This window comes from Pseudomonas sp. OV226, assembly GCF_003148705.1.
GTDB lineage: Bacteria > Pseudomonadota > Gammaproteobacteria > Pseudomonadales > Pseudomonadaceae > Aquipseudomonas.
Genome location: NZ_QGGS01000005.1, coordinates 108496 through 166166, shown reverse-complemented (window position 1 = coordinate 166166; position 57671 = coordinate 108496). Strand labels below are relative to the sequence as shown.

49 protein-coding genes and 5 tRNA genes (2 of these 54 only partly in view) are annotated in these 57671 nt (G+C 58.9%); 37 read left to right on the top strand and 17 right to left on the bottom strand.

Annotation, left to right across the window (positions count from 1 at the left end; all coding sequences use genetic code 11):
• The 4 genes from C7534_RS12040 to C7534_RS12025 form a co-directional block, all read right to left on the bottom strand.
• On the bottom strand, positions 1-1468 hold the 5' portion of the coding sequence (locus C7534_RS12040) for a copper resistance system multicopper oxidase (protein ID WP_109785900.1). It extends 239 nt beyond the left edge of the window; 1468 of the gene's 1707 nt are visible here — the first part of the coding sequence; it begins with the start codon at positions 1466-1468; its stop codon lies beyond the left edge, outside the window.
• A 308-nt stretch (positions 1469-1776) separates the two neighbouring features.
• Positions 1777-2184: a hypothetical protein gene (locus C7534_RS12035; RefSeq protein WP_109785899.1), complete on the bottom strand. Its 408-nt coding sequence runs from the start codon at positions 2182-2184 to the stop codon at positions 1777-1779.
• Between the two features lie 11 nt (positions 2185-2195).
• Positions 2196-3023 carry a hypothetical protein gene (locus tag C7534_RS12030; RefSeq protein ID WP_109785898.1) on the bottom strand — a complete coding sequence of 276 codons (828 nt, stop codon included), beginning with the start codon at positions 3021-3023 and terminating at the stop codon, positions 2196-2198.
• Between the two features lie 294 nt (positions 3024-3317).
• Complete coding sequence (locus C7534_RS12025) at positions 3318-4019, bottom strand: murein L,D-transpeptidase catalytic domain family protein (RefSeq protein ID WP_109785897.1); 702 nt, start codon at positions 4017-4019, stop codon at positions 3318-3320.
• Positions 4020-4100: 81 nt separating this feature from the next.
• Between C7534_RS12025 and C7534_RS12020 the strand changes: the two genes are divergently transcribed.
• Complete coding sequence (locus C7534_RS12020; RefSeq protein ID WP_109785896.1) at positions 4101-5849, top strand: L,D-transpeptidase family protein; 1749 nt, start codon at positions 4101-4103, stop codon at positions 5847-5849.
• A gap of 53 nt (positions 5850-5902) precedes the next feature.
• On the opposite strand, the gene C7534_RS12015 is transcribed toward C7534_RS12020, so the two are convergent.
• Positions 5903-6370 (bottom strand): hypothetical protein, encoded by a 468-nt coding sequence (locus tag C7534_RS12015; RefSeq protein WP_109785895.1) that lies wholly within the window; start codon positions 6368-6370, stop codon positions 5903-5905.
• 234 nt (positions 6371-6604) lie between these two features.
• Here C7534_RS12015 and C7534_RS12010 point away from each other — a divergent pair, with 234 nt between their 5' ends.
• Positions 6605-8176: a sensor domain-containing diguanylate cyclase gene (locus C7534_RS12010; RefSeq protein ID WP_046026931.1), complete on the top strand. Its 1572-nt coding sequence runs from the start codon at positions 6605-6607 to the stop codon at positions 8174-8176.
• Positions 8177-8317: 141 nt separating this feature from the next.
• The gene (locus tag C7534_RS12005; RefSeq protein WP_109785894.1) at positions 8318-9724 is read left to right on the top strand and encodes a DUF1254 domain-containing protein; all 1407 of its coding nucleotides are present in this window, start codon (positions 8318-8320) and stop codon (positions 9722-9724) included.
• 33 nt (positions 9725-9757) lie between these two features.
• On the opposite strand, the gene C7534_RS12000 is transcribed toward C7534_RS12005, so the two are convergent.
• Together C7534_RS12000 and C7534_RS11995 are read right to left on the bottom strand one after the other, a co-directional pair.
• Positions 9758-10078: a hypothetical protein gene (locus C7534_RS12000; RefSeq protein ID WP_109785893.1), complete on the bottom strand. Its 321-nt coding sequence runs from the start codon at positions 10076-10078 to the stop codon at positions 9758-9760.
• A 107-nt stretch (positions 10079-10185) separates the two neighbouring features.
• Positions 10186-10770: a GNAT family N-acetyltransferase gene (locus C7534_RS11995; protein ID WP_109785892.1), complete on the bottom strand. Its 585-nt coding sequence runs from the start codon at positions 10768-10770 to the stop codon at positions 10186-10188.
• A gap of 169 nt (positions 10771-10939) precedes the next feature.
• Between C7534_RS11995 and xth the strand changes: the two genes are divergently transcribed.
• Both xth and C7534_RS11985 read left to right on the top strand, forming a co-directional pair.
• Positions 10940-11728: an exodeoxyribonuclease III gene (gene xth, locus C7534_RS11990; RefSeq protein ID WP_109785891.1), complete on the top strand. Its 789-nt coding sequence runs from the start codon at positions 10940-10942 to the stop codon at positions 11726-11728.
• 118 nt (positions 11729-11846) lie between these two features.
• The gene (locus tag C7534_RS11985) at positions 11847-12683 is read left to right on the top strand and encodes an arylamine N-acetyltransferase family protein (RefSeq protein WP_109785890.1); all 837 of its coding nucleotides are present in this window, start codon (positions 11847-11849) and stop codon (positions 12681-12683) included.
• Positions 12684-12762: 79 nt separating this feature from the next.
• On the opposite strand, the gene C7534_RS11980 is transcribed toward C7534_RS11985, so the two are convergent.
• Together C7534_RS11980 and C7534_RS11975 are read right to left on the bottom strand one after the other, a co-directional pair.
• Positions 12763-13104 (bottom strand): BrnA antitoxin family protein, encoded by a 342-nt coding sequence (locus C7534_RS11980; RefSeq protein WP_109785889.1) that lies wholly within the window; start codon positions 13102-13104, stop codon positions 12763-12765.
• A gap of 2 nt (positions 13105-13106) precedes the next feature.
• Positions 13107-13388: a BrnT family toxin gene (locus C7534_RS11975; protein WP_046026925.1), complete on the bottom strand. Its 282-nt coding sequence runs from the start codon at positions 13386-13388 to the stop codon at positions 13107-13109.
• Between the two features lie 256 nt (positions 13389-13644).
• Here C7534_RS11975 and C7534_RS11970 point away from each other — a divergent pair, with 256 nt between their 5' ends.
• The 3 genes from C7534_RS11970 to sorB all read left to right on the top strand — a co-directional run bounded on the left by C7534_RS11970 (position 13645) and on the right by sorB (position 17383).
• Complete coding sequence (locus tag C7534_RS11970; protein WP_077430551.1) at positions 13645-15162, top strand: nucleobase:cation symporter-2 family protein; 1518 nt, start codon at positions 13645-13647, stop codon at positions 15160-15162.
• Between the two features lie 307 nt (positions 15163-15469).
• Positions 15470-16726 carry a SorA family sulfite dehydrogenase catalytic subunit gene (gene sorA, locus C7534_RS11965; protein WP_077430550.1) on the top strand — a complete coding sequence of 419 codons (1257 nt, stop codon included), beginning with the start codon at positions 15470-15472 and terminating at the stop codon, positions 16724-16726.
• A gap of 9 nt (positions 16727-16735) precedes the next feature.
• Positions 16736-17383, top strand: coding sequence for a SorB family sulfite dehydrogenase c-type cytochrome subunit (gene sorB / locus C7534_RS11960; protein ID WP_109785888.1), 648 nt, complete (start codon positions 16736-16738; stop codon positions 17381-17383).
• 197 nt (positions 17384-17580) lie between these two features.
• Here sorB and C7534_RS11955 read toward each other — a convergent pair whose 3' ends face one another.
• The gene (locus tag C7534_RS11955; RefSeq protein WP_109785887.1) at positions 17581-19098 is read right to left on the bottom strand and encodes an efflux transporter outer membrane subunit; all 1518 of its coding nucleotides are present in this window, start codon (positions 19096-19098) and stop codon (positions 17581-17583) included.
• An 87-nt stretch (positions 19099-19185) separates the two neighbouring features.
• Here C7534_RS11955 and C7534_RS11950 point away from each other — a divergent pair, with 87 nt between their 5' ends.
• The 3 genes from C7534_RS11950 to C7534_RS11940 all read left to right on the top strand — a co-directional run bounded on the left by C7534_RS11950 (position 19186) and on the right by C7534_RS11940 (position 24188).
• Complete coding sequence (locus C7534_RS11950) at positions 19186-19806, top strand: TetR/AcrR family transcriptional regulator (protein ID WP_077430547.1); 621 nt, start codon at positions 19186-19188, stop codon at positions 19804-19806.
• 177 nt (positions 19807-19983) lie between these two features.
• Entirely contained in the window at positions 19984-21105 is a 1122-nt protein-coding gene (locus C7534_RS11945; protein WP_109785886.1) for an efflux RND transporter periplasmic adaptor subunit, read from the top strand.
• The gene (locus tag C7534_RS11940; protein ID WP_109785885.1) at positions 21102-24188 is read left to right on the top strand and encodes an efflux RND transporter permease subunit; all 3087 of its coding nucleotides are present in this window, start codon (positions 21102-21104) and stop codon (positions 24186-24188) included. Before C7534_RS11945 ends, C7534_RS11940 begins: the two co-directional genes overlap by 4 nt.
• A 241-nt stretch (positions 24189-24429) precedes the next feature.
• Here C7534_RS11940 and C7534_RS11935 read toward each other — a convergent pair.
• Positions 24430-24505: transfer RNA gene (locus C7534_RS11935), tRNA-Asn, on the bottom strand.
• A 227-nt stretch (positions 24506-24732) separates the two neighbouring features.
• Between C7534_RS11935 and C7534_RS11930 the strand changes: the two genes are divergently transcribed.
• Positions 24733-24963 carry a hypothetical protein gene (locus C7534_RS11930; protein ID WP_046027137.1) on the top strand — a complete coding sequence of 77 codons (231 nt, stop codon included), beginning with the start codon at positions 24733-24735 and terminating at the stop codon, positions 24961-24963.
• On the opposite strand, the gene C7534_RS11925 is transcribed toward C7534_RS11930, so the two are convergent.
• Both C7534_RS11925 and C7534_RS11915 read right to left on the bottom strand, forming a co-directional pair.
• Positions 24960-25160 (bottom strand): hypothetical protein, encoded by a 201-nt coding sequence (locus tag C7534_RS11925; protein ID WP_077430544.1) that lies wholly within the window; start codon positions 25158-25160, stop codon positions 24960-24962. The genes C7534_RS11930 and C7534_RS11925 overlap by 4 nt on opposite strands.
• A 251-nt stretch (positions 25161-25411) precedes the next feature.
• Positions 25412-26608 (bottom strand): amino acid aminotransferase, encoded by a 1197-nt coding sequence (locus C7534_RS11915; protein ID WP_109785884.1) that lies wholly within the window; start codon positions 26606-26608, stop codon positions 25412-25414.
• A 338-nt stretch (positions 26609-26946) separates the two neighbouring features.
• On the opposite strand from C7534_RS11915, the gene uvrB reads away from it, so the two are divergent.
• Positions 26947-28962, top strand: coding sequence for an excinuclease ABC subunit UvrB (uvrB, locus tag C7534_RS11910; RefSeq protein ID WP_109785883.1), 2016 nt, complete (start codon positions 26947-26949; stop codon positions 28960-28962).
• Positions 28963-29053: 91 nt separating this feature from the next.
• On the opposite strand, the gene C7534_RS11905 is transcribed toward uvrB, so the two are convergent.
• Positions 29054-30544: an MDR family MFS transporter gene (locus C7534_RS11905; protein ID WP_177412239.1), complete on the bottom strand. Its 1491-nt coding sequence runs from the start codon at positions 30542-30544 to the stop codon at positions 29054-29056.
• Between the two features lie 49 nt (positions 30545-30593).
• Complete coding sequence (locus tag C7534_RS11900) at positions 30594-31643, bottom strand: HlyD family secretion protein (protein ID WP_109785881.1); 1050 nt, start codon at positions 31641-31643, stop codon at positions 30594-30596.
• 220 nt (positions 31644-31863) lie between these two features.
• On the opposite strand from C7534_RS11900, the gene gltX reads away from it, so the two are divergent.
• From gltX to C7534_RS11850, 10 genes are all read left to right on the top strand, one after another.
• Positions 31864-33345: a glutamate--tRNA ligase gene (gltX, locus tag C7534_RS11895; RefSeq protein WP_008037650.1), complete on the top strand. Its 1482-nt coding sequence runs from the start codon at positions 31864-31866 to the stop codon at positions 33343-33345.
• A gap of 284 nt (positions 33346-33629) precedes the next feature.
• Positions 33630-33705 (top strand) — tRNA-Ala (locus tag C7534_RS11890).
• A 79-nt stretch (positions 33706-33784) separates the two neighbouring features.
• Positions 33785-33860 (top strand) — tRNA-Glu (locus C7534_RS11885).
• Positions 33861-33912: 52 nt separating this feature from the next.
• Positions 33913-33988, top strand: a tRNA-Ala gene (locus C7534_RS11880).
• Between the two features lie 80 nt (positions 33989-34068).
• Positions 34069-34144 (top strand) — tRNA-Glu (locus C7534_RS11875).
• Between the two features lie 184 nt (positions 34145-34328).
• A complete protein-coding gene (locus tag C7534_RS11870; protein WP_046026906.1) occupies positions 34329-34868 on the top strand; it encodes a TetR/AcrR family transcriptional regulator in 540 nt (179 codons plus the stop codon).
• Positions 34869-34897: 29 nt separating this feature from the next.
• Complete coding sequence (locus C7534_RS11865) at positions 34898-35731, top strand: alpha/beta fold hydrolase (RefSeq protein WP_109785880.1); 834 nt, start codon at positions 34898-34900, stop codon at positions 35729-35731.
• A gap of 48 nt (positions 35732-35779) precedes the next feature.
• Positions 35780-36217, top strand: a complete 438-nt coding sequence (locus tag C7534_RS11860; protein WP_077430540.1) for an acyl-CoA thioesterase — start codon at positions 35780-35782, stop codon at positions 36215-36217.
• Between the two features lie 205 nt (positions 36218-36422).
• Complete coding sequence (locus C7534_RS11855) at positions 36423-37382, top strand: tRNA dihydrouridine synthase (protein ID WP_046026903.1); 960 nt, start codon at positions 36423-36425, stop codon at positions 37380-37382.
• Positions 37383-37502: 120 nt separating this feature from the next.
• Positions 37503-37949 carry an Hsp20 family protein gene (locus C7534_RS11850; protein ID WP_046026902.1) on the top strand — a complete coding sequence of 149 codons (447 nt, stop codon included), beginning with the start codon at positions 37503-37505 and terminating at the stop codon, positions 37947-37949.
• 53 nt (positions 37950-38002) lie between these two features.
• Here the strand turns inward: C7534_RS11850 and C7534_RS11845 are convergent, their stop codons facing one another.
• Complete coding sequence (locus C7534_RS11845) at positions 38003-41281, bottom strand: sensor domain-containing protein (RefSeq protein ID WP_109785879.1); 3279 nt, start codon at positions 41279-41281, stop codon at positions 38003-38005.
• A 69-nt stretch (positions 41282-41350) separates the two neighbouring features.
• Entirely contained in the window at positions 41351-42241 is an 891-nt protein-coding gene (locus C7534_RS11840; protein WP_046026900.1) for a LysR family transcriptional regulator, read from the bottom strand.
• 154 nt (positions 42242-42395) lie between these two features.
• Here C7534_RS11840 and leuC point away from each other — a divergent pair, with 154 nt between their 5' ends.
• The 14 genes from leuC to purF form a co-directional block, all read left to right on the top strand.
• A complete protein-coding gene (gene leuC, locus C7534_RS11835; RefSeq protein WP_046026899.1) occupies positions 42396-43814 on the top strand; it encodes a 3-isopropylmalate dehydratase large subunit in 1419 nt (472 codons plus the stop codon).
• A gap of 10 nt (positions 43815-43824) precedes the next feature.
• Positions 43825-44469, top strand: coding sequence for a 3-isopropylmalate dehydratase small subunit (gene leuD / locus C7534_RS11830; RefSeq protein WP_046026898.1), 645 nt, complete (start codon positions 43825-43827; stop codon positions 44467-44469).
• 155 nt (positions 44470-44624) lie between these two features.
• On the top strand, positions 44625-45392 hold the full coding sequence (locus tag C7534_RS11825) for a class I SAM-dependent methyltransferase (protein WP_046026897.1): 768 nt from the start codon (positions 44625-44627) through the stop codon (positions 45390-45392).
• Between the two features lie 55 nt (positions 45393-45447).
• On the top strand, positions 45448-46530 hold the full coding sequence (gene leuB, locus C7534_RS11820) for a 3-isopropylmalate dehydrogenase (RefSeq protein WP_046026896.1): 1083 nt from the start codon (positions 45448-45450) through the stop codon (positions 46528-46530).
• Between the two features lie 66 nt (positions 46531-46596).
• Entirely contained in the window at positions 46597-47709 is a 1113-nt protein-coding gene (gene asd / locus C7534_RS11815; protein ID WP_046026895.1) for an aspartate-semialdehyde dehydrogenase, read from the top strand.
• Positions 47710-47947: 238 nt separating this feature from the next.
• Positions 47948-48958 (top strand): aspartate-semialdehyde dehydrogenase, encoded by a 1011-nt coding sequence (locus C7534_RS11810; protein ID WP_046026894.1) that lies wholly within the window; start codon positions 47948-47950, stop codon positions 48956-48958.
• A 208-nt stretch (positions 48959-49166) separates the two neighbouring features.
• A complete protein-coding gene (locus tag C7534_RS11805) occupies positions 49167-51806 on the top strand; it encodes a FimV/HubP family polar landmark protein (RefSeq protein WP_109785878.1) in 2640 nt (879 codons plus the stop codon).
• 246 nt (positions 51807-52052) lie between these two features.
• A complete protein-coding gene (truA, locus tag C7534_RS11800; RefSeq protein ID WP_046026892.1) occupies positions 52053-52877 on the top strand; it encodes a tRNA pseudouridine(38-40) synthase TruA in 825 nt (274 codons plus the stop codon).
• 63 nt (positions 52878-52940) lie between these two features.
• On the top strand, positions 52941-53561 hold the full coding sequence (locus C7534_RS11795; protein ID WP_046026891.1) for a phosphoribosylanthranilate isomerase: 621 nt from the start codon (positions 52941-52943) through the stop codon (positions 53559-53561).
• Positions 53562-53768: 207 nt separating this feature from the next.
• On the top strand, positions 53769-54689 hold the full coding sequence (accD, locus tag C7534_RS11790; RefSeq protein ID WP_109785877.1) for an acetyl-CoA carboxylase, carboxyltransferase subunit beta: 921 nt from the start codon (positions 53769-53771) through the stop codon (positions 54687-54689).
• Positions 54686-55993: a bifunctional tetrahydrofolate synthase/dihydrofolate synthase gene (gene folC / locus C7534_RS11785; RefSeq protein ID WP_109785876.1), complete on the top strand. Its 1308-nt coding sequence runs from the start codon at positions 54686-54688 to the stop codon at positions 55991-55993. Before accD ends, folC begins: the two co-directional genes overlap by 4 nt.
• The gene (locus C7534_RS11780; protein WP_046026888.1) at positions 55977-56633 is read left to right on the top strand and encodes an SPOR domain-containing protein; all 657 of its coding nucleotides are present in this window, start codon (positions 55977-55979) and stop codon (positions 56631-56633) included. The genes folC and C7534_RS11780 overlap by 17 nt, the downstream gene beginning before the upstream one ends.
• A 278-nt stretch (positions 56634-56911) precedes the next feature.
• On the top strand, positions 56912-57472 hold the full coding sequence (locus tag C7534_RS11775) for a CvpA family protein (protein ID WP_109785875.1): 561 nt from the start codon (positions 56912-56914) through the stop codon (positions 57470-57472).
• A gap of 41 nt (positions 57473-57513) precedes the next feature.
• Positions 57514-57671, top strand: partial view of an amidophosphoribosyltransferase gene (gene purF, locus C7534_RS11770; RefSeq protein WP_046026886.1) — the 5' end (the start) only. It continues 1348 nt past the right edge of the window; 158 of the gene's 1506 nt are visible here — the first part of the coding sequence; its start codon is at positions 57514-57516; its stop codon lies off the right edge, out of view.

Sequence of the window (57671 nt, the reverse complement as noted above, 5' to 3'; positions counted from 1 at the left end):
GAACCCGCTCGCCGTACTTGAGGCGCAGCGGTTCGGCATCGGAAAATTTCACGCCGTTGAACGACCAGGCGAACTTCTCCATGTGGCCGGTGAGGTGCAGCTCAAGGGTGCGACCGGGCTCGCGGCCGTCCGGGTCTTCGAAAGTGCTGCGCAGGTCGGAATAGGTGAGGACTCGTCGCCCGTTGTTGCGCAGGCCCAATCCCGGGTCGTCGAGTTTTGGCGACGTGGTCATGGCTTGCATGTCCACCAGCGGGTTGTCTTTTTCCGTGTCTGGATGAGATTGCATGCCCGGCATCGCCATGCTGCTGTGATCCATGCCCGCCATATCCCCCATGCTGCCGTGGTCCATCCCGCCCATGCCCATGTCATCCATGGTCACCAGCGGGCGAGGGTCCAGCGCAGGGATTGGCGCGGATAACCCGGCCTTCGCGGTCAGCGTGCCGCGCGCATAACCGGTGCGATCCATTGACTGGGCGAAGAGGGTGTAGGCCTCTTGTGTCGGCTCGATGATCACATCGAACGTCTCCGCCACCGCGATACGAAACTCGTCGACGCTCACCGGTTTGACGTGCAATCCATCCGCTGCCACCACGGTCATTTTCAGGCCGGGAATGCGCACGTCGAAGTAGGTCATGGCGGAACCGTTGATGAAGCGCAGGCGCAGTTTTTCACCAGGCCGGAACACACCGGTCCAGTTCATGTCCGGCGCCTGGCCGTTCATCAAATAGGTATAAGTGGCGCCGCTGACGTCGGCCAGGTCGGTGGGGTTCATCTTCATCTCGGCCCACATCTTTCGATCCGCGACCGTCGCGCCCCAACCTTTCTCGCCGACGTCGTGGATGAAATCCCCCACGGTGGGTTTGTTGTAGTTGTAGTAGTCGGACTGTTTTTTCAGCTTCTTCATCAGACCGGCCGCGTCTTCGTCGGTCCAGTCGGTCAGCATCACCACGTAATCGCGGTCGTACTGGAAGGGTTCCGGCTCTTTGGCGTCGATCACCAACGGGCCGTAGACGCCGGACTGTTCCTGAAGGCCAGAATGGCTGTGGTACCAGTAAGTACCGTTTTGCCGAACTTTGAATTGGTAGACGTACATTCCGCCGGGTTCGATGCCGTGGAAGCTCAACCCCGGCACGCCGTCCATGTTGGCCGGCAGCAAAATGCCGTGCCAGTGAATGGAGGTGTCGTCCTTGAGTGCGTTGCGCACCCGCAAGGTGACGGTGTCGCCTTCACGCCAGCGCAGCAACGGGCCGGGAATGCCGCCGTTGATGGTCATGGCGGTGCGCGGGTTGCCGGTGATGTTGACTGGAGTTTCGCCGATCAACAGGTCGAAATCGGTACCCGCCAGGACCTGAGTTTCGCCGGGGCTGGTGACCGCCCAGACAGGCGTGTGCCATAAACCGAGGCCGCCGAGCAACCCGCCGGCGGCCAGTCCCTTCACGAAGGTGCGTCTTGAAGTAGTGGAATGCATGCCGTTGTTCCCGGTCCGTCAACGTGTAGTTGACGCCGAGACTAACGAGCGCAGCCTTTCAGAAAACTGAGGCGGGGATTACAGATTTGACAGGTTCGCGGGATATTGCTGGCGATGCCTATCGATTATCGAGTGGGGCAATGAGGCGTATGCCCGTGGTTCTGGAGTCAAGTCTCACGACTGCTGAGCGTTTTTGAGATGAACCACGCATCTCCCCCACCGGCTTTAAGTGACACGGAGTAGTTCACGGCGTTCTAGGGCGATACATCATGATGTCAGCTCACTCCGGTCGAGGTGATGCATAGGTGTTAATTCGACATCTGCGCGATCAATTCATTTGCCGCTATCACGGCGACGCTCAACTGGCCTGTAGACATTGCTAGATAAAATGCTCCGCCTAAAGCGATAGCTTTACTCGCGATAGTAATGGCGTCTTTAATGTCTTCTATGGTCTGGGCGGCTTTTTTCATGCCTTTGGTGCATTTTTGTAGAGTTTCTATATCTTCGTGTGTAGCGCTCAACGCTAATAACGCGGATTGGGCGTTCAGGTCGCTGGAGAGGTTAAATAAAGTCCACTGTTTGTCCTCCAGATCTTTACGCTCATCGTCGGACAGAGTCTTCCAGTGGTCAAATCTGTAGTTTCCCAAGCCCGTAGATAAATCATGATATGCCCGGCTCAAAGCGAGAATATTTTCTGAAGATATAGTAATGCTCATTGTGAAGACCTCTATTTTTCAGTATAGGCTGCCTTAACCTGGTTAATGGCTGGTTTGACATCGCTAATAAAGGATCTGACCGATGCATAAACCTCATCGCCGGTAATATGTTCTGCATCTTTTTTTAATTTTGCATGTGTTGAGCCGATTTTTCTGATGCTGTCTGCCAAAGCAGTGGCGGCAGATTGTTTTTTCTCCAGATTCTCTCTCTCCTGCCATTTGCTTGTCGCAAAGGCGTCCCACGCTAAGGGGTGAGCATCACGCTCAACTATTTCTACTTTACGATAGCTGTCACTCCAAGCATCAATTTCTAGAGAAATTGCAAAGGAGTAATTTTGCTCAATGACTGATGCCAATGTGTCGGAAACCGAAACTACTGCATCGTTACTTTCTGATATGTATTTTACAATTTGCTTCTGTCGATAGGCGTTAGTCGTCGCTGATGCAATTTTTGCTGAAAGAGTTTTGATTGCGTCAACTTTTTCCGGAGAGGCGCCCTTGATTTTTTTTAGTTCGGATGCGACTTCGTTAAGATTGTCGTCATAGCTAACGAGCTCGTCAGAGGCAAGAGCGCCGAGCGAGTCGCTATAAGCGGCCAGTACTTCTGCGATCTCGGAAATCGCATTTGAAGTGGCTCTTTCGCTTTGGCAATTGCTGGCATGGCTATAGGGTTTGTAATTGTTGGCCCTCATGCAGGAATCAAAGTAGTCTTGTGCAATTGGCCTGGTGCTTTCTACAGTTAATTTTGAATAGGAGGCGTAGTTTTTGACCGAGTCCAATGATACGCAGCCAGAAGTTAGCGATATGAGGACAGGTAGTATTAACAAGCCTGTTTTCATAAGCGTACCTCCAAGTTGTATGCGCGCATAACAGCCCGTGACTTTAGGTTAAGTAAAGACCGGGTTGTTGACTGTGATCACCTTCTGTGACTTCTGGTTCGTGATGGAAGCGTAGAACAAAAACGGCTTAAATGTGCTATCCGTCCTCATACGCTAGTACCGTTCGGTGTTTTCTTCCACGGAGTAGCCACAAATGTTTGTTTCTGCGTGAAGCACAGAATTAATTCTTGTGGGACCGATATCACTTTGTGTGATATCGGGGGGAGGGCGGTGATGAAAGGCTGCCCTTTGTTGTCAGCCTTTATTTGGCTTGAATGCCGAAGCAACCGTGCCGCTACCGCAATTGATATAAGAAGACGACTTCAACCAGCGCTGATCCGGATAGTAGGAGAACAACAGTTGCCCATCCTTCATCGAATCAATCAGCCGATGCGCAATCGCCGGCCGAACGGCCGGGCAACCGAGGCTTCTGCCAATCCGGCCATTCACACGGGCCAGCATCGGGCTGACATAGGGGGCGCCATGAATCACGATCGCCCGGTCGTACGCGTTGTCGTTGAAACCCGGCTCCAGGCCTTCCATGCGCAGCGAGTAGCCATTTTGGCCGACATAACTTGACTGTGTACGGTACAAGCCGAGACTGGTGGCGAAGCTTTCGTTTTGATTGGAGAAGTTAACGGCCATGTTCTCGCCGCTGTTTCGACCGTGTGCTACCAGTTCATGGAACAGCAGTTTGCGTTTTTTCAGGTCAAAGACCCACAAACGTTGTTCAGTCGAAGGCAAGGAATAGTCGATAATGGCGAGCCTTTGGACGGGGGCTCTGCCTTGCGCGATGCTGCATTTTGAAGCGCGGACGGCCAGGTCAATGACCTTGGCGTCGGCGCTCGGCGCTGCTTTGACGAGGGCGGCGGCAAGCGAATCGGCGTAGGCTGACGGTACGGACATTGCAGTCAGTAACAGGGCCGCGAATGGAAGGCCAAAACGTAGTAGCGCCATATAGATGTCTCATCATGTTAAGTTCGAGTCTAGCAGTGCATGGGAAGCTAGCGATTGAATGCGGGAGATTAAGGATTATCTATGGTGCAATTAACAAGGTTATTCGTCATAAGCCGCATACTTTTTATGGGCTTTCTGATAAGTGGTGCAGCGATTGCTGAAACTTCGCCGATTGAGTCGGCAATTGCGCCGAGCACCGTTATGGACGCCGCAGCGGACGACATCGTCGCTCAAACGATTCAGGCCTCGCTCGCCCCTCTGAAAACCGCCTTCCCGCCCTTGCTCACCTCCAAGCGCCATCGGCGGGTGGATGTCAGTCGTCTGGTGATGGATTTTTACACCCATCGCGCCTATCGCGCGGCGTGGACGAATGACAGCGATGTCGCGCAGTTGATCAAAAGCCTGAACGACACGCAGGCCGACGGCTTGAACCCGGCGGATTTCCATATCGATGAAATTGTCCGTACGCAGCCCTCAGTACAAACCTTGACGGTCACACCTGAGCAGCGGGCAGCGTTTGATATCGCCACCACCCACACCTTTATTGCTGCGCTGCTGCAATTGCGGCGCGGCAAAGTCGATCCGTCGCGGCTCGATAATCACTGGAATTTTGACGGCAATGGCGTCGATCCCCGTGAGGACGTCAATGCCTTCTTCATCGCACTCGACCATCACGACGTGGCGAGCGCTTTTGCCCAGGCGCCACCGCAAGCAGCGGTATACGTTGGTTTGCGCCAGGCGCTTGCGCAATTGCGCGGGATTCGGGACCGGGGCGGCTGGCCGAAAGTAGCTGTAGACCATTCGCTCAAACCCGGCATGGACGAACCTGCTGTCGCCCAACTGCGCGCGAGAATGGTCGCGGCAGGCTTTCTCGATCCGCGATTGATCCGCGGCACGAAGTACGACGGCGCCGTCACCGCAGCGGTGAAGAAGTATCAGACCGAGCAATACCTGGGTGCAGATGGCGTGGCGGGGGCGACGACGCTGGCGGCGCTGAATGTGCCCGTTGATGCGCGCATCGACCAGGTGCGGGTGAACCTGGAACGGGCGCGCTGGCTGCTTTATAAACTTCAGGGCACGTTCGTTATTGTCGATATCGCCGGCTACAAGGTGGCGATGTACCGCGATGGCAAGCCGATCTGGCGTTCCCGGGTACAGGTCGGTAAAGCGGCGCGCAATACACCGATTTTCCAGGCGCAGATCACCTACATCACGTTTAACCCGACCTGGACCGTGCCGCCTACGATCCTCAAGGAAGACGTGCTGCCAAAAATTCAGGCCAATCCCGGTTACCTGGCCGCCAACCGGATGCGAGTACTGGATCGCGAGGGCAATGTGCTCGACCCGTCTTCCGTCGACTGGAGCAACGCACGCGGGCTCACCCTGCGTCAGGACTCCGGGCCCGACAGCTCGTTGGGGCAGGTGGTAATCCGCTTCCCCAACGACTATGCGATTTACCTGCACGACACACCGCATCGCGAACTGTTTGCCAAAACGGTCCGGGCAACCAGTTCGGGCTGCATCCGCGTAGAGAACCCGCTGCAATTGGTGGAGCTGTTGTTCAACGATCCGGTTAAATGGAACAGCGCCGGCATTCAAAAACAATTGGCCAATGGCAAGACCGAGAACATCATGCTTCCTGTGAAAGTGCCGGTGTTGTTGGCGTACTGGACGGTGGATCTGGAGAGTGACGGGCGGGTGGCGTTCAAGCCGGATGTGTATGGCTACGATGCGCCGGTGTTGCAGGCGCTGAACCGGCCTTCGCCAGTACCGGCGCTGGATTTGCGCGCGGCGACGGGGTCTGTGGTGGCGGTGAGGCCGGATTTGTAACCGCAAAGGGCAGGCTCAATGAACCGAGCCTGCCCGCTATAAATCCCTCGGGTTCAGAGCTCCAGCCCTTCCTGCACCACCGAGAGCAAGGTGTGCTCTGTCAGCGCTACCGCATCCTCCTGTTGACCTGATTGCTCAATCGTTTGTAGCCACCAATGCGTCTCGCCGTGCTCATCCACAGTGCGCAATAGTGCGAGCTCCTTGCCTTTGGAATGGATCTCTACCCGACCCGCGCCATCCGCGGTGAATCGTGCGACCGGGTCGAAAGTCAGCGAGTAGCGGTTGCCCTCGATCACCAGTTGGTCGATGGAATAGTCGAACGTTTCCCCAGTCGGATCGCTCTCGAATATGTGAACAGGATTGCGCCGCAAAACCAGGCCAACCTCCGTCAGCGGCAGCAGCCAATGCTCGATCTGGCGATAAAGGTCGTAAACCTGGCCCGGCCAACTATCGATGATCTGATCTGCTTTGGTAGACCCTGTGTGTTTCAACTTCGCGGCGAGTTCGTCTGCCTTGCTCATTTCGATTCCCTGTCGTGATGTAAGGGTAATCGTAGCTCCTGCAACGTCATCCAGGTCTTGCCTTGGGTCATGCCCGCGATTCAAACGTGACAATTCGTTTCCTGGTGAGCGCTCCGGTTTGCGCGACTGCCGACGCTCCACAGGACAATTGTTCCTCACTAAGGCGTAGACTAAGCTCACAAAAAATAAGGGTTTTTGGGTCTTCGCCCGCGCATGCCCTTACAGGACGAGTTTTTGCCTATCCCCATTCACGACCCGCATCACGCCCCCGGTGGCACGTTGAAACGGTTACCGCTGCTTAAAGCCGCGGTGCTGTTTATCGCGGCAGTGTGCCTGTGTCTTTGTGGTTTGCTGTACCTGCAACTACAGCAGTCGCAGCGCCACGACCTGGAAGTGGCGCAAGTGGCGTCGTCGAACCTGACCCGAGCCATGGCGCAGCAAGCTGAAGACACCTTCATGAAGGCCGATCTGGTGCTGACCAGTCTGGTGGACTGGATTCAGGTTGACGGCTATGGCCCTGCGCAACACTCGCGCTTGCAGAAAACCTTTGCCCGCAGGGTGCTGGCGCTGGACCAGTTGCACGGGATTTTCCTGTTCGACAAGCAGGGGCAGTGGGTGGTGACTTCGTTCGAGGACCTGCCTCGGGGCGCTGGAGTGGCCGATCGGGACTACTTCAAGTTTCACCAGCAGAATGTGTCCTCGGTTGCGCACATCGGGCCGGCCATCCGCAGTCGGGAGAATGGCGAGTGGATCCTTCCGGTTTCCAGGCGCATCAATGACAAAAACGGCAACTTCCAAGGGGTATTGCTGGCCGGGATCAAGATGGCGTACTTCGATCAGTTCTTCAAAAGCTTCAGCCTCGATGACCAGGGGTCGATGTTTTTGGCGCTGACCGATGGAACGCTGCTGGCGCGACGGCCATTTGTGGAGTCGCAGATCAATACGTCATTGGCCCAGGGGGACATTTTCCGGAACCTGCTGCCCAACGCGCCCGCCGGCAACGCGATGATCAGTTCGATGGTGGATGGCATCGTTCGATTGCATGGCTATCGTCAGCTGGAGGGTTATCCACTGGTGGTTTCTGCGGCTTCTTCGCGGGACGCGGTTTTGCAGGGCTGGTACGACACGGCGTTTCAATCCAGCGTCATCGTGGCGTTGGTGATCCTTGGGGTGGGGCTGTTCGGCTGGGTGTTCATCCATCAAGTGCGCGATAGCGAGCGGATCGAGGCCGATTTGCGCAAAGCGCAAGAAGCCCTGGAACTGATCGCCACCCATGACAGCCTGACCGGGCTGGCCAATCGTCGATTGTTCGAGCGAGCGCTGGACATCGAGTTCGCGCGCGGTGCCAGGCAGTTGAGTTCATTGAGCCTGGTCATGCTCGACATCGATTTCTTCAAACGTTACAACGACGCTTACGGCCATGTCGCCGGCGATCATTGCCTGGCCGAAGTGGCGCGAGCGCTGAAGAGTTGCTGTCATCGCAAAGCTGATCTGGCGGTGCGCTATGGCGGTGAAGAGTTCGCGGTGTTGTTACCCAATACCGATATCCACGGCGCGCTCGCGATTGCCGAACAAATCCGCCGCAGCGTCATGGACAAAAACATCACTCACAGCGGCTCACCCACCGGCTATGTGACGGTCAGTCTTGGCTGTTACGCGTTCATACCGTCAGGGCGCGACAGCATCGAAGTGTTCATCGAGCGTGCCGATGCAGCGCTGTATCAAGCCAAGCATTCGGGGCGCAATCGTTCTGCGGTGTTGTCCATGGAAGGGGGCGTGGAGGCGCTGATGCGCTCGGATCGTTGAGCCGTTCAGTGCTGTTGTATGAGCCTTGCAACACCCGACAACCGGTCGTCCGCCTGTCAGTTCTTCCTGAATCGATCGTCTAGAGTTCCGTTAGCCCTGCCGAACCCGGCAGCGTTCCCCATAGCACGGACGATCGCCTAAATGTTGATTACTCAAGCATTGACAGCCGTTGCTCTAACCCTTGCGGCCGCCGCCGTTTTTCCACTGGCCAGCCAGGCTCAAACCAAAGTCACCCCTGAAGAAGCACATGCCATCGGCGTTGAGGCCTACCTGTATTTTTATCCGCTATTGACCATGGACATCACCCGCAAGCAGTTCACCAATATCGAACCCGGCAAGGAGTTTGGTAAAGGCCCGATGAACATGTTTGTGAGTGTGCCGCAGTATCCTCCCGCAAGTTTCAAAGGGGTGGTGCGGGCGAACTTCGATACGTTGTATTCCATCGCCTGGCTCGATTTGACCAAGGAGCCGCTGGTGATTTCCGCGCCGGACACCGCGGGGCGTTTTTATCTGTTGCCGATGCTCGACATGTGGAGCGACGTCTTCGCTTCGCCCGGCTGGCGCACTACCGGCACACAGGCCAGTCAGTTTCTGGTGACACCACCGGGCTGGACGGGAACGGTACCTGCCGGATTGAGTCATTTGCCAGCGCCGACGCCTTTCGTCTGGATCATCGGCCGGACCAAGACCGACGGGGAAGCCGACTACGCGGCAGTGCACAGTATTCAGGCGGGCTATACCGTGACGCCGTTGTCGCAGCTGGGTAAAAAAGCTGAACCGGTCACCGTGAAAGTCGACCCGGCGGTGGACATGAAAACGCCGCCGAAGATTCAGGTCGATACGCTGTCGGCGGCAAAATACTTTGCCTACGCCGCCGAATTGCTCAAAGTGCATCCGCCTCACCTCACCGATCAGCCGATCCTGGCGCAGATGCAACGCATCGGTATCGAGGTGGGTAAATCGTTCAACATCGAGACACTGGACCCAGCCGTGAAAGCCGCATTGCAGACCGTGCCTGAAGAAGCGCAAACACTGATGAAGTGGAAGGTTGAAACGCTTGCTCGGGTGGTCAACGGCTGGTCGATGAACACCGACACCATGGGGGTCTACGGCAATTACTACCTTAAACGCGCGATCGTGGCGCAGGTCGGGTTGGGGGCGAACTTGCCCGAGGATGCGATTTATCCGCTGAACATGGGGGACGACAAGGGCAAACCGCTCGATGGGGCCAACAAGTACGTCCTGCATTTTGATAAAGCTGAAGTACCGCCGGTGAACGCTTTCTGGTCGATCACGTTGTACGATCCGGAAGGATTCCAGGTGGGTAATACGCTAAACCGTTTTGCAGTCAGCAGCTGGATGCCGTTCAAGACTAACGCCGATGGTTCCCTGGAGATCTATTTCCAGAACGAAAGCCCCGGCAAAGACCTTGAGGCCAACTGGCTTCCCGCCCCCAAAGGCCCGTTTAACCTGACCATGCGCCTGTACGGCCCAAAACCCGAGGCATTGAACGGCAAATGGAACCCGCCAGCCGTCAAACGACTGTGATGGACTTATAGCGAAAGCAGACCATGAAGTGCTTCATGGCTTGCTTTTATTCGTCCAGCTGCCTGTTCCGCCTCCCGCACCACCGGTTCCGCCGCCAGCCGCCCCGGTGCCGCCGCCTGCGCCAGAGCCCGAGCCGCTGGCCCCGCCATTAGTACCGGTGCCGCTAACCGAGCCTGAGTTGTTGCCGGCCGAAGGCGCGCTGCGGGTGTAGTCGGGGGGCAGGGTTGATCCGCGGGTGGCGCCGGGCCGTGTGTCCGCCGGATGGGGGCTGTCGTAGGGCGCTGCAAACGAGGCCGTCGCTGCGACGCATAACAACCCGGTCAGTAAGAGTGAAGTGAGTTTTGTGGTCATCATGGTCCGTCTCCCCAAGGTGAGTCGTTACCTGATGTTGGTCCGAAGGCGGGTCGATGGGTACCGGTTGGATGACGAGCGGTCGGTGGTCGCTATTCAATGTGGGAGCACTATCGAAGGCTGTATTCGGTCATTTTCTGTTCCAGATTGCTGCGCACCGACGGCCACTCATCATCAATGATGCTGAACCGCACCGAGTTGCGCTTGCGACCGTCCGGCATGATCCGTTCGTGGCGCACGATACCTTCCTGTTGCGCACCCAGCCGCAAAATGGCGTGACGTGATTTCTGGTTGTTTTCGTCGGTGGTGAACTGCACCCGTACACAGTCCAGCCCGTCGAACGCATGGCGCAGCATCAGGTATTTGGCTTCGGTGTTGACGAAGGTTTTCTGCCAGCGGGCGCTGATCCAGCTGCTGCCGATTTCCAGCTTGCGGTTGAGGCGGTCGATTTTCCAGAAGCGCGTTGAGCCGATCACTTCGCCGGTTTCGTTGAGCACGATGACGAAAGGCAGGACGGTGCCGGCATCTCGACCATCGAGCGCCTTTTTCAGGTAGCCATCAATGGTGGTGGGCGAGGGCACGACGGTAACTGTCAGGTTCCATAATTCGCCGTCCTGCGCGGCATTGAGCAGGGCGGTGGCATCACTCAGTTGCAGGGGACGCAGGCTGATTCGGTGACCTTCCAGGGTGTCCATGTTCGAGGCTGTCTCGGAAAAGAATCGCAGAGGGCATTACAAGGGAGCCGCCGTCGATTGGCAAGTCCCGCTGCGACACCTTTAATCGACCGCCGGGTGTGCGAGGGCAACTGTTGCCACGCACTCCGGTCAGAACTGGATACCGCCAATCCGTAGCGAGTGTCCGACCATGAAAAACCTGAAAATCGCCACGTTCAATGTCAACGGCCTGCGCGCACGTCTTCCCAATTTACGGGTATGGCTGGAACGGGAAAAACCGGACATTGCCTGTTTGCAGGAACTGAAATCGGTGGACGCAGCCTTTCCTGCCGCCGAGCTTGAGGCGGCCGGATACGGTGCCATCTGGCAGGGTCAATCTTCATGGAACGGGGTGGCGATTCTGGCGCGAGATGCGCAACCGTTGGAGAGTCGGCGCGGTTTGCCAGGCGATGACACCGATACCCACAGTCGCTATCTGGAAGCGGCGGTGCATGGTGTGCTGGTGGGGTGCCTGTACTTGCCCAACGGCAACCCGCAACCGGGGCCGAAATTCGACTACAAACTGGCGTGGTTTGAGCGGCTGATCGCCTATGCGAAGGAACTGCAAGGCAGTGAACACCCGGTGGTGCTGGCCGGTGACTACAACGTGGTACCCACCGATCTGGACATCTACAACACTCGGTCCTGGCTCAAGGATGCGCTGCTGCAACCGCAAAGCCGCGAGTGTTATCAACGTTTACTGGATCAGGGCTGGACGGATTCCCTGCGACATCTGTATCCGCAGGACCGGCTCTACACCTTCTGGGATTATTTCCGGCAGCACTGGCAGACAAACTCCGGGCTGCGCATCGATCACCTGTTGCTGAACCCGGTGCTGAGTCCTTATTTGCAAGAGGCCGGTGTCGACGCCTGGGTGCGCAACGAGCCGCATGCCAGTGACCATGCGCCGACATGGATTCGTGTGAGTTCGCGCAAGTAACATTGATTTCGGCGGGGATAGTGATTGGCGAAATCAATTGTCAGTCGAAGCGCTTTATCCCTTATACATGGCGGCCATCGGCGGAGCGATCCGCGGCCCCATGCATAAGGACTGAGCAATGAGCGAGCCACGCCTGACCCACCTTGAGTTGTATTTGCAGCGCCTGGGCTTCGATGCGCCCCCGGCACCCACCCTGGAAACCCTGCGCCAGTTGCAGTTGCGCCACACCGGTGCCTTCGCATTTGAAAACCTCACCACATTGTCGGGCGAACCGGTGCGGATAGACCTGCCGTCCATTGAACAGAAAGTCCTGTTCGACGGTCGCGGTGGCTACTGTTATGAGCTCAACCATGTATTCCTGGCTTTGCTTCAGGAGCTGGGCTTCGACGCCCGTGGCATCACCGGACGGGTTGTGATGGGGCAGCCCGAAGGCGCGTGGACCGCTCGCACTCACCGTTTGAGCCTGGTCACTCTGGACGGTGTGCGCTACATCACCGACGTCGGCTTTGGCGGCATGGTCCCCACGGCACCACTGATGCTCGACACCGAAACCGGGCAACCCACCCCTCATGAGCCGTATCGCATTGAACAACATGCGGATGGCTACACCTTGCGCGCCAACGTCGGCGGCGAGTGGCGGGCGATGTACATCTTCGACCTGCAGCGCCAGGAAGACATCGATTACACCCTCGGCAACTGGTACGTCTCGACCCATCCCGAGTCTTCGTTTGCCAAACAACTGATGGTTGCCCGGACCGGGGAGGGCTGGCGCCGTACGCTCAACAACGGCAACTTTGCAATACATCGGATCGGTCACGAGAGTGAGCGGCGCCAAGTGACGGATGTGGATGAGCTGATCGAGCTGCTGGGCAGCGAGTTCGGAATTCTGGTACCTGAGAGCGCCCGGTTGAGGCAGGTGATCGAGCGTTTGATCGCGCCGAAGGAAGAGGTCTGACCGAGCCTGCGCAAGGCAGATCTGCCGATCTGCCTTGCGCACTAATGCTGATCTTGACTTGCCTTCAGGATCCTATCCCCTATGGCCGAATCCCCGGCTCCATCACACGACGGATTTCGTTAAGGGCCTCTGCGAGTTTCTGTTCGAGGCTCTTGAGGTCGGTGGCCGTTACGCCTTTTTTGAGTTGGCCGGCAGTGGCGCCGCTGGGTTGATCGACCTTCGCGCCTTGTCCTTTGTCGCTGAGCAAGCTCTGGCGCAACGTGTTGTTGATGACTGTTTGATAACCAAACCCTTCGTCCTCCGCGAGCGAGCGAGCCGCCTCGATGACGGCATCATCCAGCATGATGGTAATGCGGGTCTTGCCTTTGCTGGAGGCAATGGCCCCGCGCTTGGCGTTACTGAAGTCGTATTCGTCTTTCATGGTCATGCATCCCTGTAGTGGCGACGCTCGTTTTTGGTGGCGACGCGTGCGGAAATAATTCGAACGAAATTCGGTTCGCGCCACGTGTAGGCAACCACCAGTAAACGACCTTTGGCATCCTGCCCCATGATGATCCAGCGCTGTTCGTCGTGATCGTGGTCTTGCAGCGTCAGGGCCCGCTCGTCATCGAACACCGGTTCGGTTTCCGCCAGGCTGATGCCCCTATGCTTGAGTTTGTTGGCCGCGTTCTTTGCCTTGTCATACTGAATGTCGAATGGCTTCATTATGCATACTTTATATGTATAAAAAAGAGGGCATCCGTGCCGGCGGTCGCCATGAACGAAAAAGATTAGCGGCAGAAGGGGCGAGTACCTGGAGGGATGTATTTCAAGGTTTTTTGTGCGATCAGGTTCGTCACTCGACGAGCAAAATGGACACCTGTCCATAATCTGACCGATAAGTTGTATACAACTCTATAGACATTTGTCCTGTGTCTTGAATACAGTGTGCGCACAACAAAAACCAGGGAACCCCCCAACCATGAAAACGCCCCATGTTTCACACCAACGGCCCGAGGATGAAAATCTCGGGATCGGCGCGAATATGGCTTACGGCCTGCAACATGTTCTGACCATGTACGGAGGCATCGTCGCGGTGCCTTTGATCATCGGTCAGGCGGCCGGACTCTCGCCGGCGGACATCGGTTTGTTGATTGCAGCTTCATTGTTTGCGGGGGGCTTGGCGACATTATTGCAAACCCTCGGTTTACCGTTCTTTGGTTGTCAGTTGCCGCTGGTACAGGGCGTGTCGTTCTCGGGTGTCGCGACCATGGTGGCGATAGTCAGCAGTGGCGGGGAGGGCGGATTCCAGTCGATTCTCGGGGCGGTGATTGCCGCGTCGTTGATTGGTTTGCTGATCACACCGGTGTTTTCGCGCATCACCAAGTTCTTCCCGCCGCTGGTCACGGGTATTGTGATCACGACCATCGGCCTGACGTTGATGCCGGTGGCTGCGCGTTGGGCCATGGGCGGCAATAGTCACGCGCCGGACTTCGGTAGCGTGGCGAACATTGGCCTGGCGGCGGTGACGCTGGTGCTGGTGTTACTGCTAAGCAAGATCGGTAGCGCGACCATCTCCCGATTGTCGATTCTGCTGGCGATGGTCATCGGCACGGTCATCGCGGTGTTCCTCGGCATGGCGGACTTTTCGTCCGTCACCCAAGGTCCGATGTTCGGCTTCCCGACGCCGTTTCATTTCGGCATGCCGACCTTCCACTTCGCCGCCATCCTGTCGATGTGCATCGTGGTCATGGTGACCTTGGTGGAAACCTCGGCGGACATCCTCGCCGTCGGTGAAATCATTGGCACCAAAGTCGACTCCAAACGCCTGGGCAACGGTCTGCGCGCCGACATGCTGTCGAGCATGATTGCGCCGATCTTCGGTTCGTTCACCCAAAGTGCCTTCGCCCAGAACGTCGGGCTGGTGGCGGTGACCGGGATCAAGAGCCGCTACGTGGTCGCCACGGGTGGTTTGTTCCTGGTGATTCTCGGCTTGCTGCCGTTCATGGGCCGGGTCATCGCCGCTGTGCCGACGTCTGTTCTGGGCGGTGCCGGTATCGTGCTGTTCGGTACGGTGGCGGCCAGTGGTATCCGGACGCTGTCCAAGGTCGATTACCGCAACAACGTCAACCTGATCATCGTCGCTACCTCTATCGGTTTCGGCATGATCCCCATCGCTGCACCGAACTTCTACGACCATTTCCCTAGCTGGTTCGCGACCATCTTCCACTCGGGCATCAGCTCGTCGGCGATCATGGCCATCGTGTTGAACCTGACATTCAACCACCTCACGGCGGGTAACTCGGATCAGCAGTCGGTGTTCGCGGCCGGTACTGAGCGCGTGTTGCGTTATCAGGACCTGGCGGCGTTGCGCGAAGGGGATTATTTCAGCGAAGGCAAACTGCATGACTGCGACGGAAAAGAAATCCCGGTGGTGGAAACCGACCATGGGCATGGAGAGCCGCGAGCGCTGCATGCGAAAAGCAGTGAGCATGTCTGACAACATTCAAGGCATGGAAATATAAAAAAGGCGTCCTTCGGGACGCCTTTTTTTTTGGCTGAATGTGTGGCTTGGGACAAGTCTGTTGAGATACCACGCTCGACCGCATGCGTCGGCAACGACTGTCGTCAAATGTTAAGCCGCTGACGTCAAATGAAAAGCGGTCGACTTTGGCGTGACGATACTGGTTTCGCACCGAAGTCCAACCGTGAAGCGAAACCCTTTAAAAAAACATCGAGCCCGAGGCCTGCGTGCCTTGGCCGGGCTGACAGTTGCATCTCAGTAAAACAATTATAGAGAGCACCGAATGAAGTTCAGTTTTATAGATAACAGCAAGCCGAGCCGCCGACGCGTTCTGCGCGATGCCTTCACCCTCGCTTTGGCGGCTTCTCCGTTGGCGAGCCTGGCCAGGGCAGCCGACGAAACCAAGGCCGACGAGACCGCCGAAGAAGTGACCTTTGCCGCCGGCCCCCGGCCACTGGTGCAGTATCCGCAAAAACGCCCGTTGACCTTGGTGACCACACGCCCGCCGCACCTTGAAACGCCGTTTCCGGTCTTCAACGAAGGGCCCATCACGCCCAATGACGCGTTTTTCGTGCGTTACCACTTGGCCAATTTCCCTACCAGCATTGATCCAGACAGCTACCGCTTGACGATCAAGGGCTCGGTCAACACGCCGCTGTCACTTTCCCTGGCAGAGCTCAAGGCCCTTGCCGAGCCGGTAGAAGTGGTGGCCGTCAATCAGTGCTCAGGTAACAGCCGCGGCTTCTCGATGCCCCGCGTGTTTGGTGCTCAGTTGGGCAATGGTTCGATGGGGAATGCGCGCTGGGTGGGGGTGCCGCTCAAGGCGGTACTGGAAAAGGCGGGTGTGACAGCCGATGCCAGGCAAGTGACCTTCCGTGGGCTCGATAAGCCCGTGCTGCCAAGTACGCCGGAGTTCATCAAGGCGCTGGACATCAGCCATGCCATGGACGGCGAGCCCATGATTGCCTGGTCGATGAATGGCACCGATCTGCCATTCCTCAACGGTTACCCGATACGTCTGGTCGTACCCGGTTATTTCGGCACCTACTGGGTCAAGCACCTCAGTGAGATTGAAGTCGTCGACCATACCTATGAAGGTTTCTTCATGGCGAAAGGTTACCGCCTGCCGGACAACGATTGCTTCTGCATTGCCCCTGGCACCACAGCGGCAAAAACCCTGCCGATTTCCAAGTTGGCGGTGCGCAGTTTCATCACCAGCGTTAAACATGGTGATGTGTTGCCGCTGAAAAAAAGCGTGGTGCTCAAGGGTATTGCGTTCGACGGCGGTGTTGGCGTCAACAAGGTGGAAATCTCGATCGACGGCGGAAAAGTCTGGCGCGAAGCCGCGCTTGGGCAGGACCTTGGCCGTTTCTCCTTCCGTGAGTGGACGCTGCCGATCACCTTTACCAGCGCGGGTGCCACCCAGTTGATGGTGCGAGCCAGTAACAGTGCGGGCGAAACACAGCCGCTGCAGGCCGACTGGAACCCGGCTGGCTACCGCCGCCACGTCGTAGAAACCAGCCACGTGACTGTCGCCTGAGGGGCTCGCATGAAACGCATGAAATACATGATGACTTTGCTCTGTGCGGCTCAGGTTTGTTTGGCTGGCTGGGCTAACGCAGCGCCACTATCGATCACCTTGCCGCCCGAAACGGCTGTGCTCAAACCCAGTGCGCTGCCTGGCTATCCGTTGGCCCAGCAGAAATGCTCCATCTGCCATTCGGCCGATTACATCAACTTCCAGCCTCCGGGCATGACGCTGGCGCAGTGGACCGCTGAGGCGGGCAAGATGCAGCACGTGTACGGGGCTCCGATCAGCGATCAGGATGTGAGCACTATCGGCGTCTACCTGGCGGTGACCTACGGGAGTGCCCAAACGAGCGATGCCGATGTGCAGGCTGCTTTGAATCCATCCGCGGGGCCGCCCCCGGCGGCGCCAGCAGCAAAAGTCGATGCCATGGCGTTGCTCCAGAGCAACGGTTGCCTGGCTTGCCACTCGATCGATCAAAAAGTCGTAGGGCCGGCCTATCATGCTGTAGCTGCCAAGTACGCCGGTGACCCGCAGGCACTGGTCAAGGTGGCATCCAGCATCCAGCACGGCGGTACCGGCAAATGGGGGAATATCCCGATGCCACCGTTCGCACAGATAAGCCCGGACAATCTGCAAACCCTGGCAACGTTCATACTGCAGCAGTAGGCTCGGTAGCCAGAAACGAAAAAACCCGCCAAATGGCGGGTTTTTTCGGAGCTTCAGAGATTTTGAAAACCTTCCCTGAAACGTTGTCTGGCTTCACGACCTGGACTCGAACAGAAAAATAAGCATTTGTTCTACAATGAAATTATTCTGTTTTTTAGTATATATATCCCTACGATTATCCTAATCCAGCCCGTATTTTATTGGAGTTCTTTCGATATCCCTGGATCAGGAAAAAACATTCGAGTTTCCGCTCTTTTTGAGACAACGCGAGCATCTGAGTCATCTCGCTGCCAACCGCCGCCCAATGCTTTGAACGTGCCCACTGCAGCGCGAGCCGATTCAGTTTGTGCCTGGGCTCTGCCATCAGATGCCGCTAGGAGATGTTCATCGGCATCCAGCACTTCGATCAAGCTGACCACGCCTTTTTCATAGGCGGCAAACGATGTCGCTCTGGCTTTCGCATACGCCGACTCGCCCTGGGCGAGCTGGGTCGATTGTTGCTCGCGGTTGATCCGTGCCGAAACAGCGCTTTCCACATCTTCGCAGGCCCGCAGAACGGACTGGCGGTAAGCGGCCAAGGCTTCGGCTTCCTGGCCCTTTGCCAAATCAATCTGGGCGTTGATGCGGCCAAAATCGAACAGCCGCCAGCGTAATCCCAGTGCCGCCGAAGCCTGACTGGCGCCGTTGCTGAACAGGTTTGCACTGGATACCGATGTAGCACTGCCGAGCAGCGCAGCCACAGACAGTTTGGGGTAGTACTCGGACATGGCTTCGCCGATGCGCGCGCTGGATGCCGCAAGACGGCGCTCCGCGACGATCAAGTCTGGACGCCGACGCAGCAGGTCGGCTGGAGCGCCCATGTCCGAGAGGCCTGGCGCCTCAGGGATGGGCGCCAGCTTAGTCAACTGCGCGCTGTAAGTGCCGGGCGCCTTGCCCAACATGACATCCAGCGCATTCATTGCCGTGTCAATGCCTGCTTGCAGTACCGGCACGGTGGCCTGCGCTTGGTTCAGCGCGCCTTGGGTCTGGTTCAACTGCAGTTCAGCCGCCAGGCCTTTTGCGTAGAGATGTTCGATGGTGGTGAGCAGTTGTTGTCGTGTGTCTACTTGCTGCCGGGCAATTTCCAGGCGTGCTTGAAGGCCGCGGATGCTGATGTAAAGATCGGCTGTCTGCGCGACCACTGCCAGGCGTGTGGCAATCGCTCCGGCTTGCGAGGCCTGATAATCGGCGAAGGCGGCTTCTTTACCTCGGCGCAGCCCGCCAAACACATCCAGCTCCCAGCCGGCATTCAAGTTCGCCTCATAGGCACTGCCGTAGCGATTATAGGAAGGGTCTGAATTCAGCGCTTGGCCCAACGGCGTCTCCAATGACTGACGGGCTCGGGCCGCTTGACCATTGACGGTAGCCGACGGCAGGAGGGCTGCGTTAGCTGCGCCCAAACCGGCGCGAGCCTGCTCGATCCTTGCGTTTGCCTGGGCTAAATCGAGGTTCTGTTCAAGTGCTCGATTTATCAGCTGACTGAGTATTGGGTCATTAAATGCGTTCCACCAAGCGGCGAGATCGTCATTTGCGGCGCCCAGTTGTCGTGCCTTGGACGTTTGCGCGGAGAAATGCTCGGGCAATTCCACACGGGGTTTTGAGTAGTCAGGGCCCACTGCGCAACCTGCAACCATACCCAAACACAGCAAAACGGCGAAACGAGGAGGAGGGTGCATGCGATACCTGCGAAAGGGTCGGTTTGTGACGATATTACAAATTGGTCACAAGTTGTCAACCACCTTTGGGATGAGTAAGCTGCTCGCATGAATCAGCCTTCAGTTTCTTCGCCCAGCGCCCGTGGCCCAGCCGATCACGACATTCGAGACCAGATTGTCGCGGCGGCCAACGAACATTTCAGTCAATACGGTTATGGCAAAACAACGGTTTCTGACCTAGCCAAGGCCATCGGCTTTTCCAAGGCTTACATCTACAAATTCTTTGAATCCAAGCAGGCGATTGGTGAAGCAATCTGTACAAATTGCCTGACTGAAATCGTTGCGGCAGTGGAGCAAGCCATCAATGTAGACGGCATCTCGCCGACTGAACGTTTTCGGCGCCTGGTCAAAACCTTAATCGCTACAGGGGTGAGCCTGTTCTTTAACGACCGTAAACTCTACGACATCGCAGCGTTCGCCGCGTCGGAGCGATGGCCCTGCTCACAAGTCTATGACGCTCAGATCAAGAGCTTCGTGTTGCAAATCGTGCGTGAGGGGCGAGAGCTCGGTGAGTTTGAACGCAAGACTCCGCTGGACGAGACGGTAGAGGCGATTCATCTCGCTCTGCGGCCCTTCATCAATCCTCTGCTATTGCAGTACAACCTCGATTTTGTTGAAGAAGCCCCCTCGCTTATCTCCAATCTTGTTCTGCGCAGCCTGATGCCTTAAACCTCTGCTGACGGATGCGCTGCGCATCCGTATCAGCGTGTGCGCCTGAAAAAACTAGATATCGAGCCTCTTTGCTTTGCTCTGATCAAGTGGGCGATGTTCATTCGTCTCGGTAGTGACTATTGACATAAATGGTCACTTGAATAAGCATGGTGCATCCGCTACCGAGAGATCTTTATGATCCAGCGCCACCGCATGTCAGCCATTTTCATTGTCTTGTTGCCGTTTGCCCTAGCGGCCTGCAACGAGGCCACGCCTGCCGATCCTCGCCTTCAAGTGCCCTTGGTGCGCATCGGCGTGGTTCAACCCTCCGCGCCTGCGGCACGGGTATTCACCGGTATCGTCGCGGCCCGAGTTCAGAGCGATCTCGGTTTTCGGGTCCCTGGGAAGGTCTTGGAGCGTTTGGTGGATGCTGGACAAAGTGTCAAGCGCGGGCAGCCACTTATGCGAATCGATGCCAACGACCTGACGCTGACCACGCGGGCACAGCAGGAAGCGGTACTGGCCGCCATGGCCCGAGCTCGGCAGGCCTCCGATGACGAGCTTCGCTACCGTGATCTGGTGTCCGTCGGAGCGGTATCTGCTTCAGCTTACGCAGGGTTCAAAGCAGCTGCCGACTCGGCGAAAGCCCAACTCAACGCTGCCCAGGCCCAGGCTGATGTGGCGAAAAACGCGACCGGTTATTCGACGTTGCTGGCGGATGCTGACGGGGTGGTAGTGGATACCTTGGCGGAGCCGGGGCAGGTAGTTGGCGCAGGGCAGGTGGTGGTACGCGTTGCCCATTCAGGGCAGCGCGAGGCCGTGATTCAGTTACCCGAGACGCTACGTCCTGCGCTGGGCTCGGCGGCGACGGTTGAGTTATACGGCCAGCACCAGACTGCAGGTAAAGCGCGTTTACGCCAGTTGTCCGACTCTGCCGACCGACAGACCCGAACGTTTGAAGCGCGTTATGTGCTGGAGGGGGCGCTCTCCAACGCCACCCTGGGTTCGACGATCTCAGTGGTTATCGCTGACACGGATGTTGCTGATGCCAAGGAATTACAGGTGCCCATGGGGGCCCTCTACGACGCCGGTAAAGGCCCGGGGGTCTGGGTGGTGGGCGGGGAAGCTGAGCAGGTGGCATGGCGCCCGATCAAGGTTCGCGGCCTGAATAATGAGGCCAGCGTGCGCGTGACGGGGGATCTGCAGGTGGGTGATCGAGTTGTCGCATTGGGTGCTCACTTGCTGAGCGAGGGAGAGAAGGTCAGGACTGAACTCGCCGATGCTCCGCAAAATTCAGTGGTTGAGGTAAGTCGATGAGCGGCTTCAATCTTTCGGCGCTGGCCGTACGCGAGCGCTCAATCACCCTGTTTTTGATCCTGCTGATTTCTGTGGGTGGGTTGTACGCCTTCTTCAAACTGGGGCGTGCGGAAGATCCCGCATTCACCATTAAACAAATGACGGTGGTCACCGCCTGGCCTGGGGCGACGGCCCAGGAGATGCAAGACCAGGTGGTAGAAAAGCTGGAAAAACGCATGCAGGAACTGCGTTGGTACGATCGAACCGAGACCTTTACCCGGCCCGGCTTGGCATTCACTACGGTGTACCTGCTCGACAGCACGCCCCCCTCAGCCGTCCAGGAGGAGTTTTACCAGGCGCGCAAGAAAATCCTGGATGAGCAGAAGGGGTTGCCGTCTGGGGTGATCGGCCCGATGGTCAATGATGAGTATTCCGATGTCACCTTCGCGCTCTATGCGCTCAAGGCCAAGGGCGAGCCCCAACGTCTGTTGGTGCGCGAAGCCGAGAGCTTGCGCCAGCGTCTGCTGCATGTGGCGGGTGTGAAGAAGGTCAACATCATCGGTGAACAGGCCGAGCGCATTTTTGTCGAGCTGTCCTACGAGCGTTTGGCGACACTGGGCATTTCCGCACGAGACATCTTCAGTGCGTTGAACACGCAAAACATGATAACCCCGGCAGGTTCGGTAGAAGCGAAGGGCCCACAGGTTTTCATCCGCCTGGATGGCGCGTTTGATGACCTGCAGAAGATTCGTAATACCCCACTGACGGTGCAAGGCAGAACCCTCAAGTTGTCCGATGTGGCTGAGGTCAAGCGTGGTTATGAGGACCCCGCGACGTTCCTGGTACGCAACAACGGCGAGCCGGCACTGTTGCTCGGCGTGGTCATGCGCGACGGCTGGAACGGCCTGGATTTGGGGAAGTCGCTGGACGCTGAGGCCACAGCGATCAACGAGCAGATGCCTTTGGGCATGAGCCTGACCAAGGTCACGGATCAGGCGGTGAATATTGGCGCCTCCGTCAACGAGTTCATGGTGAAGTTTTTTGCTGCCTTGGGCGTGGTGCTGCTGGTGTGTTTTATCAGCATGGGCTGGCGTGTCGGCGTTGTGGTTGCCGCGGCGGTGCCGCTGACCCTGGCGGCCGTGTTCATTGTCATGGCGGCCACGGGCAAAGACTTTGATCGAATTACCCTGGGCTCGTTGATTCTGGCGCTGGGACTGCTGGTGGACGATGCAATCATTGCCATTGAAATGATGGTGGTGAAGATGGAGGAGGGCTACGACCGAATCAAGGCCTCCGCTTATGCCTGGAGCCACACGGCCGCGCCGATGTTGTCGGGAACGTTGGTGACAGCGATCGGCTTTATGCCCAACGGTTTTGCCAAGTCGACCGCTGGTGAGTACACCGCGAACATGTTCTGGATCGTTGGCATCGCGCTGATCACTTCCTGGGTGGTGGCCGTGGTGTTTACACCTTACCTGGGCGTCAAACTGCTGCCGCAGATCAAGGTGCCTGAAGGCGGGCATACGGCGATTTACGGTACACCGAACTACCAGCGTTTCAGGCGCCTGCTGGGCAGTGTGATCCGCCGCAAAGGCCTGGTGGCGACATCCGTCGTGGGCTTGTTTGTTGTTGCGATTTTGGGCATGGGCGTGGTCAACAAGCAGTTCTTCCCCACGTCCGACCGACCTGAGGTGCTGGTTGAGATGCAGATGCCTTACGGCACCTCTATCGAACAGACTGATGTGGCGGCGGCCAAGGTCGAGGCGTGGTTGGCTCAGCAGCCGGAGGCCAAGATCGTCACTGCTTACATTGGCCAGGGCGCGCCGCGCTTCTACTTGGCGATGGCCCCTGAACTACCCGATCCATCCTTCGCAAAAATCGTCGTCCTGACCGCGAATCAGCAAGAGCGTGAGGCGCTCAAGCTCCGCCTCAGACAAGCGGCGGCCGATGGCTTGGCGCCTGAAGCTCGGGTGCGAGTGACGCAGTTGGTATTTGGTCCTTATTCACCGTATCCGGTGGCCTTTCGGGTGATGGGCGCCGACCCCGCAGTGTTGCGGGATATCGCCGCGCAGGTGCGTGAGATCATGACCGCCAGCCCCATGATGAGGACCGTCAACACCGACTTGGGCGAGCGCGTGCCGGCACTTCATCTCACGCTGGATCAGGATCGCCTGCAAGCATTCGGCTTGACCTCGACCGATGTCGCGCAACAGCTGCAATTTCTGCTCACGGGGGTGCCTGTCACCGAGGTGCGTGAGGACATTCGTTCGGTTCAGGTGGTCGCTCGCTCCGCGGGTGAGACGCGTCTGGATCCATCGAAAATTGCCGCCTTCACGCTGACCGGCGTCCAAGGCCAGCGCGTTTCGCTGTCCCAGGTCGGGGCGGTGGATGTGCGCATGGAAGAGCCCATCCTGCGACGTCGTGATCGTACGCCGACAATAACCGTGCGCGGTGACGTGGCTGAAGGTCTTCAGCCTCCCGATGTCTCCAACGCCTTGATAACGCAGTTGCAGCCCATCACCGAAAAACTGCCGGCGGGCTACCGCATTGAGTTTGCCGGCGCGATCGAGGAGTCGGGTAAAGCAAACAAGGCATTGTTGCCGTTGTTCCCGATCATGATCGCGCTGATGTTGCTGACTATCATCATTCAGGTGCGCTCGATGTCGGCAATGATGATGGTGTTCGCCACCGCGCCTTTGGGCCTGATTGGTGTGGTGCCAATTCTGCTGCTGTTCCAGCAACCGTTCGGGATCAACGCCTTGGTGGGACTGATTGCCTTGTCAGGGATTCTGATGCGCAACACGCTGATCCTCATCGGCCAGATTCACTCAAATGAGCAAGCCGGCCTGTCGCCATACAACGCCGTGGTCGAAGCCACTGTGCAGCGCGCGAGGCCTGTGATTCTCACGGCGTTGGCGGCGATGCTGGCGTTCATTCCTCTGACCCATTCGGTGTTCTGGGGAACGCTGGCCTACACCCTGATTGGCGGTACGTTTGCTGGCACCGTGCTGACCCTGGTGTTCCTGCCAGCGATGTATGCCCTCTGGTTCAAGATCAAGCCTGAGCCCGCGCATGAGTTTGCAGCGAACACTCACGTTGCTTGAGTACCGCTTGCCACCGATCACTGTGCGCTTTGGTCGTGCCGTAATACCAGTCGAGGGCAACGCTTTCCAGGTGGCGGCCGTTGATGGGGCCTCCGTCTTGGCTTGGTTCTTGGCTTCTAGCTTCTATGGGGGGGGCAATGGCATCCGCCAGCATTCGCTTGACCTGCAAACGAAAAAACCCGCCAGAAGGCGGGTTTTTCGGGGGGGCAGAGATTTTGAAAGCCTTCTCTGGAACCTTGTCTGGCTCCACGACCTGGACTCGAACCAGGGACCCAGTGATTAACAGTCACTTGCTCTACCAACTGAGCTATCGCGGAATGGCGCCTATGTTACTGATTCAAAAAGAGAAGTCAAGCGTCTGATAGCAACTTGACCGATTCGTCGGGACAGACGGCGGTTAATCGGTCGTGGGCGGTTACCAGAATCGTTTCAGAGGTCTACCATGGCCGCCCGGAAGTGGTCACACGCGCTGCCGGCCATTCGCCGAAAAGGTACGCGCCATGAACCATTCAATCCTTACACCTCTCAACAACGGGGTGTTCGCATGAGCATCGCTCAGATCAGCTTGCCCAAAGGGGTTGGCCCGCACGCCGAAAAACTGTTCGACGCAATCACTCAGGCCAGCAACGCCGAGGAGTTGAACCGTGCTGGCGGCAAGGCCGAAGGGTTTGTTCTGGGGCTGGAAAGCACCAAGGCCATCAAGAGTCAGGTGGCGGAATCGCTCTACGTCGCCTATGACGACGCCGCCAGTCAGCGTGCCACCGAACTGGCTTAACCGCCGAAGGTAAGGGTGCCGAGCATCAGTTTGGCATAGAGCATCGTGGCGCCCAGTTGCACCAGCCACAAGGCCAGGCCGCCAAGAAATACGCCCGCAGCGACTTGCAGCACCAGGTTGTTGCCGCGTTTGGCTGGGGTGCGAGGCACGAAGTGGTCCAGCTCATCGCGGTCAGCGCGTAGGTCATCGTTTTTCATGGGGGGGGCTCGTAAAATTCCTGGATGTACACAAAACCTGTAGGAGTGACGGTGCGGCGATCCGACCTGCTCGCGATAGGGCCATCACATTCAACATCATTGTCGCCCGACAGTCTGCTATCGCGAGCAGGCTCACTCCTACAGGTTGAATGGGGGGAGTTTAGAGGGCGCAGCCACTGCTTTGAGAATTATCTGCGACAAATAAAAAACGGGAAGCCCATCGGCTTCCCGTTTTCGTACTACCGGGCGACTCAGATCACCTGAACGATGGCGTCCGTTACGGCCTTGATGTTGCTTTGGTTCAACGCAGCCACACAGATGCGGCCGGTGTCCAGGGCGTAGATGCCGAACTCGGTGCGCAGGCGGGTGACTTGCTCAACCGTCAGGCCGGAGTAAGAGAACATGCCACGCTGGCGGCCCACAAAGCTGAAATCGCGCTGAGGCGCGTTTTTTGCCAGGGTGTCGACCATCTGGATGCGCATGCCGCGAATTCGCAGGCGCATTTCAGCCAGTTCTTCTTCCCACTGGGCGCGCAATACCGGGCTGTTCAGCACAGCGGCAACGATGCTTGCACCGTGAGTAGGCGGGTTGGAGTAGTTGGTACGGATGACGCGTTTGACTTGCGACAGTACGCGCGCGCTTTCTTCTTTGGACTCGCTGACGATCGACAGCGCACCAACGCGCTCGCCGTACAGCGAGAACGATTTGGAGAACGAGCTGGATACGAAGAACGTCAGACCCGATTCGGCGAACAGGCGCACAGCGGCGGCGTCTTCGTCGATGCCATCGCCGAAACCTTGATAGGCCATGTCGAGGAACGGTACGTGACCCTTGGCTTTGACGACTTGCAGCACGTTGTTCCAGTCGGCAGGGCTCAGGTCCACGCCGGTCGGGTTGTGGCAGCAGGCGTGCAGCACAACGATCGAGCCGTTTGGCAGGGCGTTCAGGTCTTCCAGCAGGCCGGCACGATTAACGTCGTGGGTCGCGGCGTCGTAGTAGCGGTAGTTCTGTACCGGGAAACCGGCGGTTTCGAACAGTGCGCGGTGGTTTTCCCAGCTTGGGTCGCTGATCGCTACAACGGCGTTCGGCAGCAGTTTCTTGAGGAAGTCGGCACCGATTTTCAGTGCGCCGGTGCCGCCCACCGCTTGGGTGGTGATGACGCGGCCAGCGGCGATCAGTGGCGAGTCGTTGCCGAACAGCAGTTTCTGCACTGCCTGGTCGTAGGCAGCGATGCCGTCGATTGGCAGGTAGCCACGGGAAGCGTGTTGAGCGGCGCGAATTGTCTCGGCTTCGACAACGGCGCGCAGGAGTGGAATTCGCCCCTCCTCGTTGCAGTAAACACCGACCCCCAGGTTGACCTTGTTGGTACGGGTATCGGCGTTGAATGCTTCGTTGAGGCCCAGGATTGGATCGCGTGGTGCCATTTCGACAGCGGAGAACAGGCTCATTTTTGCGGCGGCTCTGAATGGAGAATGGAGGGACGTGTCGCGCTCCAGCCGAATGCACTAGAGCGGTGCACAAACGGGGAGCTAGTATAGAGGCCATCTGCGATCGATGGCGACAGACGATTGGGCTTTTCCGTTAAGTTTTTCCGATTATTTTCCGACCGTTAGTCGAATGCTGACGTCAAACGATTCGCCGGATGTAGGACGTTTGCCTTGAAAGAGCAGGCAATCGACTCCACATTGAGCACAATCCAGTTTTTTCCTCGGGCGGTTTTAGCCGTTTGCGGTCTTTTTCGTTGCTGTCCCATTTGACCGGGCAGGCGCGAATCCAGGGGTATTGAATGTCTGAATTCCAGCTAGTCACCCGCTTCGAGCCCGCCGGCGATCAGCCAGAAGCCATCCGCCTGATGGTCGAGGGCATCGAAGCCGGGCTGGCGCACCAGACGTTGCTCGGTGTGACCGGCTCCGGCAAGACCTTCAGTATCGCCAACGTGATTGCACAAGTGCAGCGTCCGACGCTGGTGCTGGCGCCGAACAAGACCCTGGCCGCGCAGTTGTACGGCGAGTTCAAGGCGTTTTTCCCGAACAACGCGGTGGAGTACTTCGTTTCCTACTACGACTACTACCAGCCCGAAGCCTACGTGCCGTCGTCCGATACCTTCATTGAGAAAGACGCCTCGATCAACGACCACATTGAGCAGATGCGTCTGTCCGCAACCAAGGCGTTGCTGGAGCGCAAAGACGCGATCATCGTCACTACCGTGTCGTGCATCTACGGCCTGGGTAGCCCGGAGACCTATCTGAAGATGGTGTTGCACGTGGATCGCGGCGACAAACTCGATCAGCGTGCGCTGCTGCGTCGCCTGGCGGACCTGCAATACACCCGCAACGACATGGACTTCGCCCGTGCGACTTTTCGGGTGCGTGGCGATGTGATTGATATCCACCCGGCGGAATCCGATTTCGAAGCGATCCGCATCGAACTGTTCGATGACGAGGTCGAGAGCCTGTCGGCGTTCGATCCGCTGACCGGCGAAGTGATCCGCAAGCTGCCGCGCTTCACCTTCTATCCGAAAAGCCACTACGTGACGCCGCGAGAAACCCTGTTGGGCGCCGTCGAAGGGATCAAGGTCGAGTTGCAGGAACGCCTCGATTATCTGCGCACCAACAACAAACTGGTTGAGGCCCAGCGTCTGGAGCAGCGCACCCGCTTCGACCTGGAGATGATCCTCGAACTGGGCTACTGCAACGGGATCGAAAACTACTCGCGCTACCTGTCCGGCCGTGAATCCGGTCAGGCGCCGCCGACGTTATTCGACTATCTGCCGGCTGACGCCTTGTTGGTGATCGACGAATCTCACGTCAGCGTGCCGCAGGTCGGCGCCATGTATAAGGGCGACCGTTCGCGTAAAGAGACGCTGGTGGAATACGGTTTCCGCCTGCCGTCGGCGTTGGATAACCGGCCGATGCGTTTCGACGAGTTCGAAAGCATCAGCCCGCAGACGATTTTTGTCTCGGCGACGCCCGGCAATTACGAGGCAGAACATGCAGGCCGCGTCGTTGAACAGTTGGTGCGTCCGACGGGGCTGGTTGATCCGCAAATCGAAATCCGCCCGGCGCTGACCCAGGTCGACGACCTGCTTTCGGAAATCACCAAGCGCGTTGCGCTCGAAGAGCGGGTTCTGGTCACGACCCTGACCAAACGCATGTCCGAAGACTTGACCGATTACTTGGCCGACCACGGCGTTCGCGTGCGTTATCTGCACTCTGACATCGACACGGTAGAGCGAGTCGAAATTATTCGTGATCTGCGCTTGGGCACCTTTGATGTGCTGGTGGGGATCAACCTGCTGCGTGAAGGCCTGGACATGCCGGAAGTGTCGCTGGTAGCGATTCTCGATGCGGACAAGGAGGGCTTCCTGCGCTCCGAGCGCTCGCTGATCCAGACCATCGGCCGGGCGGCACGTAACCTCAACGGCCGGGCGATTTTGTACGCCGACCGCATCACTGGCTCTATGGAGCGGGCGATTGGCGAAACCGAGCGGCGGCGCGACAAGCAGATCGCCTTCAACCTGGCCAACGGCATCACGCCCAAGGGCGTGTTCAAGGACGTCGCCGATATCATGGAAGGCGCCACCGTGCCGGGTTCGCGCAGCAAGAAGCGCAAGGGCATGGCCAAGGCTGCCGAGGAAAGCGCCAAGTACGAAGCGGAATTGCGCTCGCCGGGCGAGATCGCCAAGCGGATTAAAGCCCTGGAAGAGAAGATGTACGCGTTGGCGCGTGATCTGGAGTTTGAAGCGGCGGCGCAGATGCGTGATGAGATTGGCAAGTTGCGGGAGCGGTTGATTACTGTCTGAGATTTGCGGTGCCTGTCAGGCCGCCATCGCGAGCAAGCTCGGCTCCTACATGTAGGAGCCGAGCTTGCTCGCGATAGGGGCGTACTCGGTCTTAGTGTGCTTCCCCAGCCTTAATCCCCTCTGGCAATTTCTTGGTCAACAAGATCGCCAGCATGCTCACCCCCAGCGCAATCCCGACAAAGTGAAACGCATCGTTGTAGGCCATGATCGACGCCTGTTGGTGCGCAATCTCGCTGATCTTTGCCAGTGCCGCCGTCTCATTGCCTAGCCTGTCCGCCATCGACGACAGCCGCTCGGCCACCTGCGCATTGCTCGGCACAATGGCTTCGCGCAAATAATCAAAGTAGGTCTTGGTTCGCGCATCCAGCAGGGTGGCGAGGAGGGCGATGCCAATCGCGCCGCCGAGGTTGCGCAGGATGTTGAACAGGCTCGACGCCGACCCCGCGTCCTGCGGCAAGATATACGCGGTGGCGATCAGCGAGATGGTGACCATGATCAGCGGCTGGCCCAGCGCGCGGATGATCTGGATCTGATTGAACTGTGGCCCGGCAAAGTCCGGGTTCAGCACTCCCGATGAAAAACTCGCCAGCCCGAACAACCCGAATCCCAGGGTGCACAGCCACTTTGGCGAAATGTACTTCATCAACTTGGGCACTAGCGGAATCAAAAACAGTTGCGGCACGCCCATCCACATGATCACTTCGCCGATCTGCAGGGCGTTGTAGTTCTGGATCTGCGCCAGGTACAGCGGCAACAGATAAATCGAGCCATACAACCCGACCCCCATCCCCAGGCTGGAAATACTCGACAGGCCAAAGTTGCGATTGCGCAGGATGCCGAGGTTGATCAGCGGGTTGGGTTTGGAAAACTGCACGATCACAAAGGTGATCAGGCTGATCAGTGCGATGCTGCCCAGGGTCACGATCAGGTTCGATTCCAGCCAGTCCTTGCGGTGACCTTCCTCCAGAAACACCTGCAAACAACCGAGCCCGACGCCGAGGGTCAGAATGCCCATGTAGTCGGTGCTCTTGAGCAATTCCCAATGCGCTTCTTTCTTCTCCAGGCCATACATCAGGCCGGCGATCATGAGCAGGCCCGGCGGTATGTTGATGTAGAAAATGTATTCCCAGCCCCAGTTTTCGGTCAGCCAACCGCCCAGCGTCGGGCCAATGGAGGGCGCGAAGGTGGCGGTCATGGCGAACATGGCCATGCCTTTGGCGCGGTGGTGTTCCGGGAGTTTGATCAGCGTGAGGGTGAAGGCCAACGGGATCAGCGCGCCCCCGGTGAAGCCCTGCAAGGCGCGGAAGACGATCATGCTTTCCAGGCTCCACGCCATGGAACACAGCAGCGAGGCGACGAGGAATCCCAGTGAAACCCACACCGCCAGCCGTCGTGCGGACAGCAACTGCACCAGCCACGCCGTCAGCGGAATCATGATGATTTCCGCTACCAGGTACGAGGTGGAAATCCACGAGCCTTCTTCCAGGGTGGCCGACAGGGCGCCCTGAATGTCCTTGAGCGAAGAGTTGGTGATCTGGATGTCGAGCACGGCCATGAAGGCGCCGAGCATCACGCTCATCACCGCGATCCAGTCCCGCCGGGTCGGTTCGCCGACCGGGCGGATCAGTTGATCACCGGCCATCGTCAGGGGCGTCTTTGATGTTCACTTTAGCGGTGACAGACATGCCCGGGCGGATCTTGCCTTGCAGCGGATTGTCCGCGGCGAAGGTCAGTTTGACCGGAATCCGTTGGACGACTTTGGTGAAGTTGCCCGTGGCATTGTCCGGCGGCAACAGGCTGAACTGCGCGCCCGAAGCGGCGAACAGGCTGTCGACTCGCGCCTTGATCGGCGTGTCGCTGTAGGCGTCGAAAATCAGTTCGGCGCTCTGGCCAGGCACCATGTGGCCGATCTGGGTTTCCTTGAAGTTGGCTTGAATCCAGATGTCCTGGTCCGGGACGATCGACAGCAAATACGCGCCGGCCTGCACCACCTGGCCTTCGCGGGCGGCGCGCTGGCCGATCAGGCCGCTGATGGGCGCGTGGATTTCGCTGCGGGTCAGGTTCAGTTCGGCTTGCGCCAGGTCGGCCTTGGCGTTGGCGATCTGCGCGTCAAGACGTTTGATCTCAGCGGTCAGGGCGTTGACCTGCTGGCGTTGGCTCTGAGCGTCCGCCTGAGCCTTGACGACCTGCGAGCGCGCGATGTGGTTATCGGCGGACAGGGTGGTCACCCGTTCTTCGGAAATAAAACCGGGTTTGCGCAGGGTTTGGGCGCGAGTCAAATCGATGAGCGACCGGCCGAGGCTCGCCTGGCTGGACGCGACTTGCGCTTCACTGGCCGCGATCAGGCTCGATTGTTGGGTCAGCTTGCTTTGGGCTTGCAGGCGTTCGGCCTCGCGAGTGGCGAGGGCAGCGCTGGCGCGGTCAACGGCGAGGTGGAAGTCGGCGCCTTCAAGCTTGACCAGCAACTGGCCTTTTTCGACATGCTGGTTGTCGTGCACCAAGACTTGGTCGATGCGCGCGCTCAACTGGCTTGAGACGCGGGTAATCTCGCCCTGGACATAGGCGTTATCGGTGCTTTCATAAAATCGCCCCTTGAAGAACCACTGGGCAAAGAAGGCCCCGGCAATCAGCAGGACGAGCAACAAGAAAATAAACAGGCGACGCTTGAGTTGGGCAGGCATGGGGCAGACTGTAGTCGAGAAATTGTAAGGAAAGTTATCAGCAGGTGAATCTGTCATACAGCCGACAAGCGGTAAATGCCATCGGTTGATATTCGGCCATTCACCACGCCATACGCGCTCTGTAGACGCAAACTTGGCTTAAATGCCCTGTTCACTGGAGCGGGGCGGGTATCGCCTGTTACCATTCGCCCTTTGTTTTATCTTCATTTCGAGACTTGCCATGACCACCGTCCGCACGCGCATCGCGCCATCGCCTACCGGGGACCCCCACGTAGGTACCGCTTACATCGCTTTGTTCAACTACTGCTTTGCCAAGCAGCATGGCGGTGAGTTCATCCTGCGGATTGAAGACACCGACCAGTTGCGTTCGACCCGCGAGTCCGAACAGCAGATTTTCGACGCCCTGCGCTGGTTGGGCATCGACTGGAGCGAAGGCCCGGACGTCGGTGGCCCGCACGGTCCCTACCGTCAGAGCGAGCGCGGCGATATCTACCAGAAGTATTGCCAGCAACTGGTTGAAATGGGTCATGCCTTCCCGTGCTTCTGCACCGCCGAAGAGCTGGACCAGATGCGCGCCGAGCAAATGGCACGCGGCGAAACCCCGCGTTACGACGGCCGTGCGCTGTTGCTGTCCAAGGAAGAAGTCGCCCGTCGCCTGGCGGCAGGCGAGCCGCACGTCATCCGCATGAAAGTGCCGAGCGAAGGCGTGTGCGTGGTGCCGGACATGCTGCGTGGCGATGTCGAGATCCCGTGGGATCGCATGGACATGCAAGTGCTGATGAAGACCGACGGCCTGCCGACGTACTTCCTGGCCAACGTGGTCGACGACCACCTGATGGGCATCACCCACGTATTGCGTGGTGAAGAGTGGCTGCCCTCGGCGCCGAAACTGATCCTGCTTTACGAGTACTTCGGCTGGGAACAACCGGAGCTGTGCTACATGCCGCTGTTGCGTAACCCGGACAAGAGCAAGTTGTCCAAGCGCAAAAACCCGACCTCGGTGACGTTCTACGAGCGCATGGGCTTCATGCCGGAAGCGATGCTCAACTATCTGGGCCGCATGGGTTGGTCGATGCCGGACGAGCGCGAGAAGTTCTCGCTGCAGGAAATGGTCGACAACTTCGACTTGAGCCGTGTCTCGCTGGGCGGGCCGATTTTCGACATCGAGAAGCTGTCCTGGCTCAACGGCCAATGGCTGCGTGATCTGCCGGTGGAAGAGTTCGCCTCGCGCCTGCAGACCTGGGCGCTGAACCCGGAATACATGATGAAGATCGCGCCGCACGTTCAGGGCCGCGTTGAAACCTTCAGCCAGGTGGCTCCGCTCGCCGGTTTCTTCTTTGCCGGCGGCGTGAATCCGGATGCCAAATTGTTCGAATCCAAGAAGCTTTCGGGCGATCAGGTTCGTCAGTTGATGCAGTTGATCCTGTGGAAGCTGGAAAGCCTGCGTCAGTGGGAAAAGGACAGCATCACCGCGACGATTCAGGCAGTGGTCGAATCGCTGGAATTGAAGCTGCGTGACGCCATGCCGCTGATGTTTGCCGCGATCACAGGCCAGGCCAGCTCGGTGTCGGTGCTGGATGCGATGGAAATCCTCGGTCCGGACCTGACTCGTTTCCGTCTGCGCCAGGCAATTGACTTGTTGGGCGGCGTGTCGAAGAAGGAAAACAAGGAGTGGGAAAAACTCTTGGGCAACATCGCCTGATCCACTCCGTTCCCGTGTAGCAGCTGCCGAAGGCTGCGTTGGGCTGCGCAGCGGCCCTTTGTGGCCGCTACACATTTTGTCTGAAAGGGCAGGGTGGCCGAATCGCGAGTGCTGCGCACTCGAACGCAGCCTGCGGCAGCTGCTACAGGGACGGATCTGGCCTCGGATTTACGGGGTTCGGCGGTAAGTGATTGTTATGTCGGCAAAAAACTTTGAAATATTTTAAAAATAAGTTTGACAGCTTTTCGATCCGCCATTAAGATTCGCCCCGTCCTCAGCGATGAGGGGCTATAGCTCAGCTGGGAGAGCGCTTGCATGGCATGCAAGAGGTCGACGGTTCGATCCCGTCTAGCTCCACCAATTTACACTTCAAGGTCTGGCCACACCGGCCTTGAAGCGATCAACACTCAGCGTTGATCTGTTGTATAGAAGGGTTTGCGTCCCCTTCGTCTAGTGGCCTAGGACACCGCCCTTTCACGGCGGTAACAGGGGTTCGAGTCCCCTAGGGGACGCCAGTTTTACAGAAGCAGTGTCGCAAGATGCTGCTCCGCCGCCAGGCGATAAATCGGGGCTATAGCTCAGCTGGGAGAGCGCTTGCATGGCATGCAAGAGGTCAACGGTTCGATCCCGTTTAGCTCCACCAATTTTACAGTTCAAGGTCTGGCCACGCAGACTTTGAATCGATCAGCTCTCAGCACTGATCAGTTGTATAGAAGGTTTTGCGTCCCCTTCGTCTAGTGGCCTAGGACACCGCCCTTTCACGGCGGTAACAGGGGTTCGAGTCCCCTAGGGGACGCCACGATTACCCGCTATGCGGGATTTTATAAGGGTCATTCAATTATTGAATGGCCCTTTTGTTTGTCTGGCGTTTGGCCAAATCCCCCTAATTCTTTCAAACTGTTCTTCAGACCAGCGGTCACATCCACGACTTGCGTAAAATTATTATGAGAATAATATTCTAGTCGTAATATTCGGAGGCAACGATGAACGATAAAAAAGCACAAACCCGCGAACGCATCCTCAAGGCTGCCAGTGCAGCGCTGATCCAGCGCGGCCCGGCAGAGCCGAGCGTGGGCGAAGTCATGGGCGCAGCCGGCCTGACCGTCGGCGGCTTCTACGCCCACTTCGAAAGCAAGGACGCCATGATGCTGGAGGCCTTCAAGCAATTGCTGGGTCACCGTCGTGACCTGATTGCTGACATGGACGCCCAGTTGACTGGCGAAGAGCGTCGCGCGTTGGTGGCGGCTTTTTACCTGTCACGCAAACACCGTGATTCCTCCGAGTCGGCGTGCCCGATTCCGGCTTCTGTTGGTGAACTGGGGCGGCTGCCGGACGCGTTTCGTGTCGCACTCAATGAGCATGTGGAAATGATGGTCGCGCAGTTGGCGGCCAGCCCGGAAGACACCGACAAGGCCCTGGCTGACATGGCGTTGATGGTGGGTGGTTTGGCTCTGGCGCGGGCGCTGGGGCCGGGAGAGTTGTCCGATCGATTACTGCGCGCCGCCAAATCTGCGGTGCAGTGACCTGAAGGCTGCGGCCTGGGGAGAATGCGATGAGCACGTTGAAGTGGGTTCGTGGCGTTAATGGCACCTTGGGCTGGTTCGCCCCGAAACTGGTCGCGAGCAAAATGCGACTGGCATTCATGACGCCGCGAGAACTGCCGCCGCGTGATTGGGAGCTGCCGTTGCTGGCGAAGTCCGAACGCATCACGCTGCGTTTCGGCCTTTCGGCGCTGCGCTGGGGGCAAGGCCCTGCGGTGTTGTTGATGCACGGTTGGGAAGGTCGGCCGACTCAGTTCGCCAGCCTCATCGCCGCGCTGGTGGAGGCCGGTTACACCGTGGTCGCCCTCGACGGCCCGGCGCATGGTCGCTCACCCGGTGAAGAAGCCAACGTCGTTCTGTTCGCCCGGGCCATGCTGGAAGCCGCTGCCGAACTGCCCCCGCTGCAAGCGGTCATTGGTCATTCGATGGGGGGCGCCAGTGCCATGCTCGCCGTGCAGTTGGGCCTGCGTACCGAGACCCTGGTGACTATCGCTGCTCCGGCGCGAATTCTCGGGGTGCTGCGCGGTTTCGCCAAGTACGTACGACTGCCCCCCAAAGCCCGCTCGGCATTCATTCGTCAGGTTGAGAAAGACGTGGGCATGCGCGCGGCGGCGCTGGATGTGGCGCACTATCAACTCGACATGCCCGGTCTGATCGTCCATGCCGAGGATGACTGCTACGTTTCGGTCAAGGAATCCCAGCTGATCCACGAAGCCTGGTTCGACAGCCGCTTGTTGCGCCTGCAAGAGGGTGGCCATCAGCGGGTGCTGGCGGATCCTCGGGTCATTGATGGCGTGCTATCACTGTTGGCCGGTCGCAGCCTGCAATCGCGCCAATCGGCGTAGGCATCCGTTACACTGCCCCGGTCGACATTATCTGACCGGGAGTGGGGCATGAGTTGGGATCGGGCAACGCCATTTATCATTGATCTGCAAGTAGGCGCCGAGGACATCGATGGGCTGGGTCACGCCAATAATGCGGTGTACGTGACGTGGCTCGAGCGCTGTGCCTGGCGCCACTCGCAGCGTCTGGGCCTTGATCTGGTCGAGTACCGGCGGCTGGACCGGGCAATGGCGGTCGTGCGGCACGAGATCGATTACCTGGCCGCGGCCTATGAGGATGACGAATTGCAGTTGGCGACCTGGATCGTCGATTGGGATCAGCGCCTTAAAATGACCCGACACTTCCAGTTGAAGCGCCCGAGCGACAACACCACCTTGCTGCGGGCTCAAACCACCTTCGTCTGCATCGAGCTGTCGACCGGCAAGCCCAAGCGCATGCCGGCCGAGTTCATCGAGGGCTACGGCCCGGCGCTGGCAGTCGCGATCTAACCTGTCTTCGCTGGCCTCATCGCGGGCAAGCCCGGCTCCCACAGGGGTCGGTGCTGGGCACAGATTTGTGTACGATGCTAACCCTGTGGGAGCCGGGCTTGCCCGCGATGGCGTCTGCACAATCGTCACCGTCCGGTCTGACGAAATACCTTCTGCGCGCCGAAACCAGTAAACTGCCGCACGTTTTTCGTCGAGTGTGTTTTTCATGCAAATTGCTTTGGCGCCCATGGAGGGGTTGGTCGACAACATCCTGCGGGACGTGCTGACCCGTGTGGGCGGTATTGATTGGTGCGTGACCGAGTTCATCCGGATCAACGATCAACTGCTCACGCCTGCCTACTACCACAAGTTCGGCCCTGAACTGCTGACCGGTGCCCGCACCGCCTCCGGCGTGCCGCTGCGCGTGCAACTGCTGGGTTCCGATCCGGTGTGCCTGGCCGAAAACGCCGCGCTGGCGTGTGAGCTGGGTTCTGAAGTCATCGACCTGAACTTCGGTTGCCCGGCCAAGACCGTCAACAAGTCTCGCGGCGGCGCGGTGCTGCTCAAAGAGCCTGAACTGCTCAACGAAATCGTCGAACACGTGCGTCGTGCGGTGCCTGCGCACATCCCGGTGACCGCCAAGATGCGCCTTGGTTTCGATAGCCCGGACGGCTCGCTGGTGTGTGCCACAGCCCTGGCCGAAGGCGGCGCGGCGCATATCGTGGTGCATGCCAGGACCAAAACCGATGGCTACAAACCACCGGCGCACTGGGAGTGGATCCCGCGAGTGCAAGAGGTGGTCAAGGTGCCGGTGTTTGCCAATGGCGACATCTGGAGTGTCGAAGACTGGCGTCGTTGCCGCGAAATCAGCGGCGTGGAAGACATCATGCTCGGTCGCGGCCTGGTCTCGCGTCCGGACCTGGCCCGGCAAATCGCGGCGGCACGCGCCGGTGAAGCCGTCGTCGAGATGACCTGGGCCGAGCTGTTACCACTGATCCAAGACTTCTGGCTGCAAGCTAAGGCGCAGATGACTCCCCGCCAATCCCCCGGTCGCTTGAAGCAGTGGCTGGCCATGTTGACGCGCAATTATCCGGAAGCCGTCGAGCTGTTTACTGTCCTGCGTCGCGAGACCGAGCTGGATCAGGTCAGTCGTTTGTTGGGCCTGAGACTCCCGGAAGCGGCCTGAAAAAAATCTCGAAATAATCTCTTGAAATGCAATCAGCGGTCCCTATCTAAGGGTTACGCGATGCCGAATTCGGGTCGCGGAGACAAAAAACCTTGCTGATGTTTTCAGGAGATTTGAACCATGACTACTGCATTTTCCCTGGCCCCACTGTTCCGTTCCTCGGTGGGTTTCGACCGTTTCAACGATCTGTTTGAAACCGCCCTGCGTAATGAGCCAGGCAGCACCTACCCACCTTACAACGTGGAAAAACACGGTGATGACCAATACCGCATCGTCGTCGCCGCCGCCGGTTTCCAGGAAGAAGACCTGGACCTGCAAGTCGAGAAAGGTGTGCTGACCATCAGTGGTGGCAAACGTGACGCGAGCGAAGGCGTGACCTTCCTGCACCAAGGCATCGCCCAGCGTGCGTTCAAACTGTCGTTCCGCCTGGCGGATCACATCGAGATCAAAGCCGCTGACCTGCGTAACGGTCTGTTGAGCATCGATCTGTTGCGCATCGTTCCAGAAGAGGCGAAAGCCAAGCGCATCCCGATCAACGGGACGCAAAAACCGGCTCTGCAGCACTAAGGCAGAGTAATGAAAAGGGCGCCATCAGCGCCCTTTTTTGTGTTTGTGTCCCGTCATTTCAGGAGCTTCTGCAACGCCTCTGCCGGCAACGGCCGACTGTGCAAATACCCTTGGTAAAAATGGCAGCCCAGTCCCTGTAAAAACTCCAATTGCTCCGCCGTCTCCACCCCTTCGGCAATCACCTTCAACTCCAGGCTGCGCGCCATGGCGACGATGGCGCGGATGATTTCGGCGTCGTTGGGGTCGGTCGTGGCATCGCGGATGAACGACTGATCGATTTTCAGGGTGTCGACCGGCAAGCGCTTGAGATAGGTCAGTGACGAGTAGCCGGTGCCGAAGTCGTCCATCGCGAAACTCACGCCGAGCTTTTTCAGGCGACGCATTTTACTGATGGTGTCTTCCAGGTTCTGGATGACGATGCCTTCAGTGATTTCCAGTTTCAGCAGCGAGCAGGGCAGGCCGTGGCTGGTAAGGCTGTGTTCGATGCGTTCGACGAAGTCGTTTTGGCGGAATTGTCTTGGGCTGATGTTCACGCACAGGCTGAAGCTGAGCGGGTTGACCAGGCCTTTGTCGACCAGTTTTTTAAAGTCTCTGCACACTTCGTCGACAATCCAGGTGCCGACTTCAAGAATCAGGCCGCTGTCTTCCAGCACCTTGATGAACTCGGCAGGTGCCTGTGCGCCGAGTTCCGGGTGGTCCCAGCGCACCAGTGCTTCGGCGCCGACAATGCGATTGCCCCGGGCGTCGATCTGGGGTTGGTAATGCACATGGAATTCGCCCCGGGAAAGGGCCAGACGCAGGTCGGTTTCCATGCGCAGGCGTTCGCTGGCGGCCTTCTGCATGGTGTTGTGATACATCTGCGTGGTGTTGCGACCCGAATCCTTGGCGCGGTACAGCGCAATGTCGGCGCGTTTAAGCAAATCGGTCGGGGTCGAGCCGTGGTCGGGGATCAGTGCGATGCCGATGCTCGGCGTCACCTGCAGGCGCTGGCCATCAAGGAACATCGGTTCCGACAACAATTCTCGCAAGGTGTCGGCCAATTCCCGTACCTGGGTGCTGACTTCGTTGCGCGAACCTTCCAGGCCGCTGAGCAATACCACGAATTCATCACCGCCGAGCCGCGCCACGGTGTCTTCCATGCGCACGCTGGCTTCGAGTCGCGCGGTGATGATTTTCAGCACCGTATCGCCGACCGGGTGACCGAGAGAGTCGTTGATGTGCTTGAAGTGATCGAGGTCGAGAAACAGCAGCGCACCGCGCAGGTTGTGGCGCTTGAGCAGGGCGATCTGCTGGCTCAGGCGGTCCATCAGCAGGGCGCGGTTGGGCAGGTTGGTCAAGGGGTCGTGGTAGGCCAGGTGACGGATCTGCGCTTCGGCGTTTTTCAGCAGGCTGACGTCGCGGGCGGTCAGCAGCAGGCAGGCGGTTTCGTTGAGGGTGATGGGTTCGACCGAAACTTCGACGGTGAGCAACTCTCCGCGCTTGTTGCGTCCGAGCATTTCCTGGTGATGCACGCGGCCCTTGATCTGTAGCTCGGCGAGCAGCGCCGCACGTTGTTTCTCTTCGGCCCAGATGCCCACCTCATACACCGTACGGCCGATGACCTCTTGCGCGCGATAGCCGGTCAGGCGGCAGAAACCGTCGTTGACCTCCAGGTAGCGCCCGGTGTCGCGTTCGGTAATGGTGATGGCGTCGGGGCTTGAATGAAACGCCTTGGCAAACTTCTCTTCACTGGCCTTCAGCGCCGCTTCAGAGCGTTGTTGCTGGGTGATATCACGCAAGGTAGTGACGATGCAGGGTTCTTCGCCAACGTTGATCTGGCGGCTGGAAATCACGCAGGTCAGGGATTGCCCGTCCTTGTGCTGGGCGACGATGGCGACATTGTTCAGTCCTTGTTCGCGGATGACCTGTTCGATCCGCTGCAGGCTTTTCGCCGAGGCGTCCCACAGGCCAATTTCGTCGGCGCTGCGGCCAATCACTTCGTCGGCACTCCAGCCAAAGGTCTGGGTGAAGCTGGAGTTGATCTCGATGAACTGGCCGGTGTCCTGGCGGGTCACGCAAATCGGATCCGGGCTGACCTGAAACAGCGTGGCGAATTTTTCTTCCGAGGCCACCAACCGCTGTTCGCGCTCCACCTGATCGGTGATGTCCAGCAGGGTGCCGGCCATGCGCAGCGGGACGCCGTTTTCATCGCGGTAGAGGCGGGCGCGGCTTTCCAGGTAGCGCGAACTGCCGTCCGGTAGTTGAACGCGGTAAGTCAGTTGATAATTGCCGGCCGGGCCTTCGCGCAGGCTGCGGTAGGCGTCGCGCATGGTGTCGCGCTCTTCGCCGGGCACACCTTCGAAAAACTCCTCGAACGACTCGTGGAAAGGTTTGGCTTCCAGGCCGTGCAATTGAGCGGCCCGCGCCGAACCGTAGAGCATGCCGCTGGGAATGTGCCAGTCCCAGGTGCCGAGTTGCGCCGAGTCCAGGGCGAGGTCGAGACGCTCCTGGCTGTCCTTGAGGGCTTGTTCGGCAACTCTGCGTTCGGTGGTGTCGAGGAAGGTGCTCAGCAGATAGGGCTGGCCTTCGAGTTCGACATTTTGCGCACTGAGGATGCCGTCGTGGATTTGCCCGTTGCTGGCGCGAAATTGCACCTCCATTCTGACCAGGTCGCCCTTGGCCTTGGTGGCTGCGACCAATTTGGCGCGTTGCTCCGGGTGAACCCAGAGGCCCAGATCCAGCGTGGTACGGCCTATCGCGTTTTGCACCGGCCAGCCGAACAGGCTTTCGAAATGCTGGTTGGCTTCGGTGATCAAGCCGTCTTCCTGGCGGGTCAGCAACACCATGTTCGGGCACAGGTGAAACAGCGTTGCGAAGCGTTTTTCCGAGCTGCTCAGGGCTTGTTCGCGCTGGCGCTGGTGGGTGATTTCGCGGATGACACCAATCATGCGCGGCCGGCCGTTTTTATCCGGCAGCAGGCTGCCGTTGATCTCCAACCAGTGCAGGCTGCCGTCGGGCCAGCGGATGCGGTGATGCATCGCCTGCTCCAGCGGGGCTCCGGCAATCACCGCGTGGAAGGCGCGCACGGTTTTCGCCCGGTCCTCCGGCGGCAGCAAGTCGAGGTATTCCAGATCCTCTGGCAACGGCATGTGCGGGTCGAAGCCAAACAGCGCCTGAGTCCCGCGCGACCAACTGATCTGCCCACGTTCGATGTCCCAATACCAGGCCCCCAGACGCGCACCGTTGAGGGCGGCGAGCAATTGTGGCGCGCTTTCCCAGCTCAACTCGGACCGTTTGGGGTCTAGCGCCTGGATGCGGGGCATCGGCGGAATACGGTCAACAGACTTCGGCATTGGCAGCTGGCCTTGGGCGGAAATGGGCGTTAAGCGCAGGTATTCGTGACTCTACAGGAGTAGCACAGGTTAGCCTTGAGTCCCTGGCAAATCGATTTGTGCGTCCAGCAAAGCCATAAAAGCCCTTGCAGCATTCGATAGAGTCCGTTCAGTGTGCAAGATATAGCCTAGCTGGCGAGTCAGTTGTATGCCCGGTAAAGGTATTCGCGCAACCTGATCGTCCAGCATTGTGCGCGGCAATACGCTCCAGGCCAGGCCGATCGAGACCATCATCTTGATCGTTTCCAGGTAATTGGTGCTCATGGCGATATTCGGTGTCAGGCCTTGCGCCTCGAACAGCCGCTGAACGATGTGATGAGTAAAGGTGTTACCACCGGGGAAGACTGCCGGGTGCAGGGCAATGTCGGCCAGGTTGACCGCGCCGTTGCTGATCAGCGAATGCTCCGGGGCGACCACGAAATCCAGCGGGTCGTCCCACACCGGCGTCGCCTTGACCAGTGTGTGCGGTTCCGGCGCCAGGGTAATGACCGCCAGTTCCGCACGGCCATGGAGAATTTCTTCGTAGGCCACTTCCGAATCGAGGAACTGAATATCCAGCGCGACTTGGGGGTAGCGCCGGGTGAACTCCCTTAATAAGGGCGGCAACCGGTGCAAGCCGATGTGGTGACTGGTGGCCAGGGTCAGGCGGCCGGACACCTCGCCCGTCAGGTTGGTCAGGGCGCGGCGGGTGTCGTCCAGCACATTGAGAATCTGGTAGGCCCGTGGCAGCAGGGCACGGCCGGCCTCGGTCAGGCCGACTTCGCGGCCCAGACGGTCAAACAGGCGCACCTTCAATTGCTGTTCCAGCCCGGCGATGCGTTTGCTGATGGCGGGTTGGGTCAGGTGCAGCCGTTCGCCGGCGCCGGAGAAGCTCCCGGTCTCGGCAATTGCGATAAAAGCATTGAGGTTGGCCAGATCCATCGTCGTATTCCAGTTGGTTATCCAAAGCATAAAAAATATGAATTTGAGTTATTTAATGTAACCCCCTAGGATCGACCTCACAAGCCAAGGGGTTATTGAACCGTGCAAAACCCAAGGCATAGAAAATAGTAAAAAGCTGATGAGGAACCGTCTGATGGCCGGCAAAACGCTTTACGACAAGCTCTGGGATTCCCATGAAGTGAAACGGCGCGACGATGGGTCGTCGCTGATCTACATCGACCGCCACATCATCCATGAAGTGACTTCGCCCCAAGCTTTCGAAGGCCTGCGCCTGGCCGGGCGCAAGCCTTGGCGAGTCGACTCGATCATCGCCACCCCGGACCACAACGTGCCGACTACCCCGGATCGCAAGGGCGGCATCGAAGCGATTACCGATCAGGTCTCGCGTTTGCAGGTTCAGACCCTCGATGACTACTGCGATGAATACGGCATCACCGAATTCAAGATGAATGACGTGCGTCAGGGCATCGTTCATGTGATCGGTCCGGAGCAGGGCGCAACCTTGCCGGGCATGACCGTAGTCTGCGGCGACTCGCACACCTCGACTCACGGTGCGTTTGGCGCTTTGGCGCACGGTATCGGTACTTCCGAGGTTGAACACGTGTTTGCGACGCAGTGCCTGGTCGCCAAGAAAATGAAGAACATGCTGGTCTCGGTCGAGGGCACATTGCCGTTCGGCGTGACCGCCAAGGACATCGTTCTCGCCGTGATCGGCCAGATCGGCACCGCCGGCGGCAACGGCCACGCTATCGAGTTCGCTGGCAGCGCGATTCGCGACCTGTCCGTCGAAGGCCGCATGACCATCTGCAACATGTCCATTGAAGCCGGCGCTCGTGTGGGGCTGGTGGCTGCGGACGAAAAAACCGTGGAATACGTCAAGGGCCGTCCATTCGCCCCGAAAGGCGCGGAATGGGACATGGCCGTCGAAGCCTGGAAAGATTTGGTCTCCGACGCTGACGCCGTATTCGACACCGTGGTCAAGCTCGACGCGACCCAGATCAAGCCACAAGTCAGCTGGGGCACCTCGCCCGAGATGGTCCTGGCGGTTGATCAGAACGTGCCGGACCCAGCGAAGGAAATGGACCTGGTCAAACGCGGTTCCATCGAGCGCGCGTTGAAGTACATGGGGTTGAGCGCCAATCAGGCGATCACCGACATTCAGTTGGATCGCGTATTTATCGGCTCTTGCACCAACTCGCGGATCGAAGACTTGCGTGCTGCTGCGGTGATCGCGAAGGGCCGCAAAGTCGCTTCGACGATCAAGCAGGCCATCGTTGTGCCGGGCTCGGGCCTGGTGAAGGCACAAGCAGAGGCGGAAGGCCTGGACAAGATTTTCCTCGAGGCCGGTTTCGAATGGCGCGAGCCGGGTTGCTCGATGTGCCTGGCGATGAACCCGGACCGTTTGGAGTCCGGCGAGCATTGCGCATCGACTTCCAACCGCAACTTCGAAGGGCGTCAGGGCGCCGGTGGCCGTACGCACCTGGTCAGCCCGGCCATGGCCGCGGCGGCTGCCGTCAACGGTCGTTTCATCGACGTTCGCGAACTGATCTGAGGAACCGCACATGAGAGCTTTTACCCAACACACCGGTTTGGTCGCGCCATTGGATCGAGCGAACGTCGATACCGACCAGATCATTCCGAAGCAGTTTCTGAAGTCGATCAAGCGCACCGGTTTTGGCCCGAACCTTTTTGATGAGTGGCGCTACCTGGACGTGGGGTATGCCTACCAGGACAACTCCAAGCGCCCGTTGAACAAGGATTTCGTGCTCAACGCCGAGCGTTATCAAGGCGCCAGCGTGTTGCTGGCCCGTGAGAACTTCGGTTGCGGCTCCAGCCGTGAACACGCGCCGTGGGCACTGGAAGAGTACGGTTTCCGCAGCATCATCGCGCCGAGCTACGCCGACATTTTCTACAACAACAGCTTCAAGAACGGCTTGCTGCCGATCATCCTGAGCGACGCTGAAGTGGATGAGCTGTTCCAGCAGGTCGAAGCCAATCCTGGCTATCAGTTGACGGTCGATCTGCAAGCCCAGACGGTGACCCGGCCGGACGGCAAGGTCTACAGCTTCGAACTGGACGAGTTTCGCAAGCATTGCCTGGTCAATGGCCTGGATGACATCGGCCTGACCTTGCAAGACCACGAAGCAATTGCGACGTTTGAGGCCAAGCATCGTGCGAGCCAGCCTTGGTTGTTTCGCGACGCGTAAGCAAGATTGGAATTGATGTAGTCAGGGCTGGCCTCATCGCGGGCAAGCCCGGCTCCTACAGGTTATGTGAGCGCCACAATCCCTGTAGGAACCGGGCTTGCTCGCGATGAGGCCCGAATAAACACCCCAAGACTCACCCCAAAAAGGAAGTCCCCATGACCAGCACCGCCCAACACAGTCAGGTTGTACAAAAGCAATTCGGTGAACAGGCTTCGGCCTACCTGAGCAGCGCCGTACACGCTCAAGGCACTGAGTTCGCGTTGCTACAGGCCGAACTGGCAGGGCAGGGCAATGCCCGGGTGCTGGACCTGGGTTGCGGCGCCGGTCATGTGAGTTTTCACGTGGCGTCGCTGGTCAAGGAAGTGGTCGCCTACGACCTGTCGCAGCAGATGCTCGACGTGGTCGCTGCCGCTGCTGTTGATCGCGGCATCAGCAACATTTCCACGGTCAACGGCGCCGCCGAGCGTCTGCCGTTTGCCGATGGCGAGTTCGATTTCGTGTTCAGCCGTTATTCGGCGCACCACTGGAGCGATCTCGGTGTAGCCCTGCGCGAAGTTCGTCGGGTGCTGAAACCGGGTGGCGTGGCGGCGTTCATTGACGTGTTGTCACCGGGTAGCCCGTTGTTCGACACTTACCTGCAGAGCGTCGAAGTGCTGCGTGACACCAGCCATGTGCGCGATTATTCGGCCGGTGAGTGGTTGCGACAGGTCAGCGAGGCGGGGTTGCACACACGCAGCACCACGCGTCAGCGGCTGCGCCTGGAGTACACCTCTTGGGTTGAGCGCATGCGTACACCTGAAGTGATGCGCGCGGCGATCCGCGAATTGCAGCAGTCGATGGGCAACGAAGTACGTGAATACTTTGAGATAGAAGCCGATGGCTCGTTCAGTACCGATGTGTTGGTGCTGTGGGCTGAGCGATAAGCATTTTTCCGGGCGCGCCAGTTGATGGCGCACCGACTGAAGACATGAGGAAAGCATGAGCAAGCAGATTCTGATTCTCCCAGGTGACGGTATTGGCCCGGAAATCATGGCCGAAGCGGTCAAGGTGCTGGAATTGGCCAGTGACAAGTTCGCCTTGGGGTTTGAACTGAGCCACGACGTGATCGGCGGCGCGGCCATCGACAAGCACGGCGTGCCTCTGGCCGACGAAACCCTGGAGCGCGCCCGCGCGGCCGACGCGGTACTGCTGGGCGCCGTGGGCGGCCCGAAATGGGACACCATCGAGCGTGACATCCGCCCTGAGCGCGGCCTGCTGAAAATCCGTGCGCAACTGGGCCTGTTCGGCAACCTGCGTCCGGCGATCCTGTACCCGCAACTTGCCGAAGCTTCGAGCCTGAAGCCGGAAATCGTGGCGGGCCTGGACATCCTGATCGTCCGTGAACTGACCGGCGGTATCTACTTTGGCGCACCACGCGGCACCCGCACCCTGGAAAACGGCGAGCGTCAGTCCTACGACACCCTGCCGTACAGCGAAAGCGAAATCCGCCGTATCGCCCGTGTCGGTTTCGACATGGCCATGGTCCGTGGCAAGAAGCTGTGCTCGGTGGACAAGGCCAACGTGTTGGCGTCCAGCCAGCTGTGGCGTGAAATCGTCGAGGAAGTGGCTAAGGATTACCCGCAAGTCGAGCTGAGCCACATGTACGTCGACAACGCCGCCATGCAACTGGTGCGCGCACCGAAGCAGTTCGACGTGATCGTCACCGACAACATGTTCGGCGACATCCTGTCCGACCAGGCCTCAATGCTCACCGGTTCCATTGGCATGCTGCCGTCGGCGTCCCTGGATACCAACAACAAGGGCATGTACGAGCCGTGCCACGGTTCGGCGCCGGACATCGCTGGCAAGGGCATCGCCAACCCGTTGGCGACCATTTTGTCGGTGTCGATGATGCTGCGTTACAGCTTCAACCAGCAGTCGGCGGCCGATGCCATCGAGAAAGCCGTGAGCCTGGTGCTGGATCAAGGGCTGCGCACGGGTGACATCTGGTCGGCGGGTTGCACTAAAGTCGGTACGCAGGAAATGGGTGACGCAGTAGTCGCCGCGCTGCGGAATCTGTAATCTCTCGGGCCCGCTGCCAAATTCAAGACAAAGCAGCGGCCCACATTTCAAGAAGGTGTAGTTGCGATGAAACGTGTAGGTCTGATCGGTTGGCGCGGTATGGTCGGTTCCGTGCTCATGCAGCGGATGCTGGAAGAGCAGGATTTCGATCTTATCGAGCCGGTGTTTTTCACCACTTCCAATGTTGGTGGCCAAGGCCCGTCCGTGGGTAAGGATATTGCTCCGCTCAAGGACGCTTACAGCATTGAAGAGCTGAAAACCCTCGACGTGATTCTGACTTGCCAGGGTGGCGACTACACCAGCGAAGTGTTCCCCAAGCTGCGCGAAGCCGGCTGGCAGGGTTACTGGATCGATGCCGCTTCCAGCCTGCGTATGCAGGATGATGCGGTCATCGTGCTGGACCCGGTCAACCGCAAGGTCATTGACCAGCAGCTGGATGCGGGCACCAAGAATTACATCGGCGGCAACTGCACCGTCAGTCTGATGCTGATGGGCCTGGGTGGCCTGTTTGAAGCCGGTCTGGTGGAGTGGATGAGCGCCATGACCTATCAGGCAGCCTCTGGTGCCGGCGCGCAGAACATGCGTGAACTGATCAAGCAAATGGGCGCGACCCACGCCGCTGTCGCCGATCAACTGGCCGACCCTGCCAGCGCGATCCTCGACATCGATCGTCGTGTCGCCGAAGCCATGCGCAGTGACGCGTACCCGACCGAGAACTTCGGCGTACCGCTGGCCGGCAGCCTGATCCCGTGGATCGACAAGGAACTGCCGAACGGCCAGAGCCGTGAAGAGTGGAAGGCGCAGGCCGAGACCAACAAGATCCTTGGTCGTTTCAAGAGCCCGATTCCGGTCGATGGCATCTGCGTGCGCATCGGCGCCATGCGCTGCCACAGCCAGGCGCTGACCATCAAACTGAACAAAGACGTGCCGATCGCCGACATCGAAGGGCTGATCAGCCAGCACAACCCTTGGGTGAAACTGGTGCCGAACAACCGCGACATCAGCATGCAGGAGCTGAGCCCTACCAAGGTCACTGGCACCCTGAACGTGCCGGTTGGCCGTCTGCGCAAGCTGAACATGGGTTCGCAATTCGTCGGTGCCTTCACCGTCGGCGACCAACTGCTGTGGGGCGCGGCCGAACCGCTGCGTCGCATGCTGCGGATTCTGCTCGAGCGTTGATCGGTTGAAGCAATGAAACAACCCGCGCCTTGAAAGAGGCGCGGGTTTTTTGGTTATTGGGTGACTGTTAAGCCGCCATCGCGAGCAAGCTCGGCTCCTACAAGTGCGATACCAAACCTGTAGGAGCCGAGCTTGCTCGCGATGAGGCCGGAACAGGCACCGCAGATCCCAGCCGAATTGCCTGTACGTCACCCACCCGGTAAAGTGCCGCTCCCCCCGTTTCGCCAGAGGTAGAACCATGACCCAGTCCTTTGATATCGCCGTGATCGGCGCCACCGGTACTGTCGGCGAAACGCTGGTGCAGATTCTTGAAGAGCGCGATTTTCCGGTCGGCAACCTGCACTTGCTGGCCAGCAGCGAATCCGCCGGGCACTCGGTGCCTTTTCGCGGCAAGAACGTGCGGGTGCGGGAAGTCGACGAATTCGATTTCAGCAAAGTCCAATTGGTGTTCTTCGCGGCCGGGCCGGCGGTGACGCTCAGCTTCGCCTCTCGCGCTAGCGCTGCCGGTTGCTCGTTGATCGACCTGTCCGGTGCGTTGCCGGCCGATCAAGCGCCGCAAGTGGTGCCGGAAGCCAATGCCGAGGTATTGGCCACCCTGAAAAAGCCATTCCAGGTCAGCAGTCCAAGCCCTTCGGCCACCACACTGGCCGTGGTGCTGGCGCCATTGCTCGACGTGATCGACCTGCAGCGGGTCAATGTGACCGCCAGCCTGGCGGTCTCCGCTCAAGGCCGCGAAGCGGTAACAGAGCTGGCCCGGCAAACCGCCGAGTTGCTCAACGTGCGTCCGCTGGAGCCGACATTCTTTGATCGGCAGATGGCCTTCAACGTGTTGGCCCAGGTCGGCAAGCCGGATGAGCAAGGCCATACGCTGCTGGAAAAACGCCTGGTGCGTGAGTTGCGTCAGGTCATGGCGCTGCCTTTATTAAAGATTTCCGCCACTTGCATTCAAGCCCCGGTGTTTTTTGGCGATAGCTTTAGCGTGACCTTGCATTCCGCGAGCGCTGTCGACCTGACGAAAGTCAACGCAGCCCTTGAAGATGCACCGGGAATCGAGTTGGTAGAGGCGGGCGATTATCCGACTGCCGTGGGCGATGCGGTGGGGCAGGACGTGGTGTATGTCGGTCGGGTTCGCAGTGGAGTCGACGACCTGTCGGAACTTAATTTGTGGCTGACGTCAGATAACGTACGCAAAGGCGCTGCGCTCAATGCTGTGCAGGTGGCTGAATTGTTGATAAAAGACCAGCTGTAAAAGATACTTGGCAACAATTCGCAGAATGATTCTAGCCGAGCGCTATGCTTGGCCGCAGTGCTGAAAGAAAGCCTCCGTGCGGGGCTTTCCGGGGCAGACAAGAAATGATCGCGCGCGGTGACACTTCAGCGCTGCGCGCAACGCCTTACGGCAGCGACTATCAAGACCTTCTCGCTGGCCGAGGAATGTTCAAACAAAGGATGAGGCTATGGTTCAAGTTCGCAAACTGGTGTTAGCAATTGCGGCCGCCTCGGCGCTGTCCTCTGGTATGGCGCATGCCCTCGGGCTCGGGGAATTGACCCTGAAGTCGACGCTGAACCAACCCTTGGTGGCGGAAATCGAGTTGCTCGACATCAAGGACCTGACGGCGGCCGAAGTGGTGCCGAGCCTGGCCTCGCCTGAAGATTTCGCCAAGGCCGGTGTCGACCGTCAGGCATTTCTCAATGACTTGACCTTCACGCCGGTGCTCAACGCCAGCGGCAAAAGCATTCTGCGTGTGACCTCCAGCAAACCACTGTCCGAACCCATGGTGAAATTCCTGGTTCAGGTGATGTGGCCGAACGGTCGCCTGCTGCGCGATTACAGCGTGTTGCTCGATCCGTCCAAATTCTCGCCGCAGACCGCCGAAGCGGCTGCGCAGCCAGCGCCGACTCCATCAGTCACCGCGCCAGTGACCGGAGCCACTGCGGCGGCTCAGCACACCACCACTGCGCACGATACTCTGTGGGAGATCGCTGCGAAGGCGCGCAATGGCGGCTCGGTCCAGCAAACCATGCTGGCCATCCAGGCGCTGAATCCGGATGCCTTTATCGATGGCAACATCAACCGATTGAAAACCGGTCAAGTGCTGCGCATGCCCGAGCAGGCTCAAGCTACCAGCCTGCCGCAGCCAAAGGCGATTGCCGAAGTGGCCGCGCAGAACAAGGCGTGGCGCCAGGGGCGTCGCTATGTGGCCAAGCCCGGAGCGGGGCAGCAGCAACTCGATGCCACCAAGCGTGGTAGCGCTGACACCGGCAACGCACAATCCACCAAGGACAAGTTGAGCCTGGTCTCGGCCGAATCCGGCAAGGCGGGTGCCAAAGGTGCTGCGGGCGATGCCAAGAATCTGAGCAACAAACTGGCGATTACTCAGGAAAGCCTCGACACGACCCGTCGTGACAATGCCGAACTGAAAAGCCGCATGACCGATCTGCAAAGTCAGCTGGACAAGCTGCAAAAACTGATCGAGCTGAAGAACAATCAACTGGCCAAGATGCAGGCCGTTGGCGCCGCGGGTGCACCTGCGGCGACCGCTCCGGCCATGTCTGCCGAGCTGGCCGCCAACCCTGCGACGGCACCTGCTGAAGTCGCCCCGGCGCCAGAGGCCGCTGCCGCTCCTGCACCAGCACCTGCTGAAACGCCAATCGAGCCTGCACTGGCCGTCTCGGACGATCAGAAATTCAACGAACTGCTGACCAATCCGATCCTGCTGGGTCTGATCGGCGGTGGTGCGGTGGTGCTTGCGCTCTTGCTGTTGTTGCTGGCGCGTCGTCGCAAAGCTCAGCAAGAAGCCGAGAAGCATCTGCGCATGGCCCGTGCATTGTCCGAAGAACAGGACCTGTCCTATGGCAACGACCTGCCGGAAAGCAGCTTTGAAGGCCTGGAAGTTCCACCGCCCAGCGTAAAACTCGCCACGGCGCCGACTCCTGCTCCTGCTCCTGTTCCTAAAGCAGAGCCTGCTCCAGTGGTTGCGCCCGTTGTGATGACGACACCGATCGCAGCACCCCTGGTGTCGCCTGCCGCCGAGCGTGATGACGATGTGCTGAGCAAAGCGCAGTCGCACATCACGGCCGGTCGTCTGAACCAGGCTGCTGCGTTGCTGGAAGACGGCATCAAGCAAGAGCCACAACGCAGTGATCTGCGTCTGAAGCTGATGGAAGTGTATGGCCAGCAAGGCGACCGCGATGCGTTCGTGGGTCAGGAGCGTCAACTGGTCGCCAACGGCGACAACTTCGCTCAGGTCGAAAAGCTCAAGGCTCGTTTCCCGGCCATGGCCCTGGTTGCCGCAGGTGGCCTGGCTGCCGCGGCTATCGCTGCGGAACTGGATGCGCAATACGTCAAGGACCTGCTGCTGGACGAGCCGCAAGCCCCGGCGGCTGCCGATGACGACTTCGACAGCGCTTTCGATTTGAGCCTGGACGATCTGGAGGCAACCTCCCCGGCGGTGGTTACGCCAGAAGAAGACACGTCGACCGAGCTGGAAGAGTTCCCGCTGGATGACGACTTGAGCTTTGAATCGGTGTTGCAGCAGCAAACCGAAATCAAGGAGAACCTCGACGACCTCGCGGACTTCGATCTGGACATGGACCTGGGGGCGGATCCGTCGCCGGCGATCCTCGCTGAAGACGACTTCCTGCTGGATCTGAGCCTGGACGAAGGCCTGAAGGATCTGCCGGTTGTACCTGAAGTGCCGCAGGATGACCTGGAATTGCCTGCCGACTTCGACCTGTCGCTGGCTGATGAAATGGACGCGGCTCCGGCACCGACTCCGACCGTGGCAGGCCTTGACGAACTTCCGGACGCCTTCGAGGCTGAGCTGGATGACGTCAACGCCGAGCTGGATCGTCTGTCCCAGAGCATTGGCGAACCGAGCTTTACCGCAGAGGACGCGATGGCCTCTGCAGGCGACGAGCCGGACTTCGACTTCCTCTCCGGTACGGATGAGGTCGCTACCAAGCTCGATCTGGCTCAGGCCTACATCGACATGGGTGACAATGACGGCGCACGGGACATCCTCAATGAGGTGGTGACCGAGGGTGATGCCGGGCAGAAGAGCGAAGCCAGGGAAATGCTTTCGCGTCTGGCTTGAGTGGTCGCTGCGCAGTAAACAAAACGGCAGCCCGGTGAGGCTGCCGTTTTTGTTTGCGTGATGAGCTGGGGGCTCTATTGTTTCGCGCGTTATGTGGTTGTCTATATAGCGAGGCTCGCACGTGTAGTGCAGCGGCACAAAAGACACGCGCCTCTGGCGTCCCGGTCCAGCCGCCTTATAATGCCCGCCTTTGCGCACATCAGCAGGCTGCACCCCTTGGCAAATATAGATAATCCGGCCGCCGAAATGGCGGCCGACGGCTTTTTCCGCGTCGCACTGGGCGTTGAATACAAAGGTTCGCGTTATCGCGGCTGGCAGCGCCAGGCCAGCGGCGTGCTCACGGTTCAGGAAACCCTTGAGAACGCCTTGTCCAAAGTCGCCGACTCACCGGTGTCGCTGCTCTGCGCCGGGCGTACGGACGCTGGCGTACATGCGTGTGGTCAGGTGGTGCATTTCGATACGCAGGTCGAGCGTTCGATGAAAGCCTGGGTGATGGGCGCCAATATCAATTTGCCCCACGATGTCAGCGTCAGTTGGGCCAAGGTCATGCCGGCGCATTTTCATGCGCGATTCAAGGCTATCGCCCGACGTTATCGTTATGTGATCTACAACGATCAGATCCGTCCGGCACATTTGAACGACGAGATCACCTGGAACCACCGCCCGCTAGACGTCGAGCGCATGGCCGAGGCGGCGCAGTATCTGTTGGGTACCCACGATTTCAGTGCGTTCCGTGCAGGTCAGTGCCAAGCCAAATCGCCGATCAAGGAACTGCATCACCTGCGGGTCACGCGTCACGGCAAGATGATTGTGCTGGACATCCGCGCCAGTGCATTTCTGCATCATATGGTGCGCAACATTGCTGGCGTGCTGATGACCATCGGCGCCGGCGAGCGTCCGGTGGAGTGGATGAAGGAAGTGCTGGAAAGCCGCATTCGCCGTTCCGGCGGGGTCACGGCGCATCCGTTCGGCCTGTATCTGGTGCAGGTCGAGTACCGCGATGAGTTTCAATTGCCCGAGCGTTACATCGGCCCACACTTCCTGACCGGTTTCACGGAACTTGACGGCTGACGCCCTCGAATGCATTTGTTACCATCCGGGACTTCCCCGGATTTACCCTGAGGTTTTATCGACATGTCAGCCGTTCGCAGCAAGATTTGCGGGATTACCCGCATAGAAGATGCGTTGGCGGCGGTCGAGGCGGGGGCCGATGCCATCGGGTTCGTGTTCTACGCCAAAAGCCCGAGGGCTGTGACGTTCCAGCAGGCGCGCGACATCATCAAGGTGCTGCCGCCGTTCGTCACAACCGTGGGGTTGTTCGTCAACGCCAGTCGGTGCGAGCTGGGTGAGTTGCTCGACGCCGTGCCGCTGGACCTGTTGCAGTTCCATGGCGATGAAACGGCTGCCGAGTGTGAAGGGTGGAACCGGCCGTACATCAAGGCGCTACGGGTCAAGGCGGGTGACGACATCGCGGCGGCCTGCGATGCGTTTCCTACTGCCAGCGGTATCTTGCTTGACGCTTATGTCGAAGGCATTCCCGGTGGAACCGGTGAGGCGTTCGACTGGTCTCTGATACCGCAGGGCTTAAGCAAGCCAATCATTCTGGCGGGCGGTTTGACGCCTGAAAACGTCGCCGAAGCGATTGCCCGGGTCAAGCCTTACGCCGTGGACGTCAGCGGCGGGGTAGAGGCGGGCAAGGGCATCAAGGATCACGCAAAGATTCGGGCATTTATAGAAGCGGTGCGTAGGAGCTAGGTTGATGTGACGGCTGGCAGACTGCCGCCGTCCATAACTTCACTTGCACAAAGCAGGCACGGCTGAGGATGTTTCGGGTTGTACGCAGGTCGCTTTTCGCTGACCCGGCCACCCGATCAATCATCGCCACACACATGAATTTAGCTCAAGGGCATACGCGGGGCTGCGAACAATGCGTTCGGGCCGCCGGTACTGGAGAAAGAAAGCATGAGCAACTGGTTAGTAGACAAACTGATCCCTTCGATCATGCGTTCCGAGGTCAAGAAGAGCTCGGTGCCTGAAGGTCTGTGGCACAAATGCCCGTCTTGCGAGGCTGTGCTGTATCGTCCGGAGCTGGAAAAAACCCTGGATGTTTGCCCCAAGTGCAACCACCACATGCGTATCGGCGCCCGCGCCCGCATTGATATCTTCCTTGATGCCGAAGGCCGTGCCGAACTGGGTGCGGACCTGGAGCCGGTTGACCGTCTGAAGTTTCGTGACGGCAAGAAGTACAAGGATCGCCTGACCGCTGCCCAGAAGCAGACCGGCGAAAAAGACGCACTGATTTCCATGAGCGGCACATTGCTGGGCATGCCAGTCGTTGTTTCGGCCTTCGAATTCTCCTTCATGGGCGGTTCGATGGGCGCCATCGTCGGTGAGCGCTTCGTTCGCGCCGCCAACTATGCGCTGGAAAACAAGTGCCCAATGATCTGCTTCGCCGCTTCCGGTGGTGCGCGGATGCAGGAAGCCTTGATCTCCCTGATGCAAATGGCCAAGACCTCCGCGGTACTGGCGCGTCTGCGTGAAGAAGGCATTCCGTTCATCTCCGTGCTGACCGACCCGGTTTACGGGGGCGTTTCTGCCAGCCTGGCGATGCTCGGTGATGTGATCGTCGGTGAGCCCAAAGCCCTGATCGGTTTTGCCGGCCCGCGTGTAATCGAGCAAACCGTGCGTGAAAAACTGCCGGAAGGCTTCCAGCGCAGTGAGTTCCTGCTGGAGCACGGTGCCATCGACATGATCGTTCACCGTCAGGAGCTGCGTCCGCGCCTGGGCAACCTGCTGGCGCAAATGATGGGCCTGCCGACGCCGAAATTCGTCGCTGCGCCAATCGAGCCGATCGTGGTTCCACCGGTACCTGCCAACCTATGACCCAACGTACCCTTGGCGAGTGGCTCGCCTACCTTGAGCAGTTGCACCCTTCGGCCATCGACATGGGCCTGGAGCGCTCGCAACAGGTAGCGTCCCGCATGGGACTGGGCAAGCCGGCGCCTCGGGTGATTACGGTCACCGGCACCAACGGCAAGGGTTCTACCTGCGCATTTGTGGCCTCGTTGCTACGGGCGCAGGGCCTGAACGTCGGTGTCTACAACTCTCCGCACCTGCTGCGTTACAACGAGCGGGTGCAGGTCAATGGCGTCGAAGCCACGGATGCCGCGCTGTGCGAAGCCTTCGCGGCTGTCGAGGCCGGCCGTGGCGATACTTCCCTGACGTATTTCGAAATGGGCACCCTGGCAGCGTTCTGGCTGTTTCAACAGGCCGGGCTTGATGCCGTGGTGCTGGAAGTCGGTCTGGGTGGGCGTCTGGACACGGTCAACGTGGTGGATGCCGACATGGCGCTGGTCACCAGCATCGGCGTCGATCATGCGGACTATCTGGGAGATACCCGTGAGTCCGTGGCTTACGAAAAAGCCGGCATCTTCCGCCAGGGCGCGCCTGCGCTGTGTGGCGATCTGAATCCTCCACAACCACTGCTGGACAAGGCGCGCGAGCTGGCTTGCCCGTTTTACCTGCGTGGGCGTGATTTCGACCTCGGCATTACCGATCACAACTGGCAATGGCGCGGACTTGATGCGCAGGGGCGCGCCGTGGAATTGCGTGATTTGCCCTTGCTCGATCTGCCAATGGAAAACGCTGCGCTGGCGTTGCAGGCCTACTTGTTGCTGGGTTTGCCGTGGGTGGATGCACAGATTGTCGATGCCCTGAAAGCGACGCGGGTAGTCGGTCGTCTCGATCGTCGGCAGTTCGGCTGGCAGGGCAAGCGCCTGAACCTGTTGCTGGACGTGGGCCATAACCCGCATGCCGCCGAGTACCTGGCTCGCCGTTTGGCCAGTCGACCGCCAGCCGGCAAGCGTCTGGCGGTGTTCGGGTTGCTGGCTGACAAGGATCTGGATGGTGTTGTCGGTGAATTGAATGCTAGTGTCCAGCATTGGGCTGTGGCGCCGCTGGATTCGCCGCGCGCCCGTCCGGTCGCTGATTTGCACAAGGCGTTGAAGAGCCTTGGTGCTTGCGTAACATCTTATGCAAGTGTGGCCGCCGCGCTGGAAGGTCAGTGTGCGCTGGCGACGAGCGACGACGAGATTCTGTTGTTCGGATCATTTTATTGTGTCGCCGAAGCCCTTGAATGGTTGGCTCGGCGCTCCACGGAGGAAGCGGCAAATGGCATTGCTGGATAAGGCCTACAAACAGCGTATGGTTGGCGCTCTGGTGCTGGTGGCGTTGGCGGTGATTTTCCTGCCGATGCTGTTTTCCCGGCAGGATGAGCAGCGGCAGGTGACGGTCGATGCGCCGGCTGCGCCGCAGGCGCCGGCAATGCCGCAAGTTCAGGTCGAACCGGTGGTGGTGCCTGAGCCGCAAGCGCTGCCTCAAGAGCCTGTGCCGAGCGATGATGAAATCGCTCAGCAAGAAGTGCCTTCGGCACCTGTTGCGCCGGTTGCCCGTGTAGCCCCTGCGCCTGTGGCCAAGCCGGCTCCGGTGCCTGCTTTGGCCGCCAAGCCTGCTGCCGCGCCGTCGCAGCCTATCTCGGCAGCGCCGGGCAAGCCTGACACCACGCAAAGCCGTATCGACGCCAACGGTCTGTCGGTCAGCTGGTCGGTTCAGGTGGCGAGTCTTGCGAGCCGAGAAAATGCCGAAAGCCTGCAGAAAGACCTGCGCAGTCAGGGCTACAACGCTTACATCCGATCCTCTGATGGCAAGAATCGAGTGTTTGTCGGTCCGCTGATCGAGCGCGCCGAAGCCGACCGTCTGCGTGACTTGTTGGACCGCCAGAAGAAGCTCAAGGGCTTCGTCGTGCGCTTCCAGCCTGAGCGCGGTTAACGAGCGACCAATCGACTCTTTTTGTAGCAGCTGCCGAGCCTGCGAGGCTGCGTCCGGCGGCGCAGTCGTCGTAAAACCTGCCTGTACGGTGTACCTGATACACCGAGTTGCCTGATTTTACGGCTGCTGCGCAGCCGGACGCAGGCTTCGCCAGCGGCTACATTGCTAAGCGCGGTTAAATACTATCGCCCCGATTTGAAATGCACTGACAATCGCAGCTTACCGATAAGCATGGGCTCTGCTAAAATGCGCCGCCTTATCCGTCTGTAGGCTGCACTGTGCCATTTACCTGGGTTGACTGGGCGATCGTTGCAATCGTCGCCATCTCCGCATTGATCAGTCTGAGCCGCGGCTTCGTCAAAGAAGCGCTGTCGCTGGTGACCTGGATCATCGCAGGAGTCGTCGCCTGGATGTTCGGTGGTTCATTGTCCGAGTACCTCGCCGGATACATTCAAACGCCGTCGGCTCGTGTGATCACGGGCTGTGCCATCATGTTTGTCGCCACGTTAATCGTGGGCGCAATGATCAATTATCTTATCGGCGAGTTGGTACGCGTCACCGGGCTTTCCGGGACCGATCGATTCCTCGGCATGGCCTTCGGCGCCGCGCGTGGCGTGTTGCTGGTGGTCGTGGCGGTCGGGCTGTTGAGCCTGGGGCCGGTACAGCAGGACGGGTGGTGGAAAGAGTCACAGCTCGTGCCAAAATTTCTATTGGTCGCTGATTGGTCCAAAAACCTGATTCTCGGGTGGAGCAGTCAGTGGCTTGCCAGCGGTATCAGCGTACCCGCTGAGATACCGTTCAAGGAGCAACTCTTGCCGATGGCCAAAACGCCTCAGTGAGTGTTGTTCAGTTCAGATCCATTAAGTAGGGGTTGCGTCGCATGTGTGGCATCGTCGGTATCGTCGGTAAGTCGAACGTCAATCAGGCGCTGTATGACGCGCTAACCGTGCTCCAGCACCGCGGCCAGGACGCTGCCGGTATCGTGACCAGCCATGATGGCCGGTTATTCCTGCGCAAGGACAACGGCCTGGTGCGTGA

What these genes read in the sequence shown, in the direction of transcription:
- gltX (WP_008037650.1), top strand. Translation starts at nt 31,864, where the DNA reads ATGACCACCGTCCGCACGCGCATCGCGCCATCGCCTACCGGGGACCCC.
- C7534_RS11950 (WP_077430547.1), top strand. Translation starts at nt 19,186, where the DNA reads ATGAATCAGCCTTCAGTTTCTTCGCCCAGCGCCCGTGGCCCAGCCGAT.
- C7534_RS11995 (WP_109785892.1), bottom strand. Translation starts at nt 10,770, where the DNA reads ATGGACACCCTGGAAGGTCACCGAATCAGCCTGCGTCCCCTGCAACTG.
- C7534_RS12030 (WP_109785898.1), bottom strand. Translation starts at nt 3,023, where the DNA reads ATGAAAACAGGCTTGTTAATACTACCTGTCCTCATATCGCTAACTTCT.
- C7534_RS12035 (WP_109785899.1), bottom strand. Translation starts at nt 2,184, where the DNA reads ATGAGCATTACTATATCTTCAGAAAATATTCTCGCTTTGAGCCGGGCA.
- sorB (WP_109785888.1), top strand. Translation starts at nt 16,736, where the DNA reads ATGAAACGCATGAAATACATGATGACTTTGCTCTGTGCGGCTCAGGTT.
- C7534_RS11840 (WP_046026900.1), bottom strand. Translation starts at nt 42,241, where the DNA reads ATGGATCTGGCCAACCTCAATGCTTTTATCGCAATTGCCGAGACCGGG.
- C7534_RS11975 (WP_046026925.1), bottom strand. Translation starts at nt 13,388, where the DNA reads ATGAAGCCATTCGACATTCAGTATGACAAGGCAAAGAACGCGGCCAAC.
- leuB (WP_046026896.1), top strand. Translation starts at nt 45,448, where the DNA reads ATGAGCAAGCAGATTCTGATTCTCCCAGGTGACGGTATTGGCCCGGAA.
- accD (WP_109785877.1), top strand. Translation starts at nt 53,769, where the DNA reads ATGAGCAACTGGTTAGTAGACAAACTGATCCCTTCGATCATGCGTTCC.
- C7534_RS12015 (WP_109785895.1), bottom strand. Translation starts at nt 6,370, where the DNA reads ATGAGCAAGGCAGACGAACTCGCCGCGAAGTTGAAACACACAGGGTCT.
- C7534_RS11900 (WP_109785881.1), bottom strand. Translation starts at nt 31,643, where the DNA reads ATGCCTGCCCAACTCAAGCGTCGCCTGTTTATTTTCTTGTTGCTCGTC.
- C7534_RS11795 (WP_046026891.1), top strand. Translation starts at nt 52,941, where the DNA reads ATGTCAGCCGTTCGCAGCAAGATTTGCGGGATTACCCGCATAGAAGAT.
- C7534_RS12020 (WP_109785896.1), top strand. Translation starts at nt 4,101, where the DNA reads ATGGTGCAATTAACAAGGTTATTCGTCATAAGCCGCATACTTTTTATG.
- C7534_RS11970 (WP_077430551.1), top strand. Translation starts at nt 13,645, where the DNA reads ATGAAAACGCCCCATGTTTCACACCAACGGCCCGAGGATGAAAATCTC.
- C7534_RS12005 (WP_109785894.1), top strand. Translation starts at nt 8,318, where the DNA reads ATGTTGATTACTCAAGCATTGACAGCCGTTGCTCTAACCCTTGCGGCC.
- leuC (WP_046026899.1), top strand. Translation starts at nt 42,396, where the DNA reads ATGGCCGGCAAAACGCTTTACGACAAGCTCTGGGATTCCCATGAAGTG.
- C7534_RS11850 (WP_046026902.1), top strand. Translation starts at nt 37,503, where the DNA reads ATGACTACTGCATTTTCCCTGGCCCCACTGTTCCGTTCCTCGGTGGGT.
- C7534_RS11825 (WP_046026897.1), top strand. Translation starts at nt 44,625, where the DNA reads ATGACCAGCACCGCCCAACACAGTCAGGTTGTACAAAAGCAATTCGGT.
- sorA (WP_077430550.1), top strand. Translation starts at nt 15,470, where the DNA reads ATGAAGTTCAGTTTTATAGATAACAGCAAGCCGAGCCGCCGACGCGTT.
- C7534_RS11980 (WP_109785889.1), bottom strand. Translation starts at nt 13,104, where the DNA reads ATGAAAGACGAATACGACTTCAGTAACGCCAAGCGCGGGGCCATTGCC.
- C7534_RS11985 (WP_109785890.1), top strand. Translation starts at nt 11,847, where the DNA reads ATGAGCGAGCCACGCCTGACCCACCTTGAGTTGTATTTGCAGCGCCTG.
- uvrB (WP_109785883.1), top strand. Translation starts at nt 26,947, where the DNA reads ATGTCTGAATTCCAGCTAGTCACCCGCTTCGAGCCCGCCGGCGATCAG.
- C7534_RS11860 (WP_077430540.1), top strand. Translation starts at nt 35,780, where the DNA reads ATGAGTTGGGATCGGGCAACGCCATTTATCATTGATCTGCAAGTAGGC.
- C7534_RS11915 (WP_109785884.1), bottom strand. Translation starts at nt 26,608, where the DNA reads ATGAGCCTGTTCTCCGCTGTCGAAATGGCACCACGCGATCCAATCCTG.
- xth (WP_109785891.1), top strand. Translation starts at nt 10,940, where the DNA reads ATGAAAAACCTGAAAATCGCCACGTTCAATGTCAACGGCCTGCGCGCA.
- C7534_RS11810 (WP_046026894.1), top strand. Translation starts at nt 47,948, where the DNA reads ATGACCCAGTCCTTTGATATCGCCGTGATCGGCGCCACCGGTACTGTC.
- folC (WP_109785876.1), top strand. Translation starts at nt 54,686, where the DNA reads ATGACCCAACGTACCCTTGGCGAGTGGCTCGCCTACCTTGAGCAGTTG.
- C7534_RS12025 (WP_109785897.1), bottom strand. Translation starts at nt 4,019, where the DNA reads ATGGCGCTACTACGTTTTGGCCTTCCATTCGCGGCCCTGTTACTGACT.
- C7534_RS12000 (WP_109785893.1), bottom strand. Translation starts at nt 10,078, where the DNA reads ATGATGACCACAAAACTCACTTCACTCTTACTGACCGGGTTGTTATGC.
- C7534_RS11870 (WP_046026906.1), top strand. Translation starts at nt 34,329, where the DNA reads ATGAACGATAAAAAAGCACAAACCCGCGAACGCATCCTCAAGGCTGCC.
- C7534_RS11855 (WP_046026903.1), top strand. Translation starts at nt 36,423, where the DNA reads ATGCAAATTGCTTTGGCGCCCATGGAGGGGTTGGTCGACAACATCCTG.
- C7534_RS11845 (WP_109785879.1), bottom strand. Translation starts at nt 41,281, where the DNA reads ATGCCGAAGTCTGTTGACCGTATTCCGCCGATGCCCCGCATCCAGGCG.
- C7534_RS11805 (WP_109785878.1), top strand. Translation starts at nt 49,167, where the DNA reads ATGGTTCAAGTTCGCAAACTGGTGTTAGCAATTGCGGCCGCCTCGGCG.
- asd (WP_046026895.1), top strand. Translation starts at nt 46,597, where the DNA reads ATGAAACGTGTAGGTCTGATCGGTTGGCGCGGTATGGTCGGTTCCGTG.
- C7534_RS11955 (WP_109785887.1), bottom strand. Translation starts at nt 19,098, where the DNA reads ATGCACCCTCCTCCTCGTTTCGCCGTTTTGCTGTGTTTGGGTATGGTT.
- truA (WP_046026892.1), top strand. Translation starts at nt 52,053, where the DNA reads ATGGCGGCCGACGGCTTTTTCCGCGTCGCACTGGGCGTTGAATACAAA.
- leuD (WP_046026898.1), top strand. Translation starts at nt 43,825, where the DNA reads ATGAGAGCTTTTACCCAACACACCGGTTTGGTCGCGCCATTGGATCGA.
- C7534_RS11930 (WP_046027137.1), top strand. Translation starts at nt 24,733, where the DNA reads ATGAGCATCGCTCAGATCAGCTTGCCCAAAGGGGTTGGCCCGCACGCC.
- C7534_RS11945 (WP_109785886.1), top strand. Translation starts at nt 19,984, where the DNA reads ATGATCCAGCGCCACCGCATGTCAGCCATTTTCATTGTCTTGTTGCCG.
- C7534_RS11780 (WP_046026888.1), top strand. Translation starts at nt 55,977, where the DNA reads ATGGCATTGCTGGATAAGGCCTACAAACAGCGTATGGTTGGCGCTCTG.
- C7534_RS11865 (WP_109785880.1), top strand. Translation starts at nt 34,898, where the DNA reads ATGAGCACGTTGAAGTGGGTTCGTGGCGTTAATGGCACCTTGGGCTGG.
- C7534_RS11925 (WP_077430544.1), bottom strand. Translation starts at nt 25,160, where the DNA reads ATGAAAAACGATGACCTACGCGCTGACCGCGATGAGCTGGACCACTTC.
- C7534_RS11940 (WP_109785885.1), top strand. Translation starts at nt 21,102, where the DNA reads ATGAGCGGCTTCAATCTTTCGGCGCTGGCCGTACGCGAGCGCTCAATC.